Source organism: Tessaracoccus sp. MC1865 (genome assembly GCF_017815535.1).
GTDB lineage: Bacteria > Actinomycetota > Actinomycetes > Propionibacteriales > Propionibacteriaceae > Arachnia.
This window is the reverse complement of the sequence record NZ_CP072596.1, coordinates 1,314,437-1,372,107: the sequence shown is the minus strand read 5'-3', so window position 1 is coordinate 1,372,107 and position 57,671 is coordinate 1,314,437. Positions and strand designations below refer to the sequence as shown.

Sequence of the window (57,671 nt, the reverse complement as noted above, 5' to 3'; positions counted from 1 at the left end):
CCGAAGCCGCGAGGCGATCATCCAAGCGCTCACCCGGCCACCAGCTACACCAGACCGGGCGCCCATCGACACGATCCGCCGCCGCGTCAAGCAACAACAGCTCATCGACACCCTCCGACGCCCCATGCACAAAGCACCCGATCAGGAACGAACACGAGAGCGCAGCCAACACCATGGCCACGAACGCTAGTTGCGCTGCTTCTCAACCAGCCGCGATCGGCCTGCTACTAGGGTGGCAGCCGCAGTGGAGACACACACGACCACCGACACACGGGTGTTCCTGCGAAACAACAGGCCATGCTTCACCCACCATCTGGACTCCCTCAACGGGCCAGCCACCGGAGCCATCACCCCGCCCCACCACGTCTGGTGGGCCCCAGGAGCCAGTTCCTTTACTCTCGAAGCAGCGCGACTAGGTCGAGATGGCCTGTCCGTAGGGTTGAGCGAAGCTCCTGATTGGTCCGATGCTGGCTGCCCGGTGAGCGGCAATCCGCGATGAACGATCGCACCTCGAACGAACGGCGCTGGGCACGCTTCTCCTGGCACTTCCCAGCACGCGCTACTAACGCTGTAGGGCGCTGACGGGCTCGCTTACCAACGGGCTCGCTGATGCCCTGTACGCCCTTCACCCTCAACAGGTCTGGGCCCCGGAGCCAGAGCGGTAACAAACGATGAGTCTCGTCCAATACCCTACGTGAACCCCTACGCGGCTATTCGGAGCGGATCATGACAGACCCATCAGGCAGCCATCCTGGCGTCGGACAAGACCGGGATGTCTCGCGTCAAGCCGATCTGCCCAAGGGCGCGAAGCGCCCCTCTGACGAGGTATTCGCCGTCTTCTATCGCGACACCTACGCTGCGGCTGTCAAGTTCGTACTTGGCCGCACTACGGGTTGCGACGCTGAGGCGCTGGCCGCGGAGGCCTACATCCTCATGTGGCATCGCTTCCTGGAGAAGGGCGAACTGGACAAGGGATGGCTCTACGGCGTTCTCCGCAACAAGATCGGAGACCACTACCGCAGCCAGAGGGTTCGCGACACAGTGCACAAGGAACTCGCCTACCGAGCTTCACCCTCCACACTTGACCACGCTCTGGCGACAGAGCAACAGCTCGATATCGAACGCGCCCTTCAGCTACTCAAGCCCGAGCAGGCAGAGGTCCTCCTCCTTGCCTACTGGAGTGATCTCACCACTGCTGAAGGAGCCCGGGCGCTCAACCTCAACCCCGTCACCTACCGGGTGAGACTCACCAGGGCGAAGGCGGAATTCCGCCGAGCTCTCCAACTCTCCAGCCGCTACGGCCCTGAAAGGGGGCTACAACCGTGAAGAACACCGAACTCCTGATCAAGCTCGCTGCCCCCAACGTCGAGTATGGCCCGCGTGCCGAGGCAGACCTCGCCCGCATCCTGTCCACCCCCGCCCCCACGCCGCCGAAGATGCAGAAGACGCATCGGAATCACGCTCCACTTACGCTCGCGGCATGTGCAGTTCTCGTAGCGCTCATCGGCATGATCGTCTTTCGCCCTGTAGCCGCCAGCGCAACTCCACCCCTAATGGAAGCCACGCCAATCGCCGGGTCAGCCCAAAATCACCTCATGAAGCTCGCCGAACTACGCCGCAAAGGCGCGTGGCCACGCACCGCGATCGAACTGCACGCGTGGAGCCTCGTCAGCGAAATCGACGCGGCCAGGAAGGTAGTTGCTTCCAACACAAGCCCCACCGTCTCCTCGACCACCTTCTCACCAGACGGTAGCGTCACCATCGAAACCGTCGTGGGACGACCCTTCCCAGGCCAAGAGGTCAAGGATCTGCCAATTCCTGGGACGCCGCTGTCTTCTGAGCATTTGAGCGCCGAGAAATCCGTTGCGGCCTCCGCGAGCGGTGTCCTGCCTGAGGACGCCGATCAACTGGCCCAGTGGCTTGAGACCGCTTTCTCGGTCGATCCCGCCAACACCGAGGAATCGACACTCAGCCTGCTGAGCGTCCTCGTCAACACCACCGTGACACCAGCTCAAGAAGCCACAGTGCTCGAGTACCTCGCATCCCGGCCTGACGTCACCCTCATCGGTCAAGTGACCGATCGCCTGGGCCGATCAGCCCTCTCCTTCAGGATCGGCTCTGACGTCGACAACTACCAACAGAACCTCATCATCGCGACCGATACCGGTCAGATCATTGCAACCGAGACCATCTACACCGGCAATGACCGACACGACATCACCGCGCCAGCAGTCACTTCCTACGAAGCATGGGAAAGAAAGTAGAAACACAATGATCAAGAAACTCCGAGCAGCCATCCTCACCGTCCTACTCCTGACGTTCTCCACAGCCCTACCGTCGGCAGCCGATGCCGGAGGCCCACAAGCAGAGATCGACGCCCTGATTGCCCAGTACGGCGGCATCCAAACGTCAGCCGACACCATCAGCTGGGATGAAGGCGCCGTCACACTCGTCATCCGGGACAACGCGCAGCCCTACGCCATCGACTCCTGCCCGACCGGACGCTTCTGCGCCTTCCAACGCGCCTACTTTCAAGGCAGCATCATGAGCTTCAGCGCCTGCCCGGGAACCTACACGGACTTCAGCCCCTTGGGTGGGAAGCCCGGATCCATCGCACACAAGCGATCCACCGGCACCGTTCGCGCCTACGCAAACACCACCCTCAAAGCCACCCTGCTGCCTGGCCAGTCATCGGCCTCCCTCACCGGCATCACAAAGATCACGTGCGCATGAGGCGCACGCAGGGGCCCTGCTGACCACCGCCTCCGGGGCAACTGCGTCCACCCGATCTGAGTGGCCTGCTGAGTCGCTCGCGGACAAACGCGCCCCTTCCCACTGGAGGGGTTTGACGCCAGGTGGCAATGGCGTTGAAGCGTCATGCGGGTTGGTGTCAGCGGCTGAGGTTAGCAGCTGTGAGTTGAGCCACTCTGGGATAGCCCGCTCCTCAAGCTCGAAGCCCCCATGGGTAACAAATCGCGCAACTCAGACAACTCCAGAAGTACAAGTGCATCAACGCAGATGCAGATGGGGCTTAACCGCTCAGAGAGGAAGACGAGAGTGTCCCAAGACAAGAAGGCCCAAACCAACAGAAGAGGCTCATTCCTCACCCGCAGGTTGAGCCATGACAACAACTCAGCTGGATCAAGAGCCGACGACAAGCCGAAAGCTGTGGGCTCGCTCCTCGCAGCTGCACTCTTGGTCGGTTCCTTGTCCACCTTCCCCGTTACAGCCGCCCAGGCCGACAATAGCGAGCGCATTGACCGTCAAGTGCAAGCTCTGGCCGCCAGCGTGGAAGCTGTTTCCGATGCGCTGTTCGTCGAAGGTTCAAACCCCATCGTGACTTCTCGCGAGCTCGCCTCCACCTCCTCGCCGATGGCTGAGTACATCTCAGTGCTGGCGGCGGAAGCGGCATCCATCCAAGCAGTCGGTGGAGTGACTGTTCTCGACACAACAGCCCAGATCATCATTGACGACACCACCGCGGACCAAGATGTGAGCACTGGATTCCTCCACGTCACCCGAACCGTTGCGGAGCTTCCTGAGGGCGAACTCTGGGAGGAAATGATCCCCATCACGCTCACTTCCAGCGGTGGCGCACTGGCCTTGACGAGTGTTGAGCTCTTGCCGGTCGAGCGTCTGGATCCCACGGAGGTCGCAGCACGTGCTGCCACGATGCCAACTGAGGAAGGAGCCGCATCCATCGATCTTTCCGGGCCGACAACCCACGCGGTTCAGCGCATCAACGCCACCGCAGCTGTGAACTACGCCAAGAAATGGTGGAACGGAAGGAACCCGGCCTATCCAACGAAGTACTCAAACGACTGCACCAACTTCGCCTCACAGGCGATGCACCAGGGCGGTTGGCAACCTGTGAGCGGCTTCTATCAGTCGGACAAGGCTTGGTGGTACACCGGGCTCACGACCTCATACTCTTGGGGTGGGGCTGAGAACTTCTATCGGTTCGCAGTCAACGAGTCCAAAAGGGCGACAACCATGCGCTATGTGAAGGACCTGTGGCTGGGGGACATTCTGCAATACAAGGCCCGGGGAGCTACCAACATGAGCCACACCATGATCGTCACAAACTGGATCAACAATGTTCCATACCTGACATATCACACCTCAGACACTCTCAATAAGCCATTCACGGCAATCTCACACCTAGATGTAACGTGGTTCGCACTCAACGTCTTGTAGTCGCTTTGGCCACCATCCTCATCATTGCGCTCATCACGGTGATCGGCTGGTGGCTCTGGGTCTCTCCCAAAGGCGAGTTCTCGTGTGACAGTCGCAACGGCGGAGCTCCGACACCCGAATCAGCCGCTACCAGCTTCATAAAGAGCCTAGCGGCCAGGGATGCTGAAGCGGCGTGTCGGACAATTACGAACAAGATCGGGGTGGACGAGCTGCAAATGCAGTTGGATTGGATATGGCAGAGGCTGGGTCAACCAACAGACCCCTCAGAAATCGATGTCACAATTGGCCTCCAATCAGGAAACACATTTCCATTGACGCTGGAAGGTCCAAGTGGCACCGTCGACTTGAACATCATGTCCTTTCTTGATTGGTACCGCGTGACCCTGCAGTAATGACCTGACAGACTTCGAACAGAGCAACCGAATGGGGGTGAGGCCGAGGACTACTCGTCTCACCCCCAAAGCTGTGGAGCCACTCCAAGGAGAAGCCGGAGATCTAGGTTGTGCTGGACACCAGGGCATCCGCGATTGGCGGGAGGAACTCCATCCCCGTCAGTGCTCCCACAGGATCCGCGATGTGGCCGTTGCGGCAGCGGTCCCAGGCGGCGAGCCGTGCTCGTAGTGGGGTCCAGACGTAGCTGTACCAGCTCCACATCGCATCCGAAACCGTTTTCTGGTGTCGCGCGACTGCCACGTTCCACGCCGCTCGCGCCGCGTCGAGCTCCAACACCAGTTGCTCGTGCGCTGGCCAGCACACCGGCATCTCCGCGAGGCTGTGGGCGGCGCTCATCTCGTCGACCCATGCCACTAGGTCGAGCCAATCCTGGCGGGTGCGCGGCATCCTCGTCCACGGGCGAAGGGCCACCTCGACAGCGGCTGACTCTTCCTCATCGATGTCCTCAACCAGATGCTCGATGATCAAGCTCATTGCTGTCTGGTTACTGGCCAGGGCGTCGACGTCGCCAGCGATTTCCTCTACCCGCCGCCAGACTTCGGTGATCATGGTGTCTCGTTCGACCAGGCTCTCGCGGACTTCTTCAAGCCGGTCCTCATCGGTGGCCGGCGCATCGTGGGTGCTCATGGCTTCATATCCTCGCATTCTGCGTCTGGTGGCGGTACGGGGTGGTCTCAGGAAGTGGGGCCAGCTTCTTCGACTTGAACGGCGGGAGACCTCGGATCAGGACGATCGCCTCGTCGCCGGGGAGCCGGCCGACCTCGTCGGGGGTGAGGAGCTCACGGCCTTGCGACTTGCGGGATCGGGAGTCCGACCCGTGCCGGCCCTTGGTGCGAGACGAGTCCGTGACCATGATGGTCTGCTTGCCCAACGCTTTGGAGATGTACTCCTTGGTGTCAGCATCCGCTGAGCCGAGGAACAGCACCGTGTCGCAGTTACCGAGGATCGCTTTCCAGCCGTCACGGTAGAGCGCCTGGCCCTGACCGAGCGCCTGGATCACGGCTTGGAACGAGATCCCACGTGAGCGCAGCGTGGCGGCGAGGATGTCGAAATCGGGAATCTTGCCGATGTTGGCGAACTCGTCGAGGAAGCACATCACCGGCACGGGCAGCCGGCGGCTGTACTGCCGGTCGGCCAGCCACACCCCGCGTTGGAAGAACGTGGTCAGCATCAACGCCGACAGCCACGCGAACTGCTTGTTCGTGTCTGGCAGCACCATGAACAACGCGGTCGGTTCGAACCCGACCAGGTCCAGCTGCATCGTGTCAGCGGTGACCAGACGCCTCACCGACGGGATATGGAGGGGTGCCAGCCGCATACCCATGGTCACGATGATCGACGCGGCGGTTTTCTGCGCGGCCCGCTGATAAACCTTGTAGTTGGCGATCGCGAACGCCAGCAGCTCGTGGTGCAGCATCGACGGGTTATCGGCCAGCATCCGTGCGGCGCCCTCGAAGATCGCATCCACCTCACTGGTGTAGGCGACGTCATCACTGGCGCGCATCTGGAGCAGCAGATCCATCACCGACCCGAGGTGCTGATCCCCTGCCGGGTAGGTCGCGGCCACGAAGCCGATCAGGGCGTTGAGCAGCCCGGCTTCGGCCCTCTCCCAGAACGGGTCTCCCCCGCCGGCCATCTGTTGGCGGGGCACGTCGGTGTTGGCGATGATGTTGATCGCCATCAGGTTGACGTCTTCTGGTTCGTGCCCGGGCCTCAGATACGCAAGAGGGTTGAACCGGTCGGACTCTGCGAAGTTGACCAGATTCAGCACCCGAATCTGATAGCCGGCCTCCTTCAGGGCGGTGCCGGAGGCTGCGAGCAGTTCGCCCTTGGGGTCGGTGGCCAGATACGACGAGTGGGGGCGCGCCATGTTCGGCAGGATGAAGTTGCGCGACTTGCCGGTGCCGGCGGCGCCGATCACCATGACGTTGAGGTTGCGCTGATGCTGGATCTTGGCTGGCCGGTCGATGGTCAACCGTTCGGTGCGGGTCAGCAGCAGGTTCCGGCCGGCGTCGGGGTTGATGAACGGCCCAATATCGCGTGGTCTGCCCCAGCGGGCAGAGCCGTGTTCCTCGCCGCGGCGTTCCCTACCCCGCTCAGCGACGTAGTACAGCCACCCCAGCCCGGCGCACCCGACCAGGGCAAGACCTGCGAGGAGGTCATGGACGTGGGTGGAGATGGCCAGCCGAACGGTACGGAGGCCGTCGTCGGCGTGGTCGAACGCGCCTGCCCAGCCGCCGGTCTCGTAGCCGAGGCGGGCATCGTGCCAGACGGTGTTGCCGATCCAGAACAGGATCACGGCGATGATGAGCCCGAAGAACACTGCGGCGCGGCGCTTCACGACGTCCTCCGGTTCACCAGGTGAACGAGATACCGCCCGTGACCACTCCCCGCACTAGCGCCACTACCAACGCTAGGACGATGGTGCCCAGCGCGAGGGCAACGAACAGCCCCAGGGCGCGGAACACCCAGCGGATCAGGATGAGCCCCACCGGCCCGACGACACACATCGCGGCCACGACGGCGACAATCTTCAGGTTGATCTCCATGCCGGCTCCTTTCGTCACCAGGTGACGCTACCGGGCAGGTGTGACACTTTCTCATCCCAAACCTCTGGCTTGCAGGAACGCGACGGGATCGACGAACCCGCCGCCCACTTTCACTTCGAAGTGGAGGTGGCAGGCGGTGGAGTAGCCGGAGCTGCCCATGGCGGCGATGCGCTGCCCGGCCACGACGGTATCGCCGGCACGGACATAGATCTCGCTCTTGTAGGAGTGGGCGTAGCGGGTGACGATACCGGCGCCATGGTCGATGGTGATGAGGTTGCCGTAGGCGCGGTTGGGGGACACCGAGGAGACCGTCCCGGACGCGGCCGCGTTGATGGGCACCCCACAGCCGCCGCCGTAGTCGGCGCCGGTGTGGAGCTTGTACACCCCGGTGATCGGATGGGTCCGCATCCCGTACGGGGATGTGACCCTCGTCGACGGGGTCGGGTTGGCCCAGCCCCCGATCGATTCTGCTGCCGCCTTGTTGACCGCTGGCGCGCCGTCGGCGCCGGTGCCACACGCCTCCGCCATGAGGGTCTCCAAGCCGCCGGTGCCGGGGTCGGGGTTGAAGGAGATGTGAACGTGATCGAGGTGGTTGGCCGAATCGGAGCGACGGTCCTCCATCTGCCGCCACCCTTCACCGGCGCGTTCGACCGACCAGATCTTCTGCCACCAGATGATGTACTTGATTCCCAGCTCGGCCGCGTGCTCTTGAGCGTAGGCGGCCACCGCATCGCCCTTCGCGCGGTCGGTCATCAGGTCAACAGCCAACCCGGCCGGATGGCCTTCAACGTCGTAGGTGTTGCCTGGACGCCAGCCGCCGATCACCTCAACCCCGTGGAGGGTGCCCAACAGCACCGTAGCCTGCTCGACGTGCGGCTGGACCGGGCCCAGCTCGTAGGGAGACGAGATGCACACCGCCGAGAGGGTTTCTGAACGGTGCTGCTCATGGCCGGCGCCGGTGATGAACCCCGGCAGGATCGCCACCAGCAGAGCGACCACGGCGATGATGCCAACCACGACGGGCAGCACTGTGGAGCCGGAGACGGCGGCGACGATCGCGCTCGCGGCAGCCTTGACCATTACCGCAGCTGCGCGGGCTCCACTGACAGCCGCAGCTTTCGCCCGCTGGGCTGCGGCCGTGCCGCGCTTCCAGCCTGCCGCTCCCGCTTTGCGGAGAGTGTTGGTGCCCCGTGTGGCGGCGCGGCCAGTGAGGCGTGCTCCTCGAGTGGCGACCTGCCCGGTCAGCCGGCCAGCCGCTGCGGCGCCGGTGGCGCCGAGCCGTGCGGCGTGGATGGTGCCGATCGCGGAGTAGCGGACGGCGCCGACCGTGGCGTGCCCGACAAGCGAGGAGGTCTTGATCCCGGCTTTGCCGCCGAACACAAGCGTCTTGGCTCCGACCTTGACGGTCAGGGCGGTGCCGTGGCGGTTGGCCCACCTCGCCGCGGACACGGCGGCGTCGTCGATGTCGAGCCGCCCACCGTCACGAAGTGCGTTCTTCAGCTCCGAGCCGGTGGCTTGGACTGCGCCGACCCCTGCCCGGTTCGCGGTCCGGCCGATCGACGTCTTGGGCGGGTTCCCGGCCAGCTTGTAGCTGACCTTCTGCAACGCGATCTCTTTGCTGCGAGACACCACAGCCGAGTTGGTTTGCTGGTCAGGGTCCAGATCACCAGCGGCAGCAACCTTGCGTTCAGTGGCGCGGGCGGTCGCGGCCAGGGAGTGGACCTCGCCTCGGGTACGGCTGATCACCCGCGCCGAGCGGGTCAGCGCGGTCCCCCGCTGATGGCCGGTGAGCCGGCCCGCACCCCTGGTCCTGTACATCCCAACCCTTTGGAGTGCGTCTAGCTGCGGTCGTCGAACGTCGTGTCGAGCAGGGTGAGCAGCGGCCCGCGCGGGGACTGTTCCTTACGCGCGTTGAACGGCAGCGTGGTCGCCCCGAAGCTGAGCAGGCCGTAGCCGGCTTCGACGGAGGTGAACGCCCTGATCTGGTCATCCGACAGCCCGAGCAGGACCGCCAGCTCGTCGGCGTCAGTCTTCTTCTGTCCAAGCAGGAACAGGCAATCACAGTTCGACAGCATCAACCGGGCCTCAGGCACCGCCAGGAGTTCCTCCACGTTCTGCGTGATGCCGGTGGGCAGCAGACCGTACTTGCGGGCCCGCTTGTAGATCGACAAGAACGTGGCCAGTGCGTGCGGGTTGGTGAACATCAGGTGGAACTCGTCGACGTAGAGCCAGGTGCGGATCCCTCGGCCGAAGTTGGACATGACCCGGTTCCACACCTGGTCGAGGACCACCATCATCCCGAAGGTCTTCATGTGGTCGCCCAGCTTGGCGATGTCGTAGTAGATGAACCGGTTGGACACATCCACGTTGGTCTGCTGCGCGAACCCGGAGAACGTGCCGGTGGCATACATCTCCAGCGCCGTGGCGATCGCCGCAGCTTCCGGTTCGGCCTGGAGCAGCAGCTCCCCATGCAGCGACCGCAGGGTGGGCACGGGCTGGTTCTGGTCGTCGAGGTAACGGTGATACAAAGTGGTGATCGACCGGTCGAGGATCGACTCCTGCGCGGCCGACAAACCCCTGCCGCCACCCAGCAGGACACGCAGCATCGACAGCAGCGATTCTGCCTTCAACCTGACGGGGTCACCCTCACGGGTGTTGAGCACGATGTCGAACGGGTTGATCACCTGCGACGAGCCGGCATGGACGTCGACGACGGTCGCATCGAACGCATCCGCCAGCGGACGGTACTCGTGTTCGGGGTCGATGATGATGACCTCATCGTTGGGGCGACCGATGAGCACTTCTGCGATCTCCCACTTCGAGAAGTGGGACTTGCCCGACCCGGAGGTTCCCAGCACGAACGCGTTGCCGTTACGTGTCCGTCGACGGTCAGCAATGATCGGGTTCCCCGTGGCCGCGTTGGTGCCATAGAACAGGCCCTGATCGTCGAGGATCTCCTGCGACGTGAACGGCACCATCACCGCCACCGCCGCCGACGTGAGCGTGCGATGCACCGGCAGGAACGACTCCCCCAGCGGCAGCGCGGTGTTGAATCCCTGCTCCTGGAAGAACTTCATCACCGCCAGATCACACGACTCGGTCTTCGCCGCTTGGCGCACCTTCGTCACCCGATCCTTCAGCTCCTCAGCCGACGACGCCTGGACCATCACCACCAACGTGGTGGTGTAGAGACGCTGATCGTTGTCGTCGAGGTCGTGCATGAGGTCCTTGACCTCAGCCAACGACCGCTTCAACGACTCCGGCAGATCCTCCTCCGGGTCCATGTTCGCCTTGACCAGCTTGCGGCGCCGGTCCGTGCGTTCCATGTCGAGCTCCGCCTTGCGGCGCATCACCAGATCACGCGACTCTGACCGATCGATCGGGGAAATGTGGAAGGAGATGACCAGATCGGTCTGCACCTCCGACAACCGCCGAAACAGCTGGTCGCTCATCCACGACGGGTAGTCGCGCAGCACCAACGTCTGGCACCAGATGTCTCCCTCGTCGCCGGCCAGAACCAGCTCGCTGCGGGTGGGGAACTCCACCGCCTGCGGGGCCAGCTCGTCGCGGGTGGTTGCTCCCGAGCGGGCCATGCCGGCGTAGTCGAACCCGGCCGCGTAGCAGCCACGGGTCAGCTCGCGCAGCAACTCGATCCGGCCCGGTCCATCGACGCGGTGGGCGCGGCACTCCAGCAGCGTCCACATCTGGTTGGTGACCTGCTCCACCAGAGGGTTGAGCACGGCCAGGGCCTCGTCGAGCGACTCGCCAGACACCGTCAACGTCAGGTACTTCTCTGCCACGATCGAGTAGCGCGACTCACCGATCATGGACCGCACTAGCTTGTTGTGGTCCGAGCGGTACACGCTGACCGCGTCACCGTGCAGCGGTTCGGGGAACAGCACCTTGCCCAACAGGGTGTCGCGCTCCAGCCGGCGGTTGACGATGGTGACCTGCAACTGCTGGCCCATCGAGAACAGGTTGAAGAACCTCGCGTAGCGCTCCAGCAGCTCGCGCTGCCGATCGTCAGTGGCCAACTGGTAGTTGATGTCAGACAGGCGCAGCATCACCGAGTATTTCCCACCGCCGAGCACGCACACACCTGATTCGGTGATCGCGTCGTACCACAGCACGCTCTGGGCCTTCTTCGCCTCCGCAGCCCGTGCCTTGGCCTTCTTCTTCGCCGCAGCCTTGGACGACTTCGGCGTCGCGGCAGGCGTGCCTGCCGGGTTAGTGGCCGGCTTCTTCGACTTGCTCTTGTTTCCGAGGAACACGAGGCCTCTTCCCTTCAAACGACTCTCTTTGGTGCGCCTGCCACAGCGCGTCATTGGCATACAGGCGCTTGGTGGGGCGGGCCAGGAACCGCCACACATGCCCGGCGTACTTCTCGAACCGCATCCCGAACGGTTTGACCCAGCCCCACGCGGCGAACGGCACCGCGATCGGGATCATGAATCGCACTGGGTTGGTTGGAGTCTCCATCGTTTTGAAACGAGGATGGTCTCATGCCGAAGGACACCACCCCGGGGAAGCCGACCACGCGTCGCTACAGCCCTGAAGAGAAGGCCGCTGCGGTGCGGATGGTCAGGACACTGCGTGCCGAGTTGGGAACCGGGCACGGCACGGTGCAACGCGTCGCGGCCCAGCTCGGTTACGGCACCGAATCGGTGCGTTCCTGGGTTCGCCAAGCTGACATCGATGAGGGCCACGTCGCCGGGGTCAGCACCGGCGATTCGGAGAGGTTGAAGGCGCTTGAGCAGGAAAACCGTGAGCTCAGGCGTGCCAACGAAATCTTGAAGAGGGCAGCGAGTTTCTTCGGGGCGGAGCTCGACCGCCAGCACAAGAAGTAGCCGCGTTCATCGACGCCAACCGCGACGACATCGTCGCGGGACGGCGTTTGGGGGTCGAGCTCATCTGCCGCGTGTTGCAGGTGGCCCCAAGCAGCTACTACGCGATCAAGGGCCGGCAACCCTCGGCACGGGCTCAGCGTGATGAGGTGATGGGCCCAGTCGTGCGGCGGCTGTGGGAGGACAACTACCGCGTCTACGGTGCGCGGAAGATCTGGAAGGCAGCCCGACGTGCAGGTCACGACGTGGGCCGCGACCAGGTCGCCCGACTGATGCGCGCCGCCGGGATCGAAGGCGTGCGGCGAACCAAACGGGTCCGCACCACCAAGCCCGACCCGGGCATGCCGCGGCACCCCGACCTGGTCCGCCGCGACTTCACTGCCACGGCACCGAACCAGCTGTGGGTCACCGACCTGACGTTCGTGCCGACCTGGGCCGGCATCGCCTACGTCTGCTTCATCATCGACGCCTGCTCGAGAATGGTCGTCGGTTGGCGGGTCGCGTCCCACATGCGGACCACGATGGTCCTCGACGCCATCGAAATGGCCCGCTGGTCACGCGGCACTCAGCTCGATGGGCTGCGGTGTCACTCCGATGCCGGGTCCCAGTTCACGTCGATCCGCTACGGCGAGCGCCTCGCTGAGATCGGTGCGGTGCCCTCGATCGGCACCGTCGGCGATTCGTATGACAATGCCCTCGCCGAGACGGTGAACGGCTACTACAAGGCCGAGTTGATCCGCGGCCCGGCCCGTGAAGGACGCCCCTGGAAGACGGTGGAAGACGTCGAACTCGCCACACTGAGCTGGGTCCACTGGCACAACCACCAGCGCTTGCACAGCTATCTGTCCGACGTCCCACCAGCAGAGTTCGAGGAAACGCTCTACGCTACGAAACGGACCGACCAACACCTGGTCGGAATCCAATAGCCCGAGCCTCCATCAGGCCCAGTGCGATTCATCACGATCCACGACACGATGCTGAAGTCCGTGGTCCCAGCCAGGAACAGAGCCACCACCAACCCGATCGTGACGGCACCGACGACCACGACCGCCAACAACTGGCGCCACGTGAACCCGGCCATCACCTTCGGCTCGATCGAGGTCAGCTCCTCGTAGACCCTCATCTCCAACGCCACAGCAATCCACCCGGCTCACTTGATGTCGAACGAGGAACCGAACACGTCGATCAGCAGTGCGCCGGACTCCTGGACCAGCAAGGTGGCCTCATGGTCAGTGGGGCCCTCCCCCGTGGTGGTGAGCGTCAACGTGAACGGCACGTGGCACCGATCGGGGCCATACACATAGACCATCTGACGTCCCTCGTGCAGTTCGATTCGCCGGTTGGCGATCGACTCATCCAACGTCGCTTCCCACCCGGTCACGGTGCCGGCGTGGTCGATCAGCCACTGATCGCCCTGCGAGATCTCCATCTGCCCGATCATTTCAGCGGTGCCGACCAAGTCCAGCGACGCTGACTGGTTACGCCCCAGCGTCAGCTCGAACTCGTTGAACTCCTTGACCCCGTCGGTCATCGCGCTCAGGGTGGCTCCGTCGAGCAGCCCGGTTCCGCGTTGCGCGCAGCCCCAGAACACGTCCTGGTTCTCGGCGTCGGTGTCGCGGGCGATCCGCAGCACGTTGTCGATCTCGTCGATGTTGACCGAGCGTTCGATCGTCTTCAGAGAGTCGTGGTAGTCCTCCGCGAACCGCAACTGCTCCATCTCAACGAGCGCGTCTTGGCGGACCTCGTTGAGGTCCCGTGCCGGAGCACCACACCCCGACACTAACCCCACTATGACCACTGCCCCCGCTAGCGTCGCTAGGGTGGTGTGGCGGGTTCTAGTTGCCCAGTAGCTCACTGGCGATCCTTCCTGATCCGAGGACGACCATGCCCAGCACGACGCCCATCATGATGAAGCTGCCGCTGATCGACAGTGCAGCGGTGACGGCGTTGCCGTCGAGGTTGGCAAACGCGCTACCGGCCCAGGTGCTGGTCACGGTTTGATAGATCGCGAACGCCAACACCAGCACCAGGGCTTGGAGGACGATCGCGGCATAGTTACGCAGGAACCCCACGCCGAAGGTGCGGGTCTCCTGGGTGGCGAACATCGCGATCGGTGCCGGTGCGAACGCGGCGAAGATGTACAGCTTGACGAACCGGACCACCACCAGCGCCAGGGCTGCGATCATCGCGCCCTTGTTCACCAGCCACGCCAGCAGCATGAAGATGATCAACACCGTCTGCCCGAGCCAGTCCATGTCGTCCACCGACGTGAGGAACCCGTTGAGCTGGTCGCTGCCCACACCGGTGGTCACCGCAGTGATCGTGTTGGCTTGGCTGGCCATCTCGGCAAACAGGGCGTAGATGCCCTGCATCACCACATGGGTGGACTCGAAGATCAGTTTGAGCATGACGAACTTCACCAGGGTGAAGAACGCCGTCTTGGCGAACGTTTCCCCGTCGCCGTCGGTGCGCATCCCGATCCGCACGAGCTCCAGCATGAACAGCACCACCAGGATCAGCGTCGCGGCCGGCATCACGATCGTGTCGGAGATCGTCACCATCAGCGCCGCCGTCGACGCGGAGTACTCCTCCGGTGACTGGAGCACGTCAGTCAGGTTGAGGCCGAACATCGACCCCAACCCTCCCGACATATCGCGCAGGATCGGCTCCAGCACGTCACGCGCGAACGACACCTCAGCCCCTCAGCTCAGCCGCCGAGCGTGCCCAGGTACACGCCGCCGGCCAGGACAAGCCCGCCGCCGACGATCTGGAGGATGCCGCCACGCATACCGGAGCCTTCCTGCTCCTTGATCGCGAAGCCGAGGCTGATCACACCCCACGCCAGCCACAAGCCGCCGGCCACCGACACGAAGGTCGACAGCAGCGTGATGATGCTCTTGAGTTGGTCCATTTCGGGTTCTCCTTTAGGTGAGAGGTTTCGTGTAGAGAGAAGCTTCAACAATGAGGTTGCGCGACCACACGCGCCGCCCGTCGCGGGTGATCCCTTCACCGGCGCAGGTCACCAGCACCAGACCCCGATCGCCGGTGGACGATCCCCACACCGACTCCGGCAGCGCATCGGAGGCCACCTCGTAACGGTCGGTGACCAGGAAGTGCTGGACGGTGTCGCCGTCGACGACCGTGATCAGGTTGCCGGGGGTGATGTGGCGAAGATCGATCAGCACACCAGGGCGCTGGCCGACCCACACATGCCCAGCCAGCATCGTCACCCCGACGGTGGCGGACAGGTCAGCCGACTCGCGCCATGCGCCGATCGCATGGTCCGGGGGAATCCAATCTCCACTGCTCCCGCGACGCAGATCAGCTCCGATCGGGGCATCCACCCCGAGAGCAGGGATCTGCACCCTACGAGACCCGCGTGCAGCCGCCGGCCCGCCGCTGGGTGAGGATGCTGTGGGGACGGCGGTGGGGCCGGTCAGGGCCGGTGTGGGGTTGTGGAGGGGTTCAGCGGCGGGGGCTTGCACCGTGCCGTCGACGACGGCTAGGCCCTCGGGTGCCACAGGTTCAGGGGTGGGGGCGGTGGTGAACGCCGCGACCGTGGCCGTGACGCTCACCACCAGCAGCAACCCGACCAGCCACCAGGCCAGCCGAGTCGCCCAGGGACGCCGGGCAGCACCGGCCTGGCTCGAGTCCAGGCTGGTGTTGGGGGGCACACGGTGCTGCCCGACGTGCTTCATTGGTTACGCACCCGTCTTTCGGGTGCGCAGGGTGCGGGCACCCACGCCCGCGGCGCCGAGCAGAGCCACCGCGCCGACCGCGATCAGCGGCCACGCGGGGCCACCGCCAGCAGTACCCAGCTCGGGCACGTCACCGGTGCTGATCCCACCGCCCGACGTGCGGGCGATGGTCACCGTCTGCTCGACGTCGTTGAGGTCCGCGTGCGCGGTGATCTCAACATCGCCGTGGAACAGGGTCTCGAACACGACCAGGGTCTTGTTCGCGTAGCCGCCCGGGACGGTGAACAGCACGTCGACCACGCCGTCGGCGGTCTCAGCGGTGAAGCTGGCCTCACCGAGGATGCCGGTGCCTTCGCCGGTGGCCTTGTCCATCAGCTCACCGCGCACCGTGTAGGTCTCCCCCGGCTGGAGACCGGTGTAGGTGACCTTGTCGACGATGGTGCCGCCAGCAGCCAGGAGCTGCTTGTCGCCGTCGGCCTGATCGGTCGCAGACGTGCGCAGATCGGGCCAGTACACAGTCTGGGCCACGTCGTTGATGTCGGCATGGACCGCCACCGTGTTACCCTCCAAGCTGACGGTTTCGAACGCCACCAGGACCTTGCCCTGATGATCGGCCACGACGGTGAACTCCAGCTCGACCTCCCCATCGGGGGTGGTCGGGGTGAACGTCGTCGACGCCTTCGACGCCAGCAGCAATGGCTCACCGCTGGCCTTGTCCATCAACTCACCCTCGATCAGATAGGTCTTGCCGGGGATGAGGCCCTGATAGGCCACCACGTCAACGACCTGCTTGTCGCCGGCATTGTTCAGGAACGAATCGCCGTCAGCCTTGTCGGTGGCGGTGGTGCCGATCTTCGTCCACCAGATCGTCTGCTGCTCATCGTCGATGTCGGCGTGGATCGCGATCTCACGACCCTCATGGAACAAGGTTTCGAACACCACGATCGTCTTGTACATGTGCGCCACGCTCACGACGAATTCCAGCTCGACCTGGCCCGACGGTTCGGTCGGCGTGAAGGTGGTCGTCGCCGTGATCTCCGGCGACAGGGGCTCACCGGTGGCCTTGTCCATGAGGATGCCCTCAACGGTGTATTCCTTGCCGGGGACGAGACCGACGTAGGGCACCACGTCGACGATGACCTGCTCGGTCGCGCCGTGGAGGTGCTGATCGCCGTCCGCCTTGTCGTGGGCCTTGGTCTCGATCTCCGGCTGCGTGACCAACGTGGTCTGGGTCACATGCCCAGGGGCATGGATGGCGGTGATGGCATCCTCACCGGCCTGAGCGGTCAGCTCGTAGCCGTAGGTGAGGCATCCCAGTTCCTTGACGGTGTGCTCGCCGAGCCCGGTCAGGGACCAGGTCCCGTCGGCCGGCACATCACCAGCAGCAAGCTGCTCAGTGAATGAATCAGCCACAGCAGCATCGGCCCAGTCGACAGCCTCACACGAGCCCTCGACCGCAGGGGCGGCGTAGAGGGTGCCGGTCAGGGTGTAGTCGATCGGGGTGTCACCGATCGAGGACTTCACACCAGTGACGGTGACGTCATCGGTGATGGTGTGACCCACCAGCGCCAGCTGCGCCGACACCTGCGAGGCCACCTCCATATCGAGCCACAGGCTGGTTTCCGAGGTGACGGCATCGGGCCACTGCGACTCCTCATTATTCACATCAGCAGCAATCTGCTCAGCCCACACGTAGTAGCCGGCCTCGGAGACCGTCTGCGCAGTGGAGACGACAGTGGCGTTGCCCTCATCGTCGAACGAGCCTTCGAAGGTCGAGATCCCGACGACGGGGTCGGTGTCCGGGTTCAGCGGCTGGCCCACCGGATCGACCTCGAACGGGCCGAACAGCGTCGAGGTGCCGCTGAATGCGGCGCCGGGCTTGCCGTTGGTGGCGTCGATCGTGTCGGTCAGCTCCCCGGGCCCGTCGATGAGGGTGTCGGAGGTTTGCGTGGTCGCCTCCGGCTGATAGCGCAGCACCTGGCCGGTTTCGGAGGTCACGCCGTAGTTGTGGACGAACGTCTCGTGTGAGGTGTCGCCGCGGAGCGTGCCGGTGTAGGAGTACCAGCCGGCAGCTGCCGGGATGTAGTCGGCGGTGGTGCCGGTGCCGTTGCCCTGCGCGTCGAGGGTGATCGAGATCTCACCCGACCATGCCACCGCAGCACCCTCAGGTGCGGTCGCGGCCTCGACGGGCTGCTCGGCCACTGGCCCGTACAAGGTGGCGTCGACGATCACGGTCGAGCCGGGACGGCCACCGGTAACGGTGATCTCGTCACGGATCGGGTCCCCGACCCGGATCCCTGCCACGGCCGAGGTGACCGTGGAGATCTCCGGGGTGCGCTTGCGCAGGTGCCCCGTCTCCGACGCGACGCCGTAATTGTGGCTGAACGCCTCATGCGACTCGTCGGCGCGCACCGTGCCGGTGTAGGAGTACCAGCCGGTCTCCTCGACCGTGTACGGCGTGGACGTGACGGTGGCATTGCCTTGGGCGTCCAGCTTCACCGACAGCGTCTCTCGGGTCGCTTCTGGGGTGCCGGCCGGTGCGGTCGCGGCCTCGACCGGCTCATCCGCGACCGGGCCGTAGAGCACCACATCGACCTGCACCGTCGCACCGGGACGTCCCCCAGTGATCTTCAGCTCATCGGTAACCTGGTCTCCGACCTTCAGCTCACCGTTGGCGGCCGATGACACGGTGGTCATGGTCGGCGTGAACACCGACATGAAGCCGGTCTCCGCCGGGACACCGAACTCGTGGTTGAACGCCGCATTGTTCGCGTCGCCAGCCCAGTTGACATCCCACGTGTACCAACCCGGCTTCGTCGGCGTGAACCCTGCCGACGTCGCCTGACCGTCGCCGCGCGCGTCGAGGCGGATCGTCACATCGGTGCGGAACGCGACCGGCGCGCCGGACGGGGCATCTTGCCGCTGTGTCGGCTTGGAGTCGAACGGGCCATACAGCACCGCCGGGACGACCATCGACGTGTTCGGCTTGCCCCGTGTGACGCGGATCAAGTCAGTAATCGGCTCGCCGATCTTGATGCCCGCTACAGCCGAGGACACCGTCTCGATCACCGGCGTCTCTTGGAAGGCTTCGATGGTTGCGGTGGCGCTCAGCGGGTCGTTGGTGGGGATGCCGCGTCCGATCATCCGCTGGAAGCCGGCCTCTGCGTAGAGCGTCATGGTGGTGCCGGGGAGTCCGGCGACCGAGGCGGTCGCGGTGACCGGCTTGGTCCGGTCTGTAGTGCGGTATGTGAAGGCGGTGTTAGCGTCGACGATCTTCGAGGTCTGCCCGTCGGTGAACGTTGCGTTGCCGAAGGTGAGGCGGACCTGCGGGTTGGTCTCGAACCAGGGCCCGTCGGCCGGGGTGAGGAACTTCAGCGGCTGCTTGCTGAGCGTTGAGCGGACCACTGGGGTGGCGCCGGTCTCGGTGAGGTTCATCACCAGCTCGTAGGGGCCGGCGTACTTGTTGGCCTGGGCATCCATCGCGGTGATGTAGTTCTGCATGGCAGCCCAGTCGGTCGGCTCGTTCGCGGCGACCTGGCGGGCGGCTTCTTCCCCGCCGCTGGAGGGGTACTGGCGCTTGACCCAGTAGGCCAGCGCTGCGGCCTGGTAGGGGTCCTTGGTGAGGCTGTAGGTGTGCATCATCCAGGCGACCTTGGGGTTGGAGACCTGGGTGGTGTTGGTGGAGATCACCGACGGCACGCGTTCCAGTGGGTCGATGCAGATCCAGCGGCCAGCGCCGCCGGGCATCAGGTAGGTGGAGAAGGTGGTCAGGCTCCTGGTGGACCAGGCGCCTTCCCCGACACCGGTCATCGACTGGTAGCCGCCGGCAGGGCCGGAGCCCTCCACCGCCGTCCAGGCGTTGGCTCGGGTCGCGGTCAGCGACACGAGCAGCACGAGCGCAGCAACCAGTGTTGCTACGACTTTACGAAGTCTCATTGTTCTCGACTTCCCCTTTCCATGGGTTTGGGTTGAGGTCGGCCCCCGAGACTTCGGAGACCGCGAACTAGTTGCCCGGATACAACGACCAGTCGTGCTCCGCCTTGATCACCGCGACACACCACTCGGCGTCACACGCGTACGCCCCGCCGAATCCGACGTTGAGAGCGCTTGTCATCAAGCTGTAGTGGCCCGGGGACTTCATCCAGCCGTCGACAAGCACACTGACCGGGCGACCGATGGTCGTGCCAGCGAGGTTCTCGCCGTACACTCCGTCGCCTGCCACGCAGCCCGGCAGGGAGTGGTCGAGCGAGCCGTGGGCGAGGTTCGACTGGGCGCACTTGAGGGCTTCGGCGTTGAGCGTGGGGTCGTAGGCGACTGCCTTACCGTCGTTGCCGTAGCCGACCTTCACTCCGTCCTCGATGCGGGCCTTGTTGGTCCACTCGACCAGTGACTTCGCGAAGGTGTCCTGGTCGTCGATGCCGACGCGGGCGTCGTACGGGCCGACCGGCGTCGGGGTAGGCGTCGGGGTGGGGGTGGGCTTCGGCGTCGGGGTGACTGCCGAGGTGGGGGTGGTGAACTGGACGATGTTGTTGAGGACCCACTGGCGCTGCTTGACGAAGCTGGTGCCACGCGTGCTGCGCACCGCTGCGACGACGTCGACCATGCTGTAGGAGCGGCAGCCGTTACGGCCGGTGGCGGGGGTGTTGCATTCGGTGCGCCACAGCCGACCATCGGAGGCGGTCCACTGCCCCGTCCGGGCGAGCGGGTTGCCTGCCCAGAGGCGGGCATCCGAGGGGAGGTAGGTGAGGTTGTTGAACACCCATCCGGTGGTCTGCACGTAGCGGGCACCGGTACGGATCACGGTCGAGGCCTTGATCTCGGTACGGCACCGCTTGGTCTGGGAGTAGGGCTCGCAGGTGGTGCGCCATTCGCGCCCGTTGACGACGTGATAGCCGGGCTCGGTGTACACATCGGCGGCAGCCGACGGTGCCGTGGCGACCAGCGCGCCGGCGGCGAGGGTGAGGGCCGCAGTGAACGCGGCGAGGATACGACGAGACATCTCAGGAACCTTTCGCTAGAGGAGAGTCCTGGTCATCGTCTCGCGCAGCACTGACACCGCTCCGGCCGGGTGCAGCAGGGTTGCGCAGTTCAGCGCGGAGGTACTCCCCCAACGCGACATCAGCCGGCACCGTCGAGGGGCCCGGGTAGGTGGCCATGAACCACTCACGGGGACGGCCAGCATCCTCCGAGCCGGTCAGCTCGGCGCGCTTCTTCTCGACCATCCACAACGGCCGGAACTGGGGCGGCTGCGGAGCGGCAGGGCGGGGCACAGCCGTCAGGCGGCGCGGAGCGCCGTCGACCGGGATCGCCCCGACCCGGTGCAGCACCAGACCGCCCAGCGACCGCACGTTCGGTGGCAGCGCGTTCCCGGCCAGCGTGTCGTGGATCCGGTCCGGGCTCCAGCCAGCCTCCAGCCGCTCGACCAGGAGCCCGACGACTCGCAGCGCGGTCGGCCCGTCGAGGGCCTGCATCGGCCTGGGGAGGCAGTCACGCAGCACGAGCCACTGCTCGGCCGTCGGCCCAGGCGGCAACGTCTCGTTCTCGTCGTTCGACACCCGACCCGACCCGACCGGCCCGTCGCCCAGCTCGTCGACCTCGGAGTCGTCGCTGGGGGGCAGGGGGGTTGGGTTGGTGGTTCTAAATGGTGGTTCTTCCTTATATGTGAGTCCCACTGGTGGGACACCCTCAGTCCCACTGGTGGGACTCACGGACTCGAACTCCCCGTGAGTCCCAAAAATGGGATTCACGGCCTCACTAGGCACTTCATCGAAGTCGGGTTCAGAGTCGATGGGCCCGTTCCCGTGAGTCTCATTTTTGGGACTCACCATCTGACTAGGCATGTTGGGCTGAGTGACCTCAGGGCGCGGACCCATCTTCCGGCGGGAACGATGCACCGAATCGGGCACGTTCAACCGGATCACGGACACGCTCATCACCGAGCCAGTACGCGAGTTCTCGCGGTACTCACGGGTGCCCATCCGGGTGATATAGCCCTGCGCTTCCAGGGATTGCAGAAGTCGGTGGACCGTGGACTTCGACTTGCACGTCATGTCCATCAACGTGTCGATCCGAGGCCAGGCCTCGTCATCATCGTTGGCGAAGTTCGCCAGCAGGAGAAGGACCAGCTTCTCCGACAACACCGGCAGCTTCACCTCCGCTGCCCAGTTCACGGCCCAGAAACTCACCCGGGTGTCCCTTCCCAGTCGAGGTTCAGCCGGACCAGCTGCCCGCGAGGATGCTCACCCAGGCGCTCCAGCGCGCCGGCGCTGGCAAGCACCGCCACCGTCGCCTGAACCTGCTCCGGGGACACGCAAGCGAACCCTGGGATCCAGCCGCTCACGTAGCCGGCCCCGTCCTCCCCCACGCATTCAGCAATCCCGAGCAGCACGAGGCGCTCAACAGGATCATCAACCTTCACCGACATCGCCCACGCAGTCGCATGCACAGCCATCAGTTGCCACCTTCCAAGAGTTGGAATCCAGGGAGCCCATCAACGAGCTCGAACCGAACCATCCCCGCGGTCTCCAGCCAGGCCAACGCCTCAGCCACCAGAACCACCGACAACCCGACGTGCGGGGCCACCTCGACCGCAGTCCCCTGCACCCAGCCATCCACGGCCAGCCCATACAGAACCGCCTGCACGCGCCTCGTGACGGCGGTAGGCACCCGATCGGTAGTCACATCGATACTCACAGCGCCACCTTCGGAACCTCGACAGGCAGCGCGTCCGCGATCCCCGTGAACATGTCCGGGATCAGCAGACGAAGCGCGAACCACTGAGACGATGCCGCCAGGAGCTGGACCAGACCGCAGTCCTCCAACTCACGCAACGCCTGCCCCACCCGGGCCGTGGAGCAGACAGCCACATCGCGCAGCACCTGAGCCGGGACGCGAACCTCATCACGATCAGAAGCGAGATGGCCAAGGGCCACCAACACCGAACGCGACACCGCATCAGGAACCTTCGCCCCCAACGCCCACGACACAGCCCACACCGACATTCCGACTACTCCCCCGGCGTCGTGGGAGAAGCTGGCTCCTGGACACCCGCGGAGCTGAGGAGATCTCCAACCCAGCCAGAGGGGACAGCCCAACGACCACTCGGGAGCTTCTTCGCTCCGGGAATCTTGCCGGTCTTGCACCAACGCGACACCGCGCGTGCGTTGCCGTCGGGCAGCAACTCCGCCACCTCGTCGGGCGACCAGAACGGCTTGGCATTTAATGCCGCTGGTGTCATCTCGTGATACTCCACGGATGCAGTATCACCTAATGCCAGTTCTGGTGTCAAAGCAACACACGTTGCACGTCTTGCACTTACAGGTACTGTTTGCCTATTCTGGCCCCATGGCACAGCATCACGAGATCGCACGCTCGAACGGCTTGACCGACGGCTACTCGATCTATGAGTCGATCGGCATCACGATTCAGAGCGCTCTGTTTCGCCGCAGACTCAGGAACAAGGATCTGGCCGAGGCGCTCGGGGTGACCCCGTCCGTAGCTGGAAAGAAGCTGCGGGGCGACGTTGCTTGGTCGCTTCAGGACGTCTTCGCGGCGGCACAATTGCTCGACGTCGACGTCGCCACCATCCTGCCTCGCAAGAAAGCAGAGAATCCCGACCAACTTCCGTTGGCCGGGATTCCCGATGTGGTAGCGGGGACAGGATTTGAACCTGTGACCTCTGGGTTATGAGCCCAGCGAGCTACCGAGCTGCTCCACCCCGCGTCGCTTCGACAACTATACGGAAGCCCTTCCCAGAACACAAATCGAGGTCGGTGTTCGAGTTGGGGCATGGGTTCCACGGTGGTTCACGTCACCCCCGACACCGGCAACGCCGCTGGGCGAGATGTGCTGGGCGGGCGCTGTGCGGGTATGAATGGACCCATGAAATGGTTGCGGAACGCGGGCTGGGTGGCAGCGGGCATCGGCCTGGCTGGGACCGCTCTCGGAGTTTTCGGTGCACGGTCCCTGAACGGGCCGAGGCGCGAGTGGCCGCCCTACGGCTTCACACCGTTCGAGGTGGGGCTGCAAGCCGACAACGTCACCTTCACCGCCGACGACGGGGTGCGCATCGCCGGCTGGTGGTTCGACGTGCCGGGGTCGCGCAGCGTCGTCGTCATCGCCCACGGGCACCGGGGCAACAAGTCGGACCTGCTCGGCATCGGGCCGGGCCTGGTGCGCCGGGGCCACAGCGTGCTGCTCTTCGATTTCAGGGGGTCGAGCGACTCCGGCGACGGTGCGCTTTCGCTGGCCTTCCACGAACAGCGCGACCTGTTGGCGGCCGTGGACTATGCAGCGGCACGCCGCCCCGACGCCCGGCTCGCCGTCGTGGGCTTCTCCGGGGGTGCTGCCACGGCCATCCTGGCAGCAGCCAAGGAGACCCGCGTCGGGGCCCTGGTGCTGGACTCCCCCTTCGCGACTCTGACGGACGTGGTGGCCCAGGCCTTCCGTGGCCACCGCCTCCCCGCGGCGCCGTTCGTTCCGCTCGTGGCGCTCGCCAACCGGGTGGTGCACGGCTACCGGCTCCACGACGTGCGCCCCATCGACGCCATCGCCGAGCTTGCGCCCCGGCCGATCCTGCTGCTGCACGGCACCCGTGACGAGGTCATCCCCTACCAGCACGCGCTGGACCTGAGGGACGCGGCAGGGCGCGACGCCGTCGAACTGGTGACCTTCGACGGGGCGTACCACTGCGGCGGCTACTTCTCCGACAGGCCCGGCTACATCGCGCTGGTCGACGACTTCCTGCAGCGTTGGCTCGACAGCTGAGCCGCTGACCACACCACAGTGAAGCCGTCCCGCCGAAGGAATTCAGCGGAACGGCTCCAGGAACTTTAGGGACCGGCCCCCAAGGTTACGGACGCTGCGGAGGCGGCTGGGTCTTGGCCGGATCCCGCTGGACGAAGCCGCCGAGGACCTCGTCGATCCGGGACATGACATCAGCGGGCAGTTCGACGCCGCTGGCCTTGACGTTCTCGGCCACCTGCTCCGGACGCGAGGCACCGATGATCGCCGCCGCCACGTTCTCGTTCTGCAGCACCCATGCGACGGCGAGCTGGGCCATGGTCAGGTCCACCTCCTCGGCGATGGGGCGGAGGTCCTGGACGGCGGTGAGCAGGTCGTCCTGCATCCACCGGCTGATCATCTGCTGGCCACCCTTGGCGTCGGTGGCCCGCGAACCCTCTGGCGCACCCTGGCCCGGCAGGTACTTGCCGGTCAGCACGCCCTGGGCGACCGGGGACCACACGATCTGCGACAGGCCCGCCTCCTGCGAGGCGGGGATCACCTCGTCCTCGATGACCCGCCACAGCATGCTGTACTGCGGCTGGTTCGACACCAGCGGAATGCGCAGCTCCCTGGCGTACCTGGCAGCCTCCAGGATCTGCTCGCCGCGCCATTCCGACACGCCGATGTAGAGCGCCTTGCCCTGGCGCACGATGTCGGCGAAAGCAACCATCGTCTCCTCGAGCGGCGTCTCCACATCGAAGCGGTGCGCCTGGTAGACGTCCACGTAGTCCATCTGGAGCCGCTTCAGCGACCCGTCGATGCCCTCCATGATGTGCTTGCGGGAGAGGCCTGCGTCGTTGGCGCCCTTGGGCCCGATCGGCCAGTAGACCTTCGTCAGGATCTCCAGAGACTCGCGGCGCTCACCCTTCAGCGCCTCGCCCAGCACCTGCTCAGCGACCGTGTTCGCGTAGGTGTCCGCGGTGTCGAACGTGGTGATGCCGTTGTCCAGGGCGGCGCGCACGCACGCGCTCGCCGCGTCGTTCTCCACCTGCGAGCCGTGGGTGAGCCAGTTGCCGTAGATGATCTCCGTGACCTTGAGACCCGAATTGCCGAGATAGCGGTATTTCATGGCCCACAACCTACTCTCCGGAGCACCTCGGCGGGCACGCTAGGCTCGCCGGTATGACCCAGGCGGACCTCCACTACGAACTGAGCCAACACGCACTCGACAACGGACTGCAGGTCGTGGTGGCGCCGGACGACGCGGCGCCCGGCGTCGCGGTCAACATCTGGGTGGAAGTGGGTTCCGCCGACGAAGTTGCGGGCCGCACCGGGTTCGCGCACCTCTTCGAGCACCTCATGTTCCAGGGTTCCGCCAACGTCACCAGCGGCGAGCACATGGCCACCGTCGAGGCCCTCGGCGGCACCGTCAACGCCACCACGTCGCCGGACCGCACCAACTACTTCGAGACAGTGCCTCGTGGCGCCCTCGACCTGGCCCTCTGGCTGGAGGCCGACCGGTTCGCGTCGCTCGCCATCACCCCGGAGAACTTCGAGGCCCAGCGCCAAGTGGTCAAGGAGGAGAAGCGCCAGCGCTACGACAACCAGCCCTACGGCGACCTCCTCGAGCTCCTCACCGCTCAGCACTTCGCGCCGGAGCACCCGTACGGGCACCTCACCATCGGGTCCATGGAGGATCTGGACGCCGCCTCGCTCAGCGACGTGGCGGCCTTCTTCAGCACCTGGTACCCGGCGAGCAACCTCCGCCTCGTGCTGTGCGGCCCCGTCGGCATCGACGAGGGGCTGAGCCTCGCGGAGCGCCACTTCGGTCACCTCCCGGCGCTGTCGAAGCCTGCCCGCGGGGCGATGCCGGTGGGCGGGCTCGTGGCGCCGCAGACCGACGTCGTCACCCGTCAGGTCCCCCACTCGCTCAGCTACCTGTCCTGGGCCACCCCGGACGCGGCGCACTCGGACGTACCGGCCCTCGACATCGCGCTGGCGGTGCTCGCCGACGGGAACACCAGCCGCCTGCACCGGGCCTTGGTCAAGCGCTCCGATGTCGCCTATGAGGTGCACAGCGGAATGTTCACCAACCGCTCCACAGCGTCGCTGACGACGCTGGTCGGACGCCCTGCAGACGACGTGTCGCTGGAGCAGCTCTCCGACGCGATCACCGGGGAACTGGCCACCTTCCTGGTGGAGGGGCCGACGGAGGCGGAACTGGCCCGCGCCGTGGCACAGTTCGAGCGCGACTGGCTGTGGGACCTGGCCACCACCAGCGGGCGGGCCGACGCCATCAACGAGGCGTGGCTCCTGCACGGCTCCCCGAAGTACGTGAACAAATATCTCGGCGACGTCCTCGCCCTCACCCCCGACGACGTCCGCGTGGCCGCCGCAAGATGGCTGCAACCCGACGCCTGCCACACACTCCTCTACCGTGCGGAGAACGCCCGATGAATAGACCAGCGGTCCAGCTCGCCACGCCCTGGCACTTCCCCACCCCCACCGTCGTGCGTCTGGATTCCGGGCTCAGCGTGTGGCACTTCCACCTCCCGGGCCAGCACGTGGCCACGTTCGAAGTGGTCCTCCCCACCCAGCTCACGTATGAGCCCCGCGACAAGGAGGGCGTGGCCAACGTGGCTCTGCACGCCATTGACGAGGGCACCCACCAGCACCCCGACGGCGGGATCGGCGAACTGCTGGAGGCGCAGGGTGCAACCCTCCACGGCGGCACGCACCACCGCTACACCACGTTCGGCGGGCAGTCTCCCTCGCGGCGACTGACCGCAGTGCTGCCGCTGTTCGCTGAGGTACTGACGCAGCCCGCCTACAGCGAACGCGACGTCGCGCACCACGTGGAGGCCCAGATCGCCTCCCACGAGTCGCGGCTCGCCTCGCCCGGCGCCGCGAACCGGCTCGCCCTGCGCGCAGCGCTGTACGACCCCACCCACCGCGATTCCCGGCCCACGAGCGGCCTCCCGGAGACGCTCCAGCGCATCACCGCGGCCGACGCGGCGCAATGGCACCGGAGCCACTTCTCCCAGGTCGGCGCCACCCTCGTCATCGCCGGTGCCGTCACCCTGGACGAGGTGCTTGAGGGCATCGGCGGCTGGCACTCCGGGCAGCCCGCGGCGCAGGGGCTGCGGCCCACGTCGCCGCTGCAGGGGCCCAGCGTGGTGGTCGTCGACCACCCGGACGCCGTGCAGGCCACCGTCACACTGGCCTCCCGCACCGTGACGCGCAACGACCCCCGGTGGCCCTCCCTCAGGGTGGCCGGCCATGCCGTGGCAGGAGCGTTCGCCAGCCGCCTCAACCTCGAACTGCGCGAGCGGCTCGGCTACACCTACGGGATCAGGGGAGGCTTCTCCCCCGGCGTCGACGAGGGACAGTTCAGCGTCGGCGGGAGCGTGCGCACCGAGGTCGCGGGCGACGCCGTGGCCAGGATGCTCGACGGCCTGGCGCTGGCTGAGCCCCTGTCGGCCGCGGAGACGGACGATGCCCGGGACTTCCTGGTCGGGATCGCGCCGCTGGCCAATGAAACCTCTGCGGACATCGTCGCCCAGGGCTCCGCGTTGGCAGGCTCAGGCATCTGGCCGGACTACCTCAATGAGCACTTCGCGGCGCTCAAGCTCGTGACGGCCGAGGGCGCGACGGCCGCGTTCCGCGAGGTCGTCGACCCCACGCACCTGACGATCGCCGTCACCGGCGCCGCGGCCGAGTTGGTCCCCGCTCTGGAACAACTCGGCCTGCGGCCGCAGGTGGTTTAGCCCCCGTCGAGCGCCTTGATCGCCTCGGCGACCTTCTCCTCGGCGCTCTTGGTCTTGGCCTGGAATTCGCCCAGGTTGCCTTCCTTCAGTGCGACGTCGGCGCCCTCGTAGAGCGCCTGCGCCTCAGTCAGCAACTGCCTCGCCCGCGCCTCGGCACCCGTGGCGGGCGTGACGCTCGGCGCCGGCGTCGGCTCTTCTCCCTCGACCTCGCCTCCGGGCTCGACGACGGGCGGCACGCCCTCCGCGCCACCCTCGCCCGTTTCAGCGCCGGCGTCGCCCTGGAACACCTGGTCCAGCGCGGCCTGCAGGGTGTCGCCGATGCCGATGTGTTCGCCGAAGCGCACGACGATGAAGCGCAGCGCCGGGTAGGAACCTGACGTGACGGCCTGGGTGTAGATGGGCTGCACGTAGAGCAGTCCGCCGCCCAACGGCAGCGTCAGCAGGTTGCCATGAATGGCGGTGGCCGAGGCCCCCTGCCGGTTGAACGGGAGAAGACGCTCCGCCACCACCGGGTTGGTCGAGATGAAGTTGAACGTCTGCCCCGGACCGGCGATCTGCTCTGCATCCGAGAGCTTGAGCACCCGCATCCGGCCAAAGTCATCGGAGGTGGCATCCGAGTTGACCGCCAGGTACACCGACAGGTTCTCCCTGTCCTTCGGCACGAACACCGTGGTGTTCGAGTAGACCGGCTCGTCGTCGCCGGGCCAGCGGATCGTCAGGAAGTAGGGTGGCTGCTTCTGCCGCGACTCCGAGCCGCGGACAGGGTCGTTGGGCACTTGCCAGACGTCGGACTGCTGGTACCAGGTACCCGGGTTGGTGGTGTGGTAGCGACCCAGGATCTCCCGCTGCGCCTTGAAGAGGTCCTGCGGGTAACGCAGGTGAGCCAGCAACTCCGGTGAGATCTCGTCCTTCGGCGTGATGGCGCCGGGGAAGGCCTTGGACCAGGTCTGCAGCAGCGGGTCCTCCTCGTCCCATTCGTAGAGCGTCACGGAGCCGTCGTAGGCGTCCACGACGGCCTTGACGGAGTTGCGGGCGTAGTTGACCTGCTGCCCGAGCAGCAGGCGGTCCGCCGACGTGTGCGAGTCGGAGATGGCCTGGGTCCAGTCCAGCCGGGTCGCGTTGGGGTAGGAATCGGTGGTGGTGTAGCCGTCGATGATCCAGACCATGCGGCCGTCGACCATGCTGGGGAACGGGTCCGAGTCGATGGTCAGCCAGGGGGCCGCCTCGTGCACGCGCTGCACCGGGATGCGGTCGTGCAACACCCGGGACTGTTCGTTGACCCGGTCCGACAGCATCAGGTTGATGTCGCCGAAGCGGATCGCGAACGCGGCCTTGGTGAACCAGTTGCCGATGGGCACGCCACCGGAGCCGGTGTAGGTGTACAACGACTCCGAGCGGCCCTCACCACCGGAGGGGGTGTCCAGCTCCACGGGGTCGCTGCCCTCAGGGGCTCCCACGACGACGTAGTAGTCCGTGCGCTCACCGAAGTAGATGCGCGGTTCATGGGCGTCGAGCTTGCCCATCGTCGGGATGCCGCCGGAGAAGAACACCGGCTCGCCGTTGGCTTCGCGCTGGTTGCCATAGGCAGCCACCATGCCGTAGCCGTGGGTGTAGACCGTGCGACGGTTGTTCCACGTGTCGCCGCCCTCGATGGATTCGAGGTTCAGTTCGCGGACCGCCACGACGGAATCCGTGGGCTTGCCATCGATCACGTAGCGGTCAACGTCGAGCGTGCGCGGGAAGGCGTAGTAGCCACGCACCTGCTGCAACTGCTCGAACGTGGGCGGTACCACCGTGGGGTCGATCAGGCGGATGGCCGGCAGCGCCGCGGCATCCTGACGCAACTGGCCGGCGCTGGCGCTGGTGGTCGCCTCGTAATCCTCGATCTCGACGTCCTCGATGCCGAAGGCGTAGCGCGTCGCCTTGATGTTGTTGGCGATGTAGGGACGTTCCTTGTCCTGCGGGCTGGGATCCACCTCGAAGGTCTGGATCATCCACGGGTAGGCCATGGACAGCAGGAGCCCCGAGACGATCAGCAGGGCGATGGAGGCGCCGGGCACGCTCCAACGCACCCGCCACGCGTTGAAGAAGCTGGCCAGCGCCGTGATGACTGCGATCGCCGCCATGATGATGGCGACGGGCATGCGGGTGTTGGCGTCGGTGTAGCCGATGCCGGTGAAGAGCGTCGACGGCGTCACGCTCAGCGAGTAGCGCTCCAGCAGCGTGTTCACCGCGATGACGAGCAGTACGAGGCCGAGCATGATCGACAGGTGCCGCTGGGCACCCACCATGGCGGGGCTGTTGCCACGCCCGCGGAACGCCGCTGTGTTCAGCGCTCCGGTCATGAAGTGGACGGACGCTGCTGCGATGCCGCCCACGATGAGGGAGAAGAGCACAAAACCGGTGATGAACTGCAGCCACGGCAGGGTGAACACGAAGAAGCTGGCGTCCATGCCGAAGTACGGGTCGTCCTTGCCGAACGGCGTGCGGTGCCACCAGGCGAGGAACGTCGGCGTGACGCCCGCGGCGGTGAGTCCGCCGAGGATTCCGAGGACGCCGGCCGGGACGGCCATCAGCGCCTTGGAACGCCGGTCCAGGGCGTCGCGCAGTTGCACGAGGAACTCGGAGTCGAGGTTGGCCCGACGGACCTTGGGCCGCAGCTTGTAGGCGATCAGCTGGCTGAAGAACACCACGGCGAACAGGAACAGCCCGAAGACCAACAACAGGCCGATGCGGGCGGCGAGCTGCGTGGTGAACACCGTCTGGAAGTCGATGCTTCGGAACCACAGGTAGTCGGTGCCCACGCGGGCGGCGATGACCGTGAGGAAGATCAGGCCGCCGACGATGAGTACCGTCCAGAGAAGGGGTCCGCGCCGTGGCTCGGCGTGGGCGTCGGTCAGGGTCTCGGTGCTCACGAGTCCTCACTCCTGAAGGTATCGAGCAGTGCGTCGGCGAGTCCGGGCACAAGGTCTTCGGCGCCCAGCAGGTCGTCCGGGTTGTCCTGGAGCCGGGCGAGCCCGTGCCTGGCTCCGTCGCGGAGCACCCCCACCACGACGCGCACGTCGGTCTTGGCAGGGTGCTTCATCACGAACATGGCCGCCTCATCCGGGTCATCCGGGATGTCCTTCTCATACTCCGGGGGGAGGAAGGCCCGCTCGAGTGCCAGGGCGCAGCCCTCGACGGTGTCGGGCCAGTAGATGCCCGCCAACCTGGCGAAGAGATCGTCCGTCGCATGGAACTCGTCCTGCTCGATGGCGGTGAGCGCGTCGGGGGCCGTGTCCGGCACCCTTCCCCGCAGATGTGGCTCCACATCCAGCAGCGTGCCGGTGGTCACCAGCGCGAACAGCCGCGCCGGCTGGTCCCATCCGGCGCCGGAGACGTGTCTTTCAACGTCCATGAGGCAGGCGATAAGTCGGTCAGCCACAGGTAGGCACCTCCGCAGTGTTTCCTTCGTTGATGAGTTGCAGGGCGGCCACCGCGTCCTTGAACGTGGCCACCTTGATCAGGGTCAGGTCAGTCCTGAGGTCCCCGATGTCCTGACAGTTGCGCTCCGGGACCAGGAATATCTCGGCACCGCCACGCTGGGCGCCGGTGATCTTCTCGCGGATGCCGCCGATGGGCCCCACCCGGCCGTTCGCGTCGATGGACCCCGTGGCGGCGACCACGCGACCGCCGAGCAGGTCGCCTTCGGTGATGCGGTCGTAGATGCCCAGCGCGAAGACGAGCCCGGCGCTGGGGCCCGTCACGGCGGCATCGATCCCGAACGTGATCGTCGGGGAGTACTGGTAGCCGATGGCCCAGCGCACGCCCAGATCCGGCAGGCGCGGGTTGGTGGCGTTCGGCTTGGTGGTGACGGTCTCAGTGCGCTGCTGGCCGTCACGCAGGATGGTGAATGTGAGGGTGTCCCCGACCGAGCGGCCCGCGATCACGTTCTCCAACTCGTCGATGTTCTCGACCGGCTGGTTGTCCACCTGCCGGATGATGTCGCCAGGCAGCAGCTTCTCTGCGGCGGGGCCGGTGAGCGACACCGCGCCGACGCTGGGTACCTCCGCCACGGGTACTCCCTCAGCGCGGAGCGCAGCGACGATGGCCAACGTGCGTGAGTTGTCCATCTGGAGGGTGGCCTCGGCGCGCACCTGCTCGATGGTCTTGCCCGGGGGGTAGTAGATCTCGCGCGGGATCGCGTCGGAGCCGGTGGCCATGTGCACATACAGGGCTTCAGGGAGACTGATCGTGGACTCCACCCGGGTCGCCGACACCGTCGTCATCAGGAGGCGGCCCTCGGACGGGTGGGTGGGAAGGCCCCCGGAGATTTCAATGACGGGCCCGGAATCCGTGTTGCCCAGCACGTCCACTGTCTGGCCGGGCCGCCAGGCCACGTACGGCACCGGAGTGAGGACCAACAGGGCTGCCAACGCGGCGAAGAGCAGGGAACTGACAATGGCGACGGCATTGCGTGACATGGCGGCTCCCTTCTGCGCGACTGCCGTCACACTACCAACCGTCGACAAGCGGTCGCGCGGCGCTTGCCCCATGCGGAACAATGGCCTGTATCGGTGCACAGGAGGAAACTGATGTCCAACCCCTCGTTCGGTCCTTTCGACTTCGAGCAGCTGCGCAAGATGCTGGAGCAACTCGGGCTGGGTGATGCCGACAACCTGAATCTTGAGGATCTGGTGGCGCACGTTCAGAAGATGCAGGCCTCGGGAGGTGGCTTCATGTTCGGCATGACCGCCGCGGACCGCGATCCGGACGCGGCGTGGCGCACCACCCTCACCGCGGCCAAGCACCTCGCCGCGGAGGCGGGCGGGGACCCGGAGCTGCGGTCGGAGGAGCGCTCCGCCATCGTCGACGCGGAGCGGCTCGCCCAGAACTGGCTCTCCCCCGTCACCACCTTCTTCGAGACGGGCCGCCCCGCCCGGGCGCTGACCAAGGGCGCGTGGCTGGACGAGACCGGTGACGGCTGGCGTGCGGTGATAGATCCCATCATTGACGGTCTGGCAGACGCCCTGCGCCGCGGGAGTGGTGCGGAGCAGGACGAGGAGCTCCAGCCGCTCGCCCAGATGATGGGCCCCATGATGAAGCAGTCGGCCTCCTTGATCTACCGCGACCGCCTGAAGCGGGAACTGGCCCGGGTGGCCGGCGACATCCTCACCGGCACCGAGATCGGCTTCAACCTGCTGGGCTCCAACGACGTGGTCATGGTGCCCGTCAACGTCGCCCAGTTCACCCAGGACCTCGACGCCAGCGACACCGACGTGACGCTGTACCTGCTGCTCCGTGAGGCGGCAAGGCAGCGGCTCTTCCACGCCGTCGGCTGGCTGTCGCCCCAGCTCAGCGCGCTGCTCGCGCACTACGCGCGGGAGATCACGATCGACTTCGACGCCATCGCGGAATCCCTGCGGCCGGAAAGCCTGGAGCAGCTGACCATGGAGGACATGGTGGCGGTGGGCGAACAGGTCCGCGGTTCCTTCTTCCAGCCGGCCAGCACGTCCACCCAGGTGGAGATCCTGGAGCGGCTCGAGGTCCTGCTCGCGCTGGTCGAGGGGTGGGTGGACCACGTGGCCGGACGCGCCGCCGCGCCCTGGATGCCGAACGCGCCGCAATTGGAAGAGGTGTTGCACCGACGTCGCGGTTCCGCCACGCCCGTCACCGGTGTCTTCACCGAACTGCTGGGCCTGGATCTCCGCCCCCGGCTCGTCCGGGACGCGAAGAACCTGTGGGCCGCCGTCGAACATGCACGGGGCGTCGACGGGCGCGACGCGGTCTGGGGCCACCCCGATCTGCTGCCCACGCGGGCGCATCTGGAGGACCCGCTGTCCTTCACGGCCGGCACCGCTCACGCAGAGCCGGAGGAGGACGAGATGGACGCGGAATTGCGCAAGTTGCTGGGCGGGGACTCCCCGCGCTGACAAATGCTCCTTGACGGGGCTCACCGGGGCACGGTTAACTCAGCACAGGAGTCCCGGGGTCGAATTCGCAGGGGAAGGCGGATCACGAACCCGGGATTCCGCTTCTACAGGCGCGGTGTGTCATACCAACAGAGCTTGTCGCCCCGCTAGAGTGATCAGGGTTGCTGAACCCATCAGCGCCCCAAACAAGGAGGAAATTCATGGCTGCAGAGACCTGGGAAGGCTCTTTCTACTGCGTCAAGTGCAAGGACAAGCGCGACGCGAAGGGCGAGGTCGTCGTCAACGCCAAGGGCACCAAGATGGCCAAGGGCAAGTGCCCGGTGTGTGGCACCAACCTGAACCGCATCCTCGGCAAGGCCTGAGCCCGAACACAGCTTGACGGGGCGGCAGCGTGACGCTGCCGCCCCGTAGCTTTTCCCCAGGGTGTTCTCCGCCGGCGCCCAGGTGTTGTCCGACCGGGTCCAGGTGTTGTCCGTTCCCTCCCCGGTGTTGTCCGTCGGCAGCGACGCCACGGTAATGGCCGCTGCCGGCCACCAGAGTGTCCCCCATGACCTTCAGCACCCCCGTCCTCACCGTCCTCGGGTCGCCCACCCGTACAGCTCCGATCGCCGCCGGGCTCCAGCGCGCGGGCCTGTTCACCAGGACCGTCACCCCTAAGGCGGCCCACCGGTCGCCCGGTACCACGTCCGCGTCCGCGCTGGCGATCCTCACCTGGCCGCCGGGCCGCCATCCGGTTCTCGAGTCAGAGATCTACGGCGCCGAGACAGGGGCCCTGCATGTGTGGTGGCACGCGAGGGGCGCCGCCGTGGGGCCATACGTCGCACCTGGCTTCGGCCCCTGCCCCGCCTGCCTGTCCTCTGCGGAGCGCACACCATCCGAACGGGGAGCGCTGACGGAATTGACAGCCTGGGCTTCTGCATGGACCGCCCTGCAGGCTCTGGCACTGCTGCGGCACGGCACGACAGACCTGATGGGCTCCACGTGGATGTGGAACATCGACGAGCCGGGTCTCAGCCTCTTCACCTGGCCCTGGCGCGCCGACTGCCGCACCCGAGGCTGTCACGATTCCTGATGCTGGCGCACGATGGTCAGGGCACCCTCGCCGTACTTGCTGAGCTTGGACTGGCCGATTCCCGGCAGCTTCAACAATTGGGCAGGGCTGGTGGGTGCCGCTTCGGCGATGGCCTGCAGCGTCGCGTCGGTGAAGATCACGAATGCCGGCATCCGCGTCTCCTCCGCCACCTGCTTGCGCCAGGTGCGCAACGCCTCGAACAGGCCCTCGTCGTAGGACACCTCGCAGTCGGTGTGACGGTTCAGTTTCCGCTCCGCCGCCGTGTGGAGCGGGTTGCCGCACACCCGGCAGGTGCGGGAGCGCGCGGAGGTGGTCTTGCGCGCGGGGATCGTTTCCACCGGGCCGCTCACCTGGTCTGCGATGAAGCGGGAGCGGGTGGCCTTGCCCCTCGACGCCGCCCAACTGATGCGCAGGTCGCGCCGCGCGCGGGTGAACCCCACGTAGAGCAGGCGACGTTCCTCTGACAGCGCAGGTTCCTCCTGGGCCAACACGAACGGGATCATCCCCTCGCGGACTCCGACGATGGCCACGGCGTCCCACTCGAGCCCCTTCGCTGCGTGCAGTGTGGAGAGTGTGACGGCATCCGCCACCGGTGCGGCCTGCCAACTGGCCCTTTCCTGCAACCAGGTGGCGGCATCCGCCCCGGACCAGTCCTCCCGCTTGCCCGTCTCCTCCGCCACCATCGCGCGCAGCGCCGTCAACGACTCCCACCGCTCGCGCTGCTTGCCCTGGCCGGACGGGGCCTCGGGCTTCCATCCCAGCCCGCGCAGAACGGCGTCAATGATCACGCCGGGCTGGGCTTCCTCGTCGCGCTGGGAGGAGCGACCGAACTCCACGATGGCCTGGCGAACCTCCGCGCGGTCGTAGAACCGCTCGGTGCCGCGCACCGTGTAGGGGATGCCACGTTCGGTGAGTGCCGCTTCCAGTGAGGGCGACTGGGCGTTGATGCGGTACAGCACCGCCATCTCGGACCACCTCGTGCCGGCGCCATGGCGGACCTTCAGCCAATCGGCGACATCGGCCGCCTCAGTCGCCTCATCCGGTGCCGCCTGGAACGACGGCGCCGGCCCGGTGTCCCTGGTGGCCTTGAGCGCCCCGGGCGCGCCGCCGCTCACCCGGAGGATCTTGTTGGCCGACGCCACCACCTCCGGGCTGGACCGGTAGTTGCGCACGAGCCGCACCGTCCGGGCGGAGGGGTACTCATCGGCGAACCGGAGCAGGTAGCCGGCATCGGCACCCGCGAAGGAGTGGATGGCCTGGTTGGCGTCGCCCACCACGCACACGTCCGGCCTGCCGTCCACCCACAACTGGATGAGGCGGTGCTGCAGCGCGGAGACGTCCTGGTACTCGTCCACGACGAAGTGGCGGTAAGTGGCGCGGATGGTCTCTGCGATCTCCGCATGCTCGCTGAGGAGCACGGCGTTGCACAGCAGGATGTCGTTGAAATCGACGGTGCCCTCGGTGAGCTTGGCCTTCTCGTACAGCGTCATCACGTTGGCCACCTGGGACGGGGCGGCGCCGTTGACGGAACGCCCCTCTGCCATGTCCACGTACTGCGCCGGGGCGACATTGCTGGTCTTGGCCCAGCTGATCTCCGCGTCGAGGTCTCGCACCAGCGCCGTGTCCGAGCTGCCCAACACCTGGTGGGCGGCGCGCGCCACCAGACCGAACGTGTTCTGTGCGACGGAGGGGAAGGCGACACCGTAGGCCTGCGGCCAGAAGAACTGGCACTGCCGCAGCGCGGCCGAGTGGATGGTGCGCGCCTGCGCACCCCTGACCCCCAGCCCCGCCAGACGGGAGCGCATCTCGCCGGCAGCCCGGGTGGTGAACGTGACTGCGAGCGTGGCCGTGGGCGAATAGCGGCCCTCGCTCACCGCGTGCGCGATGCGATGCGTGATGGCGCGGGTCTTGCCGGTGCCAGCGCCGGCGAGCACCACCACCGGTGAATCCAGCAGGGTCGCGACGGTGCGCTGCTCGGGATCAAGGGCGTCGAGGATGTGGTTGCTCACGGCGTCATTCATACCGTCCCGGGCGGACAAAACGGAATTGTCGGGAGCCACCAGTAGGGTGAACGCCATGACGGTGAGACTGCTGAGAGGAGCCCGGTGGGCAACCCTGGTGGACCATCTCGCACGGGAAATCTCGGCGGCGGCAACAGATCCTTTCCTCACCCTGCGCGTCGTGGTTTCCACCCGGGCCACGGGTCGCGTCCTCGGCCAGGAGGTGGCGGCCCGCCTGGGCATCTCGGCAGGCATCAGCTACCTCTCCCCCGCAGACCTCATGCGGCAACTGGCCCAGCAGGCCGGCGAAGAACGCAACCGTTCCCGCTGGCTGGGCACCCCGCTGGATCTGGCGGTGGCAGACGCCCTCGCCCAGGTGCAGCACCCGCTGGTGGCACGTGCCCTCGCCCCAGATGACACGCGCCCCGGGCGGCGTCGGGCCACCGCCATCCGCATCGCGCGCCTGCTGCGCGGCTATCTGGACCACACGCCCCAGCTCCTGGCCAGCTGGACTGCCGGGTCGGACACGGGCCTCGGCGGGGCCGCCATCCCGGACGCGTTGTCCTGGCAGCCCGCGCTGTTCCGCGCCGTGACCGACGCGCTGGAGTTGGACCCGCTCGTCACGCTCCAGAAGATCATCGAGGCGGCCCGTGCCGACACAGTGCCCACCTTCGTGATCGCGGTGGACGACCTGACCAGGCCGCAACTGCAGGCCATGAGCGCCCTGGGCGACGGCCCCGGGCTCACCATCCTGCAACCCACGGGTTCACCCGGCGACGGCTGGGCCACTGAGCTCGCAGACGCTCTGGAATCGCTCCCGGGCGGAGCCGCTGCCCCACCCATGGTCTCCGTCCACGATTCCCACGGTGAGGCCAGGCAGGTGGAGGTGCTGCGCGACGAGCTCACGCGCGCCTTCGCGGAGGACCCCTCTCTCGAACCCAGGGAGGTGGCCATCCTCTGCCCACGGCCGGAGCGCTACTCCGCGCTGCTGGATTCGGCCTTCGCCGCCGTCGACGACAAGGCCCATCCCGGCCGCACGCTCCGGGTGCAGCCCATCGGCTCGCTGGACGCCAACCCCGTCCTCACCCTCCTCGTCTCCTTGCTGCGCCTGGGCAGGTCCAGGGCCACCGCCACGCAGATCGTGACGCTGCTCCTCAGCCCTCCCATCGCGCACCGCTGGCGTCTGACGGAGCGCCGCGCCGTGGTCGAACTGATCGCCGGGGCTGGCATCCGCTGGGGTCTGGACGCCGAACACCGTGCCGTGTTCGACCTGTCCGGCGTCGAACAGAACACGTGGGTGCGGGGTATCGACAGGCTCCTCATCGGTCTCGCCGTCGCTCCCGGCTCCGACGTTGGACTCGGCCTGTCCGGGTCCGACGCGGTCACCGCCTCAGATCTGTCTGTCGTGGGCGCCCTCGTGGAGGTGTTGGCGCGCCTCCGGCGGATCGTCGCTGCCACTGCGTCGCCGGCCACGGTCCCGGAGTGGGTGGCGCGATCCAGGGACGCTCTCGGCTCGCTGGTCGGGCTCCCCCGCACGGATGAATGGCAACTGCTCCACGCGCTGGCGGTGCTCGCCCGCTTCGAGTCGGACCATCAGGGCAACCCCACCGAGCTGACGCCGCACGAGTTCGCCCACCTCCTCGAAGACGCTGCCCGACCGCCCCGCGCCCGCGTAGCAGCGGGCAACGGCACGCTCCAGGTGATCCCCCTGGGTGAACTGCAACACGTCGAATTCCGGGTGCTCGCCATGCTGGGCGTCACAGACGACGTGGTGCCCGGCCGCGGCGGTGTCCTGCCGGATTCCGTCGACCTCGGGGGTCACGCGCCGGACGTGCGCACCAGGCGTCTGCGTCAACTGCTCACCCATGCCCGCTCCGCGGAGAAGCTCCTGATCGTCAGGCAGGCCTCCTCGCAGCGCACCAACCGCAGCACGGCCAAGCCGGTGGCGGTCAGCTGGCTGCTGGAACAGCTCGGCGGGTCCACCGCAACGCTCACGCACCCACCCACAGCCACGTCGGAGGCCAATTTCCTCAGCCGGCCCAGCTTCGATCTCCCGGCCCTCGGAGGGGCCGAGGCCCGGCGCGCCAGTGGCGCACGGTCGCTGACCATCACCGCCCGCCGCCGAACAGAGGCCCGCTCCCGGCAGATGGGCCCTGCCCCGGCCCAGCTCACCCTCTCGCAGCTGGAGCGGTTCCTTCTGGACCCGGCGAAGAGCTTCCTTCGCTCCGCCGGTGGCATCACTCTCTACGCGGAGCCACAGGTGACGGACGAGATGCCGCTGGAGTCCGGGGGTCTCGAGAAGTGGCAGGTCGTCAACGCGCTGGTGGATTCCTGGAAGAGCGGCACGACGCTCGAATCGGTCGAGAGCTACTTCCGCCAACGCGAAGAGCTTCCGCCCCAGCGCATCGGCGACGCGCTGTTCCAGGCCGCGAAGGCGGAGGCCGTGCTCCTGTGGAAGAGCGCATGGGGCGAATGGTCCGGTCCCGTCGCCCGGCACGCGGTCAACCTCGAACTGGATCTCGGTGGCGCCGGCACGGTCAGGGTGGTCGACGAGGTGTGCACCCGCAGCGGCTTCGCGCTCGTCGCCACGCCCAGCAGGGGCGACCACAACATCCTGCGGCCGTGGCTGAACAGCCTTGCCCTGGCCGCCCAGGGGATCGCAGCCCCCGCCAGATTCCACCGGTTCGTCAAGACTCAGGCCACCCGGTACGCCATAGCGGCGGAGGCCACCCAGGTTGATCCGCCCACCGCCGAGGATGCGCTCACCCACCTCACCACCCTGGTCGGCGCCTACGCGCAGGGCCAGCACCGCCTCATCGTTGTCCCCTGCGGGCCCGCCCTCACCTACGCCCGGGAGGTCGCCGCCGGCAAGTTCCGGGCTGCAGACTGGGGTGGTCCCGTCGGCCACTGGAAGTCCAAGTGGGCGAAGCCCGGCGAGGCCTGGCCGCTGTTCCACGCGGACGACGTGCGCGAACTCCTCACAGACGAGTTGCTCCCGGGAGACCCGGTCAACGGGCAGACCAGCCCGTTCCAGGCCTGGGCCTGGGAGCTGTACGCCCCGCTCGCGAAAGGCTGGTCGTGACCACCTTCGACATCACCGCACCCCTGCCCACCGGCACCGTTCTGCTGGAGGCCAGCGCGGGTACCGGGAAGACGTACACCATCGCCGCGCTCACGGCCCGCTACCTGGCGGAGGAGGGGCTGGACGTCGCTGATCTGCTCCTGATCACCTTCGGCAACCACGCGGCCGGCGAGATGCGTAGCAGGGTGTTCGCCCGCCTGCAGCAGGTCATCGCCGACATGGACCGCATCGCCGCCGGGCTGCCGCTCTCCGGAGAGCCCGCCGAAGATCCGGTCGCCCGCCTCCTGAGCACGGAGGATGCGGCGCTCCACCGCTCACGTCTGGCGGCCGCCGTCGCCCGCTTCAACGAAGCCACCATCCTGACCACCCACTCCTTCTGTCAGTCCATGCTCCTCGAGCTCGGCATCCTCGGAGACTGGGACCCGGCTGAGACGGTGGGCGCAGACCCGGTGGACCTCGCCCGCGAATGCGCCACGGACATCTACCTGCAGCTCTACCGCGACGAGGAGACACCGCCCATCACAGCGCAGCAGGCGCTCCTCATCGGAGAGGCCGTCTGCACCAAGAGCCTGCCGCTGCTGCCCACGTCCGGGCCGTACTTCGACTACGCAAAGGCTGTGCGTGAGCTGTATGCCGGCCGCAAGGCCGTCCTCGGCCTCTGCTCCTTCGACGACGTCACCACCCGGCTGCGTTGTCTCCTCTCAGACGCCGTGACCGGGGCCGCCGTCGCCTCGGAACTGCGGCGCCGTTTCCGGGTGGTCCTCGTGGACGAGTTCCAGGACACAGACCCGGACCAGTGGGCCATCCTGAAGTCCGCTTTCGTGGGCCCGGACCGGCCCACCATTCTGATCGGTGACCCCAAGCAGTCCATCTACGGGTTCCGGGGCGCAGACCTGGGCAGCTACCTCGCCGCCCGCGGCCACGCTGAGTTGGCCAGCCTCGGCACCAACTACCGCACGGACCGGCCGTTGGTGGAGGGGGTGGTCGAGCTGTTCGGCACCACCACGCTCGGCGAGGAGACCGTGACGGTGACCCCGGTGGGCGCGCACCACGGCCCCCGGCATGATCAACTGCCGGCCCACGCCCGCCTCTGGCTCCGAACCGCAGTCTCGGACCAGCTCGGCGACATCGCGGTGGACAGCGCCATCGAGCACGACGTCATCCGGCAGGTGCGCCAGATCCTGACCCGGGGCTTCGAACCGGCGGACATCGCCATCCTGGTGCGCACCACGGCCCGCGGCAGGGCCATCCGCACCGCGCTCGGGGACGCGGGCCACCCCGCAGTGCTCACCGGCACCCAGTCGGTATGGTCCCAGCCCGCCAACAGGCACTGGATCACCCTCTTCCGGGCGATGGATGACCCCACCCAGGCCCACATCAGGCTCGCCGCCATGACGCCGCTGATCGGCTCGCCGCTGACGGAGCTCCTCTCGGACCGTCCTGAAGAGGCCGCCCGCGTGAGCACCCTGGTGCGGGAACTCGCGCAGCGCTGGCGCGACGGTGGGGTGGCCGCCGTCCGCACCCACCTGCGCACGCACACCGCCCTCGACAGCCGGCTGCTGGGAGAACCGGACGGCGACAGGCTGTTGGCAGACGTGGCCCATCTGGCCGAACTGTTCGACGCGGCCGGAGAAACCACGTTGAGTGCGTTGATCGCCCTCGGCGAGGCGCGCGGCATCCCGGACGACGAGTCGGATTCGTTGAGGGTGGCCACCGACGAGCCGGCCATCCGGGTGATGACGATGCATGCCGCGAAGGGTCTCGAGTTCCCCATCGTGCTGCTGCCGGAGACCGGAGGCGCCCAGGCCCAGCGGCACCGGCCCTTCAGCATCGTCGAACAGGGTCGCCGCCACCTGTACATCGGCCCCAAGCCGCAGTGGAACGACGAGATCACCAGGGATCTCCAGGCGCAGCACCGCGACGAAGAGTTGCGTCTCCTGTACGTCGGGTTCACGCGCGCCGAGCATCTCGCCATCGCGTGGCACATCGCCAAGCCCAAGGGCGCCCGTTCCGACAGCCCGTTGGACGCGCTCCTCACCCGGCTGCCCGCCATCGGCACCGGACGCATCCTGACCACCCCGCTGGATCCGGCGCATCCCGGCCGCGTGGCGACCCCTGCCCCGCCGAACGCCACGCTGACGGCGGCGAGGTTGCGCCGCAGCATCGACCAGACGTGGCGCCGCACGTCGTACTCGGGTCTCACCCAGGGTCTGCACGAGACGGCGGTGCGCGTCATCACGGATGAAGCCGTTGAGCTCGACGTGGCCCCGCCAGCGGCGTCGGACCCGGCGCTCAGCACGCCGTCGCCCATGTCTGGGCTTCCGGCGGGTGCGGCCTTCGGCACGTTGGTGCATGAAGTGCTCGAACTCCTGGACTGGACCCCCGGTCGGCTGGAGCCCCACGCTGCGGAACTCCTCCGCGTCATGGGCCCTGCGCACAACCTCGATCAGCAGCAGTCCGCGCAACTGGCGGCGTCGCTCGTGCAGTTGTGCCGCACCCCGCTGCTGCCCCTGTCGCCAGCCGCACTGACGGACGTTCCGCTGGCCAAGCGGCTCCCAGAGCTCGACTTCGACCTTCCTCTGGCAGATGGGGGCACCCCCGCGACGCTGCGTGAACTGGCCACGTTGATGGCCGGGCACCTGGCTCCTGAAGACCCGCTGGCGGCCTACCCGGAGAGGCTGGCCACTTCGGAAGCCGCGGGCGCCGTGCTCAACGGGTTCCTCACCGGATCCATCGACGGTGTCCTCCAACTCGAAGACAGGTTCGTCGTCGTGGACTACAAGACCAACCGGCTCGCACCCACGGCTGGCGACGAGTTGACCCTGGGCCACTACACGCGGCCCGCCATGGCGGAGGCCATGATGCAGGCCCACTACCCGCTCCAGGCCATCCTGTACTGCGCCGCCCTCCACCGCTACCTCGGTCAACGCCTCCCCGGCTATTCCCCCCACACCCACCTGGGCGGCGTGGGCTACCTGTTCGTCCGCGGCATGGCAGGGCCGGACACTCCGGTGGTCGACGGCGCCTCCTGCGGGGTCTTCGGCTGGTTCCCACCTGCAGACCTGGTCATCGCCGTGTCTGATCTGCTCGGAGGTGCCCATGCGTGAGGTTCCCGTCGCCGCCACCGGCCTGCTGCGCACCTTCTGCGAGGCCGGTTGGCTGGGGTTGATCGACTTCCACCTGGCCAAGCGGCTGGGGGCACTCAGCGGCGAAGCCGAACCGCAGGTGCTCCTGGCGTTCGCACTGGCCGCCCGCGAGCTGCGCCTCGGTTCGGTGTGCCTCGACCTGGCGACGGCGGCCACGGACCTGCGTCCCGAGTCGGACGACGACTCCGACGGCGACACCGAGGAGGCAGTCGCCCTCCCCTGGCCTGACCACGAGCACTGGCTCGAGTCGGTGGCCTGCTCCGCAGCGGTCGCCGACGCCGAGGGCGAAGAGAACCGGCCCTTCCGGTTGGACGGCACGTTGCTCTACCTGGACCGATACTGGCGGCAGGAACGCAAGTTGGAACAGATCCTGCAACGCCGGAGCTCCCAGCCTGCCCTCGCATCGCACTCGGAGGCTCCCATCCCGTTGCCCCGTCCCGACGGCACGGAGCAGGAGGCCGACGTGCACCAGAATGCGGCGGTTCTCGCGGCCCTCAACCACGGCACCACAGTGATCACCGGCGGCCCCGGCACGGGCAAGACCACCATCGTTTCGCGCATCCTGCACGCCCTGGCGCCGCAATCCCCCCGGATCGCGCTCGTGGCGCCCACAGGCAAGGCCGCCGCCCGGCTCCAGCAGGCGGTCCGCGAGCAGGGGCAGGGGCACGGCAGGCTGTGGGGTGGCACCATCCACAAGCTGCTCGGCGCCCGGCCCCGTACTTCCCAGATGGAGTTCAACGCCCAGAATCCGGTTCCTTATGATCTGGTGGTCGTCGACGAGACCTCCATGGTGTCCCTCGAGCTCATGACGTCGCTCCTGGAGGCAGTGGCGCCCACCACCCGGCTGGTGATGCTGGGAGACCCGCACCAGTTGCGCTCCGTGGAAGCCGGCGCCGTGCTGGCAGACATCGAGCGTGCCCCAGATCTGGTCACCGCACCGGGCGGCGCCATCGTCCGGCTGGTGCACAACTACCGCTCAAGGGCGGACATCAACGAGCTTGCGGAGGCCATCCTCACCGGCGACTCTGCCCGGGCGCGCCACCTCGTTGAGGAGTCTGAGTCCCTGCGTTTCGTCGAGTTCAGCGGTTCGGCAGACCCGGCGACGCTGACGGAGGTCCGGCACGACGCGCTGGCCACGGCGACGCTGGTGCAGGCGGCAGCCAGGAAGGGCGAGGGCACCGTCGCGAACCGTGCGCTGGAGCGCCACCGGATCCTCTGCGGCCACCGTGAGGGCCCGTTCGGGGTGTCCCACTGGGCCCGTTCCGTGCGCACCTGGCTGGCCACCCAGTTGGAGGAGTACGGCTTCGACTCGCGTCCCTATGTGGGTCAGCCGCTCCTCATCCAGCGCAACACAGACCTGTTCAGCAACGGCGACACCGCTGTGGTCGTGCAGGACGACGGCGGGCTCGTGGCGGTGGTGGACCTGCCGGAGGCGGCGCTGAGGGTGGCGCCGTCGCTCCTCGACGACGCGGCGGATCTGCACGCGATGACCATCCACAAGTCGCAGGGCAGCCAGTTCGCTGAGGTGTCGGTGGTGCTGCCCCCGCCGGGCTCTCCCCTGCTGACGAGGGAGCTGCTCTACACGGCTGTCACCAGGGCGCAGGAACGGGTCACGCTGTACGGCTCGTGGGAGGCGCTGGCCACGGCGGTGGAAACACCCGCCCGCCGGGCCAGCGGCCTCGCCCGCACTACGGGGTGACGGGGCTCAGCGCACCGCGGCGATCGCGTCAGCAACCTTGCCGAGGTTGCCCTCGTTCAACGCCGCCACGCACATCCGGCCGGAATCGGTGCCGTAGACGCCGTGATCTTCGCGCATCGCGACCATTTGCTGCTTGGTGAGACCCGAGTAGCTGAACATGCCGATCTGCTCGGCGATGAACCCCATGTCCGTGATGCCGCGTGCTTCGAGTTGCTGAACCAGGTCCTGACGCAGGCGCTTGATCCGTTCACGCATCTCGCCGAGTTCCTCGTCCCACTTGGCGCGGAGCGCGGGATCCGACAACACCGCCGCGACGATGGCGGCGCCGTGGGTGGCGGGGTTCGAGTAGTTGGTGCGGATGCAGATCTTGACCTGCGACAGCGTCCGCTTGGCTGCGTCGGCGTCAGCGGTCACGATCGACAGCGAGCCGACGCGCTCGCCGTACAGGCTGAGCGACTTGGAGAACGAGGTGGACAAGAAGAACTCCAACCCCGCGTCGACGAAGCGGCCGACGACGGCGCCGTCGCGCTCCAGGCCGAACCCGAAGCCCTGGTACGCCATGTCCAGGAACGGCACGAGGTTGCGCTCACGCAGCACCTCGATGACCTGATCCCACTGTTCCTCGACGAGGTCGTATCCGGTCGGGTTGTGGCAGCAGGCGTGCAGCACCACGATGGTGCCGGCGTCGGCCAACCGGAGGTCTGCGAGCATCCCGTCGAAGTTGAGGCCTTTGGCCTCGGCGTCGTAGTAGCGATACGTGTCGACGCGGAACCCGGCGCGGGTGAACAGTGCGCGGTGGTTCTCCCAGCTGGGGTCCGACAGCAGCACGGTGGCCGAGGGGCTCATCTGCTTCAGCAGGTCCGCGCCCACCTTCAGCGCTCCGGTGCCGCCCAGCGACTCCACGGTCACGACGCGCTCCTCCGCCAGCGCGGCGGAATCGGTGCCGAAGACGAGTTCCCGTACGGCGTCGCGGTAGGCGGGCATGCCGTCGATGGGGAGGTAGGCCTTGGGCTTGCCCTCCTCCGCGAGGCGCTGTTCGGCGATGCGCACACACTCCAGGAGCGGCAGCTTGCCGTGCTCGTTGAGGTAGACGCCCACGCCCAGGTTCACCTTGTCAGGCTTGCTGTCGGCGTTGTAGGCCTCGGTCAGTCCGAGGATGGGATCTGCGGGGGCGAGTTCAACGGCATCGAACAACGACATGGGAGACCTCTCTTTCTTGGCGCGCCCCCAAGCCTAACGCTGATGCGCGAAACGACCCGAGCCAATCCACCGCCGTAGACTAATCTGCGCATAACCGTCCGGGGAGGCCCGATGAAGATCAAATTCGGCCAGTCGAAGCAGTCCACCATCGGCATCGAGTGGGAACTCGCCATTGTCGACAGCACCACCTACGAGCAGGTGCCCGGCGCTCCGCTGCTGCTGGAGAAGGTCGACGACCCCGTCGACGGCCCCATCCGAGGTGAGTATCTGCAATCCATGGTGGAGTTCGTCACCGGCGTCCACCCGACGGTGGCCTCTGCCGTGGCGGAGATGGAGCATCTGCGTGATTGGGCACTCTCCGTCCTCGAACCCCGCGGCATGACACTGCTGGGGGCCGGTGCCCACCCGTTCGGCAACCCTGCCGACCAAAGGCCCTATGAGAAGCCGCAGTACCGCCGCGTGACAGACCGAAACGGCTGGTGGGGTCAGCAGATGGCCATCAACGGCCTCCACATCCACGTCGGCATCGACAAGAAGGACAAGGCGCTCCCCATCGTCTACGGCCTGTCGCGCTTCACCCCCTACTTCATCGCGCTGTCTGCTTCCTCGCCGTTCTGGCAGGGGGAGGATACGAAGTTCGCCTCGCAGCGCACCATGGTCTTCCAGCAGTTGCCCACCAACGGTCTGCCCTACCACATGGCCGACTGGAAGGAACTCGAAACCTTCGCGTCCCAACTCGAGGGGGCGGGCATGATCCAGAATCCCTCCGAGATCCGGTGGGATGTGCGTCCCTCGCAGTGGGGCACCGTCGAGAACCGCATCATGGATTCGGTACCCACGCTGATGGAGATCGGGGCGTTGGCGGCTCTCAGCCAGACGCTCGTCGAACGGATGTCACGCATCCTGGCCAGCGGCGAGGTCCTCGACAGGCTCCCCCACTGGTTCATGCGTGAGAACAAGTGGCGGGCTGCCCGTTACGGGCTCTCGGCAGACATCATCAGCGTCCGCAAGGACGAGCACATCATCCACGCCAGCGACGGGATCCTCTACTGGCTCGACAAGTTGGGGCCCGTCGCGGAGGATCTGGGCTGTCACGCCCAGTTCGAGCATGTCCGGGAACTCGTCGAGAAGGGACCCGGCTACCTCCGGCAGCGCCGGGTGGCCGCGGCGACCGATGGCGACATGCGTGCCGTCACCAGATGCATCGTCGACGAACTGCGCGCGGGGAAGCCGCACTTCAAGGAGGCCACGTGAAACCGTTTCTGCTGCTCAGCACCCGGCCGGAGGACGACGCGGCGGAGGGTGAGCGCGAGGCGGTGGTGCGGCTCTCCGCGCTGGCCGACGCAGACCTCGTCCAGCTGCGGGTGGAGAATGAGCCCCTCCCCCAGCTGGATCTCGAGGATTACGCAGGGATCTTCCTCGGCGGAGGGCCCTTCAACGCGAGCGACACCGAGAAGTCGCCGCTGCAGCGGCGCGTCGAGGCCGACCTCAACGGGATCATCGACGAAGTGGTCGAGCGCGACTTCCCGTTCGTCGGGCTGTGTTACGGCGTCGGCACCCTCACGGACCGGTTGGGGGGAGTGGTGGACCGCACGTTCGGCGAGCCGGTGGGCACCACGATCGCCACGGTCACGTCGGAGGGGCGCAAGGACCCGATCTTCGACGGGGTCCCTGGTCAGTTCGAAGCCTTCGTGGGTCACAAGGAAGCCTGCAGAAGGCTCCCACCCAGCGCCACCCTGCTCGCCACCGGCACCGCGTGCCCCGTGCAGGCGTTCCGGGTGGGGCGCAATGTCTACGCCACGCAATTCCATCCCGAGCTCGATTCCCGGGGCCTCGCAGACCGGATCAGGATCTACCGTGACGCCGGCTACTTCGAGCCCGCCGAAACCGAGACGCTGGTCCGCTACGCGCTCGCCACACAACCGACACCCGCGGTGCACCGGATGCTGACCAACTTCGTCGCGATTGCGAGGATGAGAGATCTCTCATCCTGAACCCATCCGCGCTTCAGTGACGCCCGGTTGAGTGGTTCCCACGGCGATCAACGCCGACCGACGAAAGGAACCCCGATGAAGCGACTCCTGAGCGTGGCAGCATCAGCCGCTCTCGCCCTCACCGGCTTGGCGGCCACCGCCCAGACGGCCGCCGCCGACGTCACCTGCACCGGCACCCTCTCCGCCCGGAATGTGGGCGACAACAACATCATCGTCCCCGGTGGCTCCTCCTGCACCCTCACGAACGTGACCACCCAGGGCAATGTCATCCTGGGCGCCGGCAGCTCCGTCACCATCAACGGTGGCTACGTCGATGGGAGCGTGCAGGCCGAGAGCAAGTCGCCGGTCTCCGTCGTGGTGCGTTCCGGTGCGCGCGTGAACGGCAACATCCAGGTCAAGTACGCCACCGGCGCCGTCACGATCAACGGCGCCCGGGTGGGTGGGGACGTGCAACTCTTCGAGAACCGCGCTGCCATCAGCGTGAATAGCAACGCCATTGACGGCAACCTGCAATGCAAGGAGAACCTCTCCGCCCCCACCGGCGCAGGCAATGTCGTGAAGGGGTCGGCAGAAGACCAGTGCCGCGGTCTCACCGGGGCCGCTCCCGCTCCGAGCCCCGCCCCGAGCGGGCCCGCCGTCGACATCTACATCACGCCCGGTGAGCACCTGGTCAACGGCCGCCGCTGGCGCACGGTCTGCGAGCCGTACTCCGCCACTGAGCGGTGCCGCACCGAGATCCACGCCACCATCGTCAAGTGGGATGACGGCGATGACGACGACCGCGGCCGCTTCGTGCAGGTGAACGGCTGGGCCTTCAACAACCTGACGTACAAGGCCACCGCCCGCTCTATCTGGAAGAATAACCCGCTCGCCGCCAACGGCGTGGTGGGCGGCAGGTACACGTGGACCGACGGCGGCCGCACCTGGCGCACCGAGTGCGACACCGCACTCACCGGCCGCAACGGCTGCCGCACCTACGCCAGCGCAGACGTCGTCGAGAACCGGGGCGGCCGCTACGTCTGGGTGGAGAAGGAGATCCTCAACAACATGGTCCGCTTCAACTGACCCCGCTCACGCAAGAAGGCCACCCCCTCCGGGTGGCCTTCTTGTTTTTGCCTGCGGTCAGTCTAGGTAGTCGCGCAGCACCTGCGAGCGCGACGGGTGGCGCAGCTTCGACATGGTCTTGGACTCGATCTGGCGGATGCGCTCACGCGTCACGCCATAGACCTTGCCGATCTCGTCGAGGGTCTTGGGCTGCCCGTCGGTGAGGCCGAAGCGCATCTGGACGACGCCCGCCTCGCGCTCGCTGAGCGTGTCGAGGACGTCGTTGAGCTGCTCCTGCAGCAGCGTGAAATTGACCGCGTCCGCCGGGACGATGGCTTCGGAGTCCTCGATGAGGTCGCCGAACTCGGAGTCGCCGTCCTCGCCGAGCGGGGTGTGCAGTGAGATGGGCTCACGCCCGTACTTCTGGACCTCGACAACCTTCTCCGGCGTCATGTCCAGTTCGACGGCGAGCTCTTCGGGGGTTGGTTCGCGGCCCAGGTCCTGCAGCATCTGACGCTGGACACGGGCGAGCTTGTTGATGACCTCCACCATGTGCACCGGGATACGGATGGTGCGGGCCTGGTCTGCCATGGCGCGCGTGATGGCCTGCTTGATCCACCACGTGGCGTAGGTGGAGAACTTGTAGCCCTTGGTGTAATCGAACTTCTCCACCGCGCGGATCAGGCCGAGGTTGCCCTCCTGGATCAGGTCGAGGAAGAGCATTCCGCGGCCGGTGTAACGCTTGGCCAGCGACACCACCAGGCGGAGGTTGGCCTCCAGGAGGTGGTTCTTGGCGCGGCGGCCGTCCTCGGCGATCCACTGGAAGTCTTCGACGTCCTGGCTCGTGGGGGGCGGGGTGTCCGACGAGAGCTGCTCCTCGGCGAAGAGGCCGGCCTCGATCCGCTTGGCGAGTTCAACTTCCTGGACGGCGTTGAGCAGCGCCACCTTGCCGATCTGCTTGAGGTAGTCCTTGACGGGATCCGCGGTGGCTCCGGCGGAGACGACCTGCTGTTCGGGTTCGTCCGCGTCGTCGGAATCCGAGAGGGCGAAGCCCTGCTCCTCCTCGACGAGTTCCTTCTCGTCCTTGGCCACTTCGACCTCGTTGAAGGTCGCTTCGTCCACGTCGTCGAGCGTGCGCTTCTTTCCGCCCACGGTGAGCACCACGTCGTCTCCATCTCGCTGGAACTGAACCTCGACCTCGCCGGTGGAGGCCTCCGCAATGGTGGGCTCCTTCTTGGAGGACTTCGCCGCGGAGGCGCGGCGGGTGGCCGTCGTCTTGGTGGCAGCAGGCTTGGCTGCGGCAGGCTTACGTGTGGTCGTCCGCTTCACGGCGGGCGTTTCCTCAGCGGCGGCGCTCTTCGTGCTCCGGCGGGTACGGGGTGTCTTGCCGGTGCCTTCAGCGTTCTCGGTCACTGTGGTCCTCTCGAGGCCGTCGACTGCAATTTGCGCATGCGCCGCCCCGCCTCAGTCAAGGGTGACGCACCGTCCATTCTTGCACGGTGGATGTTCCCCTTCAAACCAATCGGGGGAACCGACCCGTAGCGGCCTCAGGGATCCACTGGTACTTGAGGATGATTTCTGTTCCCCACGCAAAACCGATGGAACCAACTCCGCGCCGCTTTCGTTGATATGGGTGACGACTGGCGAAAGGTCTGAAGAATATGAATCGTATTGCGCGCATGCGAAGCACCGAAGGTATCGAGGGCAAGGACTCCGTTGGCCTGTACCTCGACGCAATTGCCAAGACTCCCCTGCTCTCCGCTGTGGAAGAGGTTGAACTTGCCCGCGCCATCGAGGCCGGGCTCTACGCGCAGAAAATCCTGGACGGTGAGATCGACACCACGGTCGAGGCCACCGAGGACGAACTGATCGAACTCGCCGCGGAGGGTGAACGCACCGTCCAGCGTTTCGTGAAGGCCAACCTGAGGCTCGTGGTCTCCGTGGCACGCCGCTACGGCCGCGCCCAGATGCCGTTGCTCGACCTCGTGCAGGAGGGCAACACCGGCTTGATCCGGGCCGTCGAGAAATTCGACTACGCCAAGGGCTTCAAGTTCTCGACGTACGCCACCTGGTGGGTACGCCAGGCCATCTCTCGCGGCATCGCCCAGCAGAGCCGCATCGTCCGCCTCCCTGTGCACGTCGCCGAACAGGTCAACCAGGTCTCGGCCACGCGTCGCAACCTTGAGCGGGAACTCGGCCGGGATCCTGAGATCACTGAGATCGCCGCAGAACTGGGCCTCGAGGAGAGCCGCATCGTGGACCTCCTGCGCTACTCCCGCGACCACGTCTCGCTCGACGCCCCCGTCGAGGCTGACGGCGACACCGCACTGGGCGATCTGATCGCCCGCGAGACGGCCCCCGGCCCCGACGAGATGGTGCTCGACGCTGAAGAGCGCGCGCGCCTCGAAGGGATGCTCTCAGACCTCGACGAGCGTTCGCAGGACGTGGTCCGCCGCCGCTACGGGCTGCTGGACGGCCGCCAGGCCAAGCTGGCAGACATCGGCAGCCACTGGGGCATCACCGCCGAGCGCGTGCGCCAGATCGAGCGTGCCGCGTTGGCGACGATGCGTGAATCGCACGGTATCGCCGCCTGACCGAGCAGGTCACCTCTGAACCGGACACGGTCTGTGCCTTTCCCCCAGGGCACGGGCCGTGTCCTATTTCACGACCCGGATGAGACCCTCCTGGGCGCAACTGGCCACCGCCTGACCGTCCTGGAACAGCCTGCCGGTGGCGAACCCGCGAGCGTGTGAGGCCGAAGGCGAGAGCATGTCGTACAGCAGCCATTCATCCACCCGCACGGGGCGGTGGAACCACATCACGTGGTCGATGGAGGCCGCCTGCATCTGCGGCGACAGGAACTCCACCTCGTGGGGGACGGTGGTGACGCTGAGCAGCGTGATGTCACTCAGGTAGGCCAGCACCGCCGCATGCAGCACCGGGTCGTCGGGCATGGGCTGGCGGGTGCGTACCCATGCCTTCATGGAGCCACCGGAATCCGTGCGGTCCGGCCGCGCGGCCAGCCGCACGTCCAGGGCGTCCCATTCGGCCAGGAGCATGAACGGCGCCCCGAAGCGGCGCTCGAGCACCTCGCGCAGCGGCGGGCTGGCGTCAGGCACGGCGACATCGTGAGGTGGGGAGGCCGAATGGTCCAGGCCGTCCTCAGGCTCCTGGAACGAGGCCGTCATCATGAAGATCTCCCGATCGCCCTGCCGGGTCACGACACGGCGGTTGCTGAACGTGTTCCCGTCGCGCACCAGTTCGACGTCGAAGTCGAGTGGGGCGTCGTTGGCCCCCGGGCGCAGGAAGTAGGCGTTCAAGGAGTGGATCCGCCGGCTGGGTGGGACGGTGCGGGCGGCCGCCACCAGGGTCTGGCCGAGCACCTGCCCCCCGAAGAGCCGCTGAAGATAGGTCTGGGGGTGCGGCCCGCGGAAACTCGACTGCCCGGTCTCTGTGAGATCGAACAGGGCTATGAGTTCAGCGACGTCTTTAGGCACGGGTTCCATCGTGCCACAACGGGTTCAGGCAGCCTGCCGGATGGCCTGACGGATGCGCTTGGCCGAGACGGGAACGGCGGTGCGCAACTGCTGGGCGAACAGACTGACCCGGAACTCCTCGATGAGGAACGCGATCTCCTCCACGTCACGGTTGAGTGGGCCGGGCGGCTGCCGTTCGGTGAGCTCCGCGTAGGCGTCCTCGACGTCATACAGCTCCACGGCGACCTTGTCGTCGCGGGCGCGATTGGCCGCCGCCGCCTGCAGCCGAACGACGGCTGCCTGGGCATAGCGCGGAAGGTGCGCGAACCAGGGATCCGGCGTGGCCGAGATGAAGCGGTTGAAGAACAGATTGTCCAGCTGCGCGCTCACGTCGGAACGTAAAGCATCGCCGGCAGGCATGGCACCCAAAAGGATCCGTGCCTGCGTCACCGCCGTCAGCGCATGCGCGGCGGTGTTGACCACCTGCAGCGTCCGGCCGGGGCATTCCTGCCGCACCTCCAGCGCCACCCGACGGTAGCCGGCCTCCGTGCGCACGCCGTCGAGCGGACCCTGATGGAGGGCCAGTTGTTCGCCGGCCTTGAGCCACGCGTCGGCCAGCAGCTCCGGCACCTTCGGGTAGGCGGAGTCCGCCAACGCCAACTTCTCGACGCGCCCCAGGTGGGACACGACCCACTTGGTGGGATCCGGGTTGGTGAGGGTCAGCAGGCGCCGGACGCCCAGGGCGTGCGAAACCTCTGCCCGCGCCGCCGAGTCGAAGACCTGCAGTCCGACAGCGGTGGCCTCGTCCACGAGCGCCGGGTACCCCACGACGCCCTTGCCGACGGTCGTCTCGCGCGGCACGTCGCCGAACGTCCACGACTTCTGTCCGGTGGCGGCCTTGTCTCCCGCGGAGGCGGTCAGCTTCGCGGCCACCTTGGGCGACAGTTTCCGCCGCAGCCCCTCGAGATCGACATCCCGGGCCACCTCACGGTCCTCGTCGAGGACCACGTAGGTGGGACGCAGGTGCCTGCCCACGGCCTCCGGCGCGAACTGAAGGCCCTCGACGACGACTCCAGTGAGCGCGGTGAGCGCCCGGGCCAGCGCGTCGGTGAAGGCGCCCTCCCCCACCTGGCCTCGCTCGTCGAGCCAGGCCAGCGCCCTGGCAGCGAAATCCGGCGCGGGCACGAAGTTGGTGCGCACCGACTTGGGCAGTGACCTGATCAGTTCGGTGGCCAACTCCCGCCGCAGGCCCGGCACCTGCCAGGAGAACTCGTCGGCGTCGAGTTGGCCGAGGAGCTCGAGGCGCAGCTTGAGCGTCACTCCGTCGCTGCCGGCCCCCGGATCGAACGTGTAGTCGATGGGCAGCTTGTGCTCGCCGAACGTCCACCTGTCGGGGAAGTCGTTGGGCCGCAACTGGGTGGCGTCGACGATGGCGTCGTCGATCATCAGCAACGGCCAGTCACTCTTCGGCGTCGAGCGCAACCACTTGTCGAAGGTCGCCCCGGAGACCACGTCGCTGGGCACCCGTGCGTCGTAGAAGGCGTAGAGCGCCTCGTCGGAGATGAGGAGGTCCGGCCGGCGCATCCGGTCGGTCATCTTCTCCGCCTCCTGGATCACCGCCCGGTTGTCCCGGACGACGGGGTTGCGGGTGTCCCACTCCCCTTCGACGAGCGCGGTGCGCAGGAATATCTCGCGCGCCTCCTCGGGGTGGTCCTTGGCGTAGTCGGTGCGGCGGCCCGCCACGATCGGTACGCCGAAGAGCGTCAGCCGTTCGTTGGCCACCACGCTGGCCGAGCGCTGCGACCACACCGGTTCAGACACAGTGCGGGTCAGCAGGGGGCCCGCCACCTCCTCCACCCATTCCGGCTTGATCCCGGCCACGGTGCGGGCCCACAGGCGGGAGGTCTCCACCAGCTCGAAGGCCATCACGAGCGGCGGGGTGGACTTGGCCAGCGCGGACCCCGGCTGGATCGCGAACCTCGCACCGCGGGTGCCCTGGTACTCCTGAAGCGGCCGACGCTTGCCCGGCTCGCGTTTGCCCCGTTGCTCCTCGGCCACGCCCACGTTGGAGAGCAGCCCGCTCAACAGGCTGCTGAGCACCTGGTCGGTCGGCCCGTGGCCGCGGGTGTCGAGGTCCAGTTCCTTGGCCGCCTCCCGGAGCTGGGAGACGAGGTCCTCCCACTCGCGGAACCGCACGAAGTTGAGGTATTCGGCGCGGCACATACGGCGGAACTGGTTGCCCGAGAGCTCGCGTCGACGCTCGTGCAGGTAGTTCCAGATGTTGAGGAGGGCCTCGAAATCGCCGCCCTCCAGCGACGGCCTGGGCGCGGCTTCCTTGCGTGTTCCGGTATGGGCCGTGTGGCGCTTGGGCGCCTCGCCCTCGGCGTCGGGCTTCGCCTCGATGCCCCAGAAGCGGCGGTGCAGCTGGTCCGCCTGGGTCTGGAACTCCGCCGGGCGTTCCCGGATGTCGGGCACCGTGAGGCCTGCCACGAGCACCAGCACGGTGGCCAGCGTCCTACGGCGGGCGCCCTCGATGATCATGCGCCCAAGCCGGGGGTCCACCGGCATCCGGGCCAGCATGCGGCCCGTGCGCGTGAGCCGCACCTGGGCGTGCCGGGGGCGGGGGTGGATCGCGCCGAGTTCGCTGAGCACGCGGACGCCGTCGTTGATTTGGCCCAGCACGGGGGCCTCCACGAACGGGAAGCTCTCCACGTCACCGAGGCCAGCCTGGGCCATCAGCAGGATCACGGTGGCGAGGTTGGTGCGCAGGATCTCCGGATCTGAGTATGTGGGCCGCGACTCGAAGTCCTCCTCCGAGTAGAGCCGGATCGCGATGCCGGGGCCGAGACGACCACAGCGGCCGGCGCGCTGGTTCGCCGACGCCTGCGACACCGGTTCGATGGGGAGCCGCTGCACCTTGGTGCGCGTCGAGTAGCGCGAGATGCGGGCCAGGCCCGCGTCGATGACGTAGCGGATGCGCGGCACGGTGATGGAGGTCTCGGCCACGTTGGTGGCCAGCACGACCCTTCGTCGGCTGTGTCCTGAGAACACCTTCTGCTGGTCTGCCGCCGACAGCCGCGCGAACAGCGGCAGCACCTCCAGCCCGGACCCAAGGCCCTCGATGGCTTCCGCCGCGTCACGGATCTCGCGCTCCCCGCTGAGGAACACGAGGATGTCGCCGCCGCCAGGCTCGGTGAGGATCTCCTCGACGGCCCCCACGATTCCGTCGATCTCGTCCTGGCCCTCGTCCAGCGGCCGGTACCTGGTGTCGACGGGGTAGGTGCGGCCGGAGACCTCGACGACCGGGGCGTCGCCGAAGTGTTCCGAGAAGCGGGCCGTGTCGATGGTGGCCGACGTCACAATCACCCGCAGCTCCGGGCGCTTCGGCAGCAACTGCTTCAGGTAGCCCAGGAGGAAATCGATGTTGAGGCTGCGCTCGTGCGCCTCGTCGATGATGATCGTGTCGTACCGGCTGAGCAGCCTGTCGTGGGTGAGTTCCGACAGCAGGATGCCGTCGGTCATCACCTTGATGCGGGTGGCCGCCGTCACCTTGCGGGTGAAGCGGACCTGGTACCCGACGAAGTCGCCCAGCTCGACGCCGCACTCATCTGCGATGCGCTGCGCCACGGTGCGTGCCGCGATCCGCCGGGGCTGCGTGTGCGCGATGCGCGTGCGCCCAGCCATCAGGCAGATCTTGGGCAGCTGGGTGGTCTTGCCGGAGCCAGTTTCGCCCGCGACGACGACCACCTGGTTCCGGCGGATCAGTTCAGCGATGTGCTCGGCCTCCGCAGCGATGGGTAGCTGCGGATCGACCTCGACGGTGGGCTCGGTGGGGGCCTCAGTCATCCGCGCGCGACGAACAGCGGACACTCCGCGTGGGCCAACAGGCCACGCATGAGGCCGCCCAGGGAGAGGCCCGGGATGTGTGAATCGCCCACGCCGACCACCAGCAGGTCGTAGCCCGCACTGCGGCTGACCAACTCGTTGATGGGGCTGTCTGCCGCCACCTCGACGCGGTACTGGACGTCGGGGTAGGACTGGGCGACCTCGTTGGCGATCGCCTCGATGCCACCCTTCGCGAAGCGCACCTGCTCGTCGAGTTCGTTCGGCGAAAGCTTGCGGGCGAACAGGCCCACCGGGGGCTGGATGGCGTGCACGACCTCGAGGCGCGCACCGAGACGCTGGGCCTGCTGGAAGCCGGCCTCCAGTGTCTTCTCGGATCCCGGGCTCGTCTGCAGCCCGACACCGACGATGCCACGGCCACCGATGGGGTCAGGGTGAGCCGCGGCGGAGATGACGACCACGGGGCACGAGGCGTTGGCCACCACGGCCACGGAGGTGGAGCCGACGAACATGCGCTCGAGGCCGGACGCCGCGCGGCGCCCGACGACGACCAGCTCGGCGACCTCGCTCAGCCTGGCCATCACGCCGCCCGGCGAGCCCATCACGACCTCAGTCTTGATGCGGTGCTCCGGCAGCCCCATGCTCAGTGCCACGTCCCGGGCCTGTTCGTTGGCGGTGATTCCGGCGGACTGGAGCACCTCGGGGTCGTAGACGACACCCCAGGCGCCGGCCATGAGCGTGTCGTCGACGGCGTTGACCAGCAGCAGTTCGCCGCTGATCCGGAGGGCGGCACCGGTGCCGAAGCGCACGGCCCGCAGACCGTCATCACTCCCGTCGACGCCGACGACAACCAGCGGAGCTGTCTTTTCGTTCATGACTCAGCCCTTCTTCGTTCCGGAGACAACACGCCCGTCGATCGACGAGGCGGTCACGGCAATACCGACGGCGAGGTCACCGTCGAGCCAGCTCTT

Annotated in this window: 49 protein-coding genes, 1 tRNA gene, 1 pseudogene and 1 other annotated feature (2 of these 52 running past the window's edge); of the genes and pseudogenes, 21 read left to right on the top strand and 30 right to left on the bottom strand. The window is 66.9% G+C overall.

The window, feature by feature from the left end:
• The 6 genes from mobF to J7D54_RS06225 all read left to right on the top strand — a co-directional run.
• Window positions 1-190, top strand: partial view of a MobF family relaxase gene (mobF, locus tag J7D54_RS06250; RefSeq protein WP_245244216.1) — the final stretch only. It extends 4,676 nt beyond the left edge of the window; 190 of the gene's 4,866 nt are visible here — the last part of the coding sequence; the start codon falls outside the window, past its left edge; the stop codon is at window positions 188-190.
• A 536-nt stretch (window positions 191-726) separates the two neighbouring features.
• Complete coding sequence (locus J7D54_RS06245) at window positions 727-1,326, top strand: RNA polymerase sigma factor (protein ID WP_182764954.1); 600 nt, start codon at window positions 727-729, stop codon at window positions 1,324-1,326.
• The gene (locus J7D54_RS06240) at window positions 1,323-2,264 is read left to right on the top strand and encodes a hypothetical protein (protein ID WP_182764955.1); all 942 of its coding nucleotides are present in this window, start codon (window positions 1,323-1,325) and stop codon (window positions 2,262-2,264) included. Before J7D54_RS06245 ends, J7D54_RS06240 begins: the two co-directional genes overlap by 4 nt.
• A 7-nt stretch (window positions 2,265-2,271) precedes the next feature.
• Window positions 2,272-2,733, top strand: a complete 462-nt coding sequence (locus J7D54_RS06235; protein WP_182764956.1) for a peptidase inhibitor family I36 protein — start codon at window positions 2,272-2,274, stop codon at window positions 2,731-2,733.
• A 324-nt stretch (window positions 2,734-3,057) separates the two neighbouring features.
• Window positions 3,058-4,197, top strand: coding sequence for an amidase domain-containing protein (locus J7D54_RS06230; RefSeq protein WP_182764957.1), 1,140 nt, complete (start codon window positions 3,058-3,060; stop codon window positions 4,195-4,197).
• A gap of 5 nt (window positions 4,198-4,202) precedes the next feature.
• Window positions 4,203-4,589, top strand: coding sequence for a hypothetical protein (locus tag J7D54_RS06225; protein ID WP_182764958.1), 387 nt, complete (start codon window positions 4,203-4,205; stop codon window positions 4,587-4,589).
• A gap of 103 nt (window positions 4,590-4,692) precedes the next feature.
• Here J7D54_RS06225 and J7D54_RS06220 read toward each other — a convergent pair whose 3' ends face one another.
• Genes J7D54_RS06220 through J7D54_RS14435 form a run of 6 tightly spaced genes read right to left on the bottom strand, consistent with a single transcriptional unit; the run spans window position 4,693 to window position 11,678 of the window.
• Window positions 4,693-5,277 (bottom strand): hypothetical protein, encoded by a 585-nt coding sequence (locus J7D54_RS06220; RefSeq protein WP_073188938.1) that lies wholly within the window; start codon window positions 5,275-5,277, stop codon window positions 4,693-4,695.
• Between the two features lie 4 nt (window positions 5,278-5,281).
• Window positions 5,282-6,991: a VirD4-like conjugal transfer protein, CD1115 family gene (locus J7D54_RS06215; RefSeq protein WP_073188936.1), complete on the bottom strand. Its 1,710-nt coding sequence runs from the start codon at window positions 6,989-6,991 to the stop codon at window positions 5,282-5,284.
• Window positions 6,992-7,004: 13 nt separating this feature from the next.
• Window positions 7,005-7,217 carry a hypothetical protein gene (locus J7D54_RS06210; RefSeq protein WP_209455226.1) on the bottom strand — a complete coding sequence of 71 codons (213 nt, stop codon included), beginning with the start codon at window positions 7,215-7,217 and terminating at the stop codon, window positions 7,005-7,007.
• Between the two features lie 33 nt (window positions 7,218-7,250).
• Window positions 7,251-9,017 carry a M23 family metallopeptidase gene (locus tag J7D54_RS06205; RefSeq protein ID WP_073188931.1) on the bottom strand — a complete coding sequence of 589 codons (1,767 nt, stop codon included), beginning with the start codon at window positions 9,015-9,017 and terminating at the stop codon, window positions 7,251-7,253.
• Between the two features lie 20 nt (window positions 9,018-9,037).
• Window positions 9,038-11,470: a VirB4-like conjugal transfer ATPase, CD1110 family gene (locus J7D54_RS06200; RefSeq protein WP_139280258.1), complete on the bottom strand. Its 2,433-nt coding sequence runs from the start codon at window positions 11,468-11,470 to the stop codon at window positions 9,038-9,040.
• Entirely contained in the window at window positions 11,427-11,678 is a 252-nt protein-coding gene (locus J7D54_RS14435; protein WP_370585882.1) for a PrgI family protein, read from the bottom strand. Before J7D54_RS14435 ends, J7D54_RS06200 begins: the two co-directional genes overlap by 44 nt.
• A gap of 23 nt (window positions 11,679-11,701) precedes the next feature.
• On the opposite strand from J7D54_RS14435, the gene J7D54_RS06190 reads away from it, so the two are divergent.
• Window positions 11,702-12,969 (top strand): IS3 family transposase gene (locus tag J7D54_RS06190; RefSeq protein ID WP_182764961.1). Its coding sequence is split into 2 segments (ribosomal slippage): window positions 11,702-12,005 and window positions 12,005-12,969, totalling 1,269 coding nucleotides; the frame shifts between segments, so codons are not numbered across the junction.
• Window positions 12,001-12,135: a sequence feature (AL1L pseudoknot), on the top strand. It overlaps the preceding gene by 135 nt.
• Here J7D54_RS06190 and J7D54_RS14430 read toward each other — a convergent pair.
• The 12 genes and pseudogenes from J7D54_RS14430 to J7D54_RS06135 all read right to left on the bottom strand — a co-directional run bounded on the left by J7D54_RS14430 (window position 12,924) and on the right by J7D54_RS06135 (window position 22,742).
• Entirely contained in the window at window positions 12,924-13,124 is a 201-nt protein-coding gene (locus J7D54_RS14430) for a hypothetical protein (RefSeq protein WP_371811090.1), read from the bottom strand. The two genes, J7D54_RS06190 and J7D54_RS14430, sit on opposite strands and share 46 nt — an antisense overlap.
• Window positions 13,125-13,193: 69 nt before the next feature.
• A complete protein-coding gene (locus J7D54_RS06180) occupies window positions 13,194-13,823 on the bottom strand; it encodes a hypothetical protein (RefSeq protein WP_139280257.1) in 630 nt (209 codons plus the stop codon).
• Between the two features lie 55 nt (window positions 13,824-13,878).
• Entirely contained in the window at window positions 13,879-14,736 is an 858-nt protein-coding gene (locus J7D54_RS06175) for a hypothetical protein (protein ID WP_073188924.1), read from the bottom strand.
• Window positions 14,737-14,750: 14 nt separating this feature from the next.
• Entirely contained in the window at window positions 14,751-14,954 is a 204-nt protein-coding gene (locus J7D54_RS06170) for a hypothetical protein (RefSeq protein WP_073188921.1), read from the bottom strand.
• A 13-nt stretch (window positions 14,955-14,967) separates the two neighbouring features.
• Window positions 14,968-15,741: a class F sortase gene (locus J7D54_RS06165; RefSeq protein ID WP_084189577.1), complete on the bottom strand. Its 774-nt coding sequence runs from the start codon at window positions 15,739-15,741 to the stop codon at window positions 14,968-14,970.
• Between the two features lie 3 nt (window positions 15,742-15,744).
• Window positions 15,745-19,677 (bottom strand): VaFE repeat-containing surface-anchored protein, encoded by a 3,933-nt coding sequence (locus tag J7D54_RS06160; protein WP_182764884.1) that lies wholly within the window; start codon window positions 19,675-19,677, stop codon window positions 15,745-15,747.
• A 67-nt stretch (window positions 19,678-19,744) separates the two neighbouring features.
• Window positions 19,745-20,740: a CAP domain-containing protein gene (locus J7D54_RS06155; RefSeq protein WP_073188917.1), complete on the bottom strand. Its 996-nt coding sequence runs from the start codon at window positions 20,738-20,740 to the stop codon at window positions 19,745-19,747.
• 1 nt (window position 20,741) lies between these two features.
• Window positions 20,742-21,413, bottom strand: coding sequence for a hypothetical protein (locus J7D54_RS14250; protein WP_245244271.1), 672 nt, complete (start codon window positions 21,411-21,413; stop codon window positions 20,742-20,744).
• A gap of 318 nt (window positions 21,414-21,731) precedes the next feature.
• Window positions 21,732-21,881: pseudogene (locus J7D54_RS14245) on the bottom strand (helix-turn-helix domain-containing protein); the annotation flags it as partial.
• 41 nt (window positions 21,882-21,922) lie between these two features.
• A complete protein-coding gene (locus J7D54_RS06145) occupies window positions 21,923-22,192 on the bottom strand; it encodes a hypothetical protein (RefSeq protein ID WP_073188913.1) in 270 nt (89 codons plus the stop codon).
• Window positions 22,192-22,434 (bottom strand): hypothetical protein, encoded by a 243-nt coding sequence (locus J7D54_RS06140; protein WP_073188911.1) that lies wholly within the window; start codon window positions 22,432-22,434, stop codon window positions 22,192-22,194. Before J7D54_RS06140 ends, J7D54_RS06145 begins: the two co-directional genes overlap by 1 nt.
• Window positions 22,431-22,742, bottom strand: coding sequence for a hypothetical protein (locus J7D54_RS06135; RefSeq protein WP_073188909.1), 312 nt, complete (start codon window positions 22,740-22,742; stop codon window positions 22,431-22,433). The genes J7D54_RS06140 and J7D54_RS06135 overlap by 4 nt, the downstream gene beginning before the upstream one ends.
• A 220-nt stretch (window positions 22,743-22,962) precedes the next feature.
• Between J7D54_RS06135 and J7D54_RS06130 the strand changes: the two genes are divergently transcribed.
• Complete coding sequence (locus J7D54_RS06130) at window positions 22,963-23,430, top strand: helix-turn-helix domain-containing protein (RefSeq protein WP_371811089.1); 468 nt, start codon at window positions 22,963-22,965, stop codon at window positions 23,428-23,430.
• On the opposite strand, the gene J7D54_RS06125 is transcribed toward J7D54_RS06130, so the two are convergent.
• Window positions 23,387-23,463, bottom strand: a tRNA-Met gene (locus J7D54_RS06125). The genes J7D54_RS06130 and J7D54_RS06125 overlap by 44 nt on opposite strands.
• Window positions 23,464-23,622: 159 nt before the next feature.
• Here J7D54_RS06125 and J7D54_RS06120 point away from each other — a divergent pair.
• Window positions 23,623-24,507, top strand: a complete 885-nt coding sequence (locus J7D54_RS06120; RefSeq protein ID WP_182764886.1) for an alpha/beta hydrolase — start codon at window positions 23,623-23,625, stop codon at window positions 24,505-24,507.
• Window positions 24,508-24,592: 85 nt separating this feature from the next.
• Here J7D54_RS06120 and J7D54_RS06115 read toward each other — a convergent pair whose 3' ends face one another.
• Window positions 24,593-25,594, bottom strand: a complete 1,002-nt coding sequence (locus tag J7D54_RS06115; RefSeq protein WP_182764887.1) for an aldo/keto reductase family protein — start codon at window positions 25,592-25,594, stop codon at window positions 24,593-24,595.
• A gap of 53 nt (window positions 25,595-25,647) precedes the next feature.
• On the opposite strand from J7D54_RS06115, the gene J7D54_RS06110 reads away from it, so the two are divergent.
• Together J7D54_RS06110 and J7D54_RS06105 are read left to right on the top strand one after the other, a co-directional pair.
• On the top strand, window positions 25,648-26,922 hold the full coding sequence (locus tag J7D54_RS06110; RefSeq protein ID WP_182764888.1) for a pitrilysin family protein: 1,275 nt from the start codon (window positions 25,648-25,650) through the stop codon (window positions 26,920-26,922).
• Entirely contained in the window at window positions 26,919-28,232 is a 1,314-nt protein-coding gene (locus tag J7D54_RS06105; RefSeq protein WP_182764889.1) for a pitrilysin family protein, read from the top strand. Before J7D54_RS06110 ends, J7D54_RS06105 begins: the two co-directional genes overlap by 4 nt.
• Here the strand turns inward: J7D54_RS06105 and J7D54_RS06100 are convergent.
• From J7D54_RS06100 to J7D54_RS06090, 3 genes are read right to left on the bottom strand one after another with little or no spacing between them, the layout of a single operon-like run.
• Window positions 28,229-31,147, bottom strand: coding sequence for a UPF0182 family protein (locus J7D54_RS06100; RefSeq protein ID WP_245244171.1), 2,919 nt, complete (start codon window positions 31,145-31,147; stop codon window positions 28,229-28,231). The genes J7D54_RS06105 and J7D54_RS06100 overlap by 4 nt on opposite strands.
• Window positions 31,144-31,656: a PPA1309 family protein gene (locus J7D54_RS06095; protein WP_245244169.1), complete on the bottom strand. Its 513-nt coding sequence runs from the start codon at window positions 31,654-31,656 to the stop codon at window positions 31,144-31,146. Before J7D54_RS06095 ends, J7D54_RS06100 begins: the two co-directional genes overlap by 4 nt.
• Window positions 31,649-32,695: a PDZ domain-containing protein gene (locus J7D54_RS06090; protein WP_182764890.1), complete on the bottom strand. Its 1,047-nt coding sequence runs from the start codon at window positions 32,693-32,695 to the stop codon at window positions 31,649-31,651. Before J7D54_RS06090 ends, J7D54_RS06095 begins: the two co-directional genes overlap by 8 nt.
• Window positions 32,696-32,806: 111 nt before the next feature.
• Here J7D54_RS06090 and J7D54_RS06085 point away from each other — a divergent pair, with 111 nt between their 5' ends.
• The 3 genes from J7D54_RS06085 (at window position 32,807) to J7D54_RS06075 (ending at window position 35,216) form a co-directional block, all read left to right on the top strand.
• Entirely contained in the window at window positions 32,807-34,144 is a 1,338-nt protein-coding gene (locus J7D54_RS06085) for a zinc-dependent metalloprotease (protein ID WP_182764891.1), read from the top strand.
• 200 nt (window positions 34,145-34,344) lie between these two features.
• Window positions 34,345-34,506 (top strand): DUF5679 domain-containing protein, encoded by a 162-nt coding sequence (locus tag J7D54_RS06080; RefSeq protein WP_182764892.1) that lies wholly within the window; start codon window positions 34,345-34,347, stop codon window positions 34,504-34,506.
• Window positions 34,507-34,691: 185 nt separating this feature from the next.
• A complete protein-coding gene (locus J7D54_RS06075) occupies window positions 34,692-35,216 on the top strand; it encodes a hypothetical protein (protein ID WP_182764893.1) in 525 nt (174 codons plus the stop codon).
• Here J7D54_RS06075 and J7D54_RS06070 read toward each other — a convergent pair.
• Entirely contained in the window at window positions 35,204-37,294 is a 2,091-nt protein-coding gene (locus J7D54_RS06070; protein WP_370585881.1) for an ATP-dependent DNA helicase UvrD2, read from the bottom strand. The genes J7D54_RS06075 and J7D54_RS06070 overlap by 13 nt on opposite strands.
• On the opposite strand from J7D54_RS06070, the gene J7D54_RS06065 reads away from it, so the two are divergent.
• Genes J7D54_RS06065 through recD form a run of 3 tightly spaced genes read left to right on the top strand, consistent with a single transcriptional unit; the run spans window position 37,293 to window position 45,143 of the window.
• Window positions 37,293-40,298, top strand: a complete 3,006-nt coding sequence (locus tag J7D54_RS06065; RefSeq protein ID WP_182764894.1) for an exodeoxyribonuclease V subunit gamma — start codon at window positions 37,293-37,295, stop codon at window positions 40,296-40,298. The two genes, J7D54_RS06070 and J7D54_RS06065, sit on opposite strands and share 2 nt — an antisense overlap.
• A complete protein-coding gene (locus J7D54_RS06060; protein WP_182764895.1) occupies window positions 40,295-43,405 on the top strand; it encodes a UvrD-helicase domain-containing protein in 3,111 nt (1,036 codons plus the stop codon). Before J7D54_RS06065 ends, J7D54_RS06060 begins: the two co-directional genes overlap by 4 nt.
• A complete protein-coding gene (recD, locus tag J7D54_RS06055; protein WP_182764896.1) occupies window positions 43,398-45,143 on the top strand; it encodes an exodeoxyribonuclease V subunit alpha in 1,746 nt (581 codons plus the stop codon). The genes J7D54_RS06060 and recD overlap by 8 nt, the downstream gene beginning before the upstream one ends.
• 6 nt (window positions 45,144-45,149) lie before the next feature.
• Here the strand turns inward: recD and J7D54_RS06050 are convergent, their stop codons facing one another.
• Complete coding sequence (locus J7D54_RS06050; protein WP_182764897.1) at window positions 45,150-46,343, bottom strand: amino acid aminotransferase; 1,194 nt, start codon at window positions 46,341-46,343, stop codon at window positions 45,150-45,152.
• A gap of 111 nt (window positions 46,344-46,454) precedes the next feature.
• On the opposite strand from J7D54_RS06050, the gene J7D54_RS06045 reads away from it, so the two are divergent.
• The 3 genes from J7D54_RS06045 to J7D54_RS06035 all read left to right on the top strand — a co-directional run bounded on the left by J7D54_RS06045 (window position 46,455) and on the right by J7D54_RS06035 (window position 49,402).
• Window positions 46,455-47,597, top strand: a complete 1,143-nt coding sequence (locus tag J7D54_RS06045) for a YbdK family carboxylate-amine ligase (protein WP_182764898.1) — start codon at window positions 46,455-46,457, stop codon at window positions 47,595-47,597.
• A complete protein-coding gene (locus J7D54_RS06040; RefSeq protein ID WP_182764899.1) occupies window positions 47,594-48,337 on the top strand; it encodes a glutamine amidotransferase in 744 nt (247 codons plus the stop codon). Before J7D54_RS06045 ends, J7D54_RS06040 begins: the two co-directional genes overlap by 4 nt.
• Before the next feature lie 75 nt (window positions 48,338-48,412).
• The gene (locus J7D54_RS06035; RefSeq protein ID WP_182764900.1) at window positions 48,413-49,402 is read left to right on the top strand and encodes a hypothetical protein; all 990 of its coding nucleotides are present in this window, start codon (window positions 48,413-48,415) and stop codon (window positions 49,400-49,402) included.
• 57 nt (window positions 49,403-49,459) lie between these two features.
• On the opposite strand, the gene J7D54_RS06030 is transcribed toward J7D54_RS06035, so the two are convergent.
• The gene (locus tag J7D54_RS06030) at window positions 49,460-50,824 is read right to left on the bottom strand and encodes an RNA polymerase sigma factor (RefSeq protein ID WP_182764925.1); all 1,365 of its coding nucleotides are present in this window, start codon (window positions 50,822-50,824) and stop codon (window positions 49,460-49,462) included.
• Window positions 50,825-51,042: 218 nt separating this feature from the next.
• On the opposite strand from J7D54_RS06030, the gene J7D54_RS06025 reads away from it, so the two are divergent.
• Entirely contained in the window at window positions 51,043-51,975 is a 933-nt protein-coding gene (locus J7D54_RS06025) for an RNA polymerase sigma factor RpoD/SigA (RefSeq protein ID WP_182764901.1), read from the top strand.
• Between the two features lie 63 nt (window positions 51,976-52,038).
• Here the strand turns inward: J7D54_RS06025 and J7D54_RS06020 are convergent, their stop codons facing one another.
• The 4 genes in view from J7D54_RS06020 to J7D54_RS06005 are tightly spaced (at most 15 nt apart) and all read right to left on the bottom strand, a layout consistent with a single transcriptional unit that may run on beyond the window.
• The gene (locus tag J7D54_RS06020) at window positions 52,039-52,887 is read right to left on the bottom strand and encodes an acyl-CoA thioesterase II (protein ID WP_220486461.1); all 849 of its coding nucleotides are present in this window, start codon (window positions 52,885-52,887) and stop codon (window positions 52,039-52,041) included.
• A gap of 15 nt (window positions 52,888-52,902) precedes the next feature.
• Window positions 52,903-56,703, bottom strand: a complete 3,801-nt coding sequence (gene hrpA / locus J7D54_RS06015; RefSeq protein WP_182764903.1) for an ATP-dependent RNA helicase HrpA — start codon at window positions 56,701-56,703, stop codon at window positions 52,903-52,905.
• Window positions 56,700-57,575, bottom strand: a complete 876-nt coding sequence (locus tag J7D54_RS06010) for a universal stress protein (RefSeq protein ID WP_182764904.1) — start codon at window positions 57,573-57,575, stop codon at window positions 56,700-56,702. The genes hrpA and J7D54_RS06010 overlap by 4 nt, the downstream gene beginning before the upstream one ends.
• Window positions 57,576-57,578: 3 nt before the next feature.
• Window positions 57,579-57,671, bottom strand: partial view of a pyridoxamine 5'-phosphate oxidase family protein gene (locus tag J7D54_RS06005; RefSeq protein WP_182764905.1) — the 3' end only. 309 nt of this gene lie beyond the right edge of the window; 93 of the gene's 402 nt are visible here — the last part of the coding sequence; its start codon lies off the right edge, out of view; its stop codon occupies window positions 57,579-57,581.

What these genes read in the sequence shown, in the direction of transcription:
- J7D54_RS06065 (WP_182764894.1), top strand. Translation starts at nt 37,293, where the DNA reads ATGACGGTGAGACTGCTGAGAGGAGCCCGGTGGGCAACCCTGGTGGAC.
- J7D54_RS14435 (WP_370585882.1), bottom strand. Translation starts at nt 11,678, where the DNA reads ATGGAGACTCCAACCAACCCAGTGCGATTCATGATCCCGATCGCGGTG.
- J7D54_RS06045 (WP_182764898.1), top strand. Translation starts at nt 46,455, where the DNA reads ATGAAGATCAAATTCGGCCAGTCGAAGCAGTCCACCATCGGCATCGAG.
- J7D54_RS06070 (WP_370585881.1), bottom strand. Translation starts at nt 37,294, where the DNA reads ATGGCGTTCACCCTACTGGTGGCTCCCGACAATTCCGTTTTGTCCGCC.
- J7D54_RS06075 (WP_182764893.1), top strand. Translation starts at nt 34,692, where the DNA reads ATGACCTTCAGCACCCCCGTCCTCACCGTCCTCGGGTCGCCCACCCGT.
- J7D54_RS06105 (WP_182764889.1), top strand. Translation starts at nt 26,919, where the DNA reads ATGAATAGACCAGCGGTCCAGCTCGCCACGCCCTGGCACTTCCCCACC.
- J7D54_RS06035 (WP_182764900.1), top strand. Translation starts at nt 48,413, where the DNA reads ATGAAGCGACTCCTGAGCGTGGCAGCATCAGCCGCTCTCGCCCTCACC.
- J7D54_RS06110 (WP_182764888.1), top strand. Translation starts at nt 25,648, where the DNA reads ATGACCCAGGCGGACCTCCACTACGAACTGAGCCAACACGCACTCGAC.
- J7D54_RS06235 (WP_182764956.1), top strand. Translation starts at nt 2,272, where the DNA reads ATGATCAAGAAACTCCGAGCAGCCATCCTCACCGTCCTACTCCTGACG.
- J7D54_RS06020 (WP_220486461.1), bottom strand. Translation starts at nt 52,887, where the DNA reads ATGGAACCCGTGCCTAAAGACGTCGCTGAACTCATAGCCCTGTTCGAT.
- J7D54_RS06085 (WP_182764891.1), top strand. Translation starts at nt 32,807, where the DNA reads ATGTCCAACCCCTCGTTCGGTCCTTTCGACTTCGAGCAGCTGCGCAAG.
- J7D54_RS14430 (WP_371811090.1), bottom strand. Translation starts at nt 13,124, where the DNA reads ATGGCCGGGTTCACGTGGCGCCAGTTGTTGGCGGTCGTGGTCGTCGGT.
- J7D54_RS06160 (WP_182764884.1), bottom strand. Translation starts at nt 19,677, where the DNA reads ATGAGACTTCGTAAAGTCGTAGCAACACTGGTTGCTGCGCTCGTGCTG.
- J7D54_RS06090 (WP_182764890.1), bottom strand. Translation starts at nt 32,695, where the DNA reads ATGTCACGCAATGCCGTCGCCATTGTCAGTTCCCTGCTCTTCGCCGCG.
- J7D54_RS06205 (WP_073188931.1), bottom strand. Translation starts at nt 9,017, where the DNA reads ATGTACAGGACCAGGGGTGCGGGCCGGCTCACCGGCCATCAGCGGGGG.
- J7D54_RS06145 (WP_073188913.1), bottom strand. Translation starts at nt 22,192, where the DNA reads ATGGCTGTGCATGCGACTGCGTGGGCGATGTCGGTGAAGGTTGATGAT.
- J7D54_RS06245 (WP_182764954.1), top strand. Translation starts at nt 727, where the DNA reads ATGACAGACCCATCAGGCAGCCATCCTGGCGTCGGACAAGACCGGGAT.
- J7D54_RS06115 (WP_182764887.1), bottom strand. Translation starts at nt 25,594, where the DNA reads ATGAAATACCGCTATCTCGGCAATTCGGGTCTCAAGGTCACGGAGATC.
- J7D54_RS06165 (WP_084189577.1), bottom strand. Translation starts at nt 15,741, where the DNA reads ATGAAGCACGTCGGGCAGCACCGTGTGCCCCCCAACACCAGCCTGGAC.
- J7D54_RS06155 (WP_073188917.1), bottom strand. Translation starts at nt 20,740, where the DNA reads ATGTCTCGTCGTATCCTCGCCGCGTTCACTGCGGCCCTCACCCTCGCC.
- J7D54_RS06050 (WP_182764897.1), bottom strand. Translation starts at nt 46,343, where the DNA reads ATGTCGTTGTTCGATGCCGTTGAACTCGCCCCCGCAGATCCCATCCTC.
- recD (WP_182764896.1), top strand. Translation starts at nt 43,398, where the DNA reads ATGCGTGAGGTTCCCGTCGCCGCCACCGGCCTGCTGCGCACCTTCTGC.
- J7D54_RS06120 (WP_182764886.1), top strand. Translation starts at nt 23,623, where the DNA reads ATGAAATGGTTGCGGAACGCGGGCTGGGTGGCAGCGGGCATCGGCCTG.
- hrpA (WP_182764903.1), bottom strand. Translation starts at nt 56,703, where the DNA reads ATGACTGAGGCCCCCACCGAGCCCACCGTCGAGGTCGATCCGCAGCTA.
- J7D54_RS06010 (WP_182764904.1), bottom strand. Translation starts at nt 57,575, where the DNA reads ATGAACGAAAAGACAGCTCCGCTGGTTGTCGTCGGCGTCGACGGGAGT.
- J7D54_RS06220 (WP_073188938.1), bottom strand. Translation starts at nt 5,277, where the DNA reads ATGAGCACCCACGATGCGCCGGCCACCGATGAGGACCGGCTTGAAGAA.
- J7D54_RS06130 (WP_371811089.1), top strand. Translation starts at nt 22,963, where the DNA reads ATGCCGCTGGTGTCATCTCGTGATACTCCACGGATGCAGTATCACCTA.
- J7D54_RS06025 (WP_182764901.1), top strand. Translation starts at nt 51,043, where the DNA reads ATGAATCGTATTGCGCGCATGCGAAGCACCGAAGGTATCGAGGGCAAG.
- J7D54_RS06170 (WP_073188921.1), bottom strand. Translation starts at nt 14,954, where the DNA reads ATGGACCAACTCAAGAGCATCATCACGCTGCTGTCGACCTTCGTGTCG.
- J7D54_RS06080 (WP_182764892.1), top strand. Translation starts at nt 34,345, where the DNA reads ATGGCTGCAGAGACCTGGGAAGGCTCTTTCTACTGCGTCAAGTGCAAG.
- J7D54_RS06135 (WP_073188909.1), bottom strand. Translation starts at nt 22,742, where the DNA reads ATGTCGGTGTGGGCTGTGTCGTGGGCGTTGGGGGCGAAGGTTCCTGAT.